The following is a 57,671-nucleotide window of genomic DNA, read 5'->3' on the forward strand; positions in this document are numbered from 1 at the left end:
GCACAAACCAGATTGGCTAAATCAGTGCTAGATGCCAGTTGGACAACACTAAGAACCATGCTCAAGTATAAATGCGAGAACGCAGGGGTATGTTATGAAGAAGTCAATGAAGCCTATACCACCCAAACTTGTTCGTGCTGTGGCTCACGCTCCAGTAGTCCGGAAGGTAGAGCAGGACTTGGAATAAGAGAATGGCAGTGTGTGGAGTGTGGTACGCTCCATGATCGGGATGTAAATTCCGCACTGAATATTCTTGCGCTCGGACATGAGCGTCTAGCAGTAGGAATCTCCGTCCTTTAGGTCGGGGAGGATGTCAACTAAATCCTATATTGTTTTTTGTGCTTGCACAGCCACAATTTTTAGCTAAGGTTTAAATAGCTTTGCGTAAGCATCTTCCTACTTTGGCAAGACCCAAAGTAGGCAAAAGTCTTTTGTTACCCATACACGACATCCTTGTCGTGATGGGTAACGTGGGGCATCCGTGCCCCACATTCGCGTATCGGAAGTTTGTCAAAATTTAATTGGAAAAGAACTCATTTTTAAATTTTTGGGTGATATTTCAGCAGAAATAGAATGAGGTTGCTGTAAAAGTAAACATTTGCACTGAAAAGCGAAAAAGACTATTGACGATTTACAGCTGAAACTGTTTAATACGCGTCATTGGCGTGATAGCTCAGTCGGTAGAGCAACGGATTGAAAATCCGTGTGTCCCCAGTTCGATCCTGGGTCTCGCCACCATATTCAAAACGGTTAAACGTTTTCAATCCCTGATCCCATCAGGGATTTTTTTTGCATAAAATTTATGCGATCAAATAAAAAAGTGATGATTTTTATTGACTATTCAGCCGAGATACGGCTTAATACACGGCATTGGCGTGATAGCTCAGTCGGTAGAGCAACGGATTGAAAATCCGTGTGTCCCCAGTTCGATCCTGGGTCTCGCCACCATATTCAAAAAGCCTCAAACACTGTTTGAGGTTTTTTTTTCGCCTCTAGGTTGGTCATAGAGAATTATAATTACATGCAAAGCGCATTAAAATTCCAAGAAAAATTGCATACCCATAATAGATTTAAGAAAGTGAAAAAGACCGTTTATCCGAGTCAAGGTGAGCCAAAATTGATTTTCAGGTAGGCTATAAAACGTATACGGTTGCAGTGAAAAATTTTTTTCTTGCATGGTGTAAAACTGCATTGTCCTGAAATTACGTTGCGAGACAAGTTTATGAAATTTATAAAAATATATCCTTTGCTGCTGATATTGGGCTGTCCATGGAGCATGATGGTCCACGCGGATGACGCGGTGACCTTACCCACCCTGCACGTACTGGCCGAGCCAGAGTTACGTACAGAAACCGGGATTGTGCCGCATCAGAATGATGAAAAAAATCTCCGTGCTTTACAGCATCAAGTTATTCGTAATTCACGTGAAGCACAAAACTTTATGATCGACAGCTATGTGGTTGCCAATCTGGAAATTCAGCCCTTACAAGCACAACCCGACCTAAATTCGTTATCGCCCTTTCTACAACAGTATGTATTGAGTATTGCTCAGGGTTTACAGTCGAGTGATCCTACACAAGGCTTGTATATTATGTTGCAACCCTTTGGTATAAACCGTAGCAACAGTATGCAGCATATTGATCGTAGCAATAGCAACAGTATGCAGCCCATCGATCGTGATATGCATATACAGCTCGACCTGAAAAATGTCAGCATTGGTACGATTGAACCTTCTATAAATAATTTTTCTGTACCTGAGCTACCGACACCGAAAAAGTAATCATTTTTCTTTAGAAAAAATCCTTAGCTTTGCCAGCGAAGCCTATATTTGCCGCCGCGAGAAAGTGGCAAATGCCTGCGCAGTTGAAAATTGGGGCTGTTTTCAGCCTGTGAGCTAGTCATGTTCTTCAGAGATCATTACTCCGTTATATGCTCAGCCAGTCGGGAACCACCGGGTCAGTTTTAATCCTGCCCAGAGCTGGAAATTGGCTCCATACGATGTTAAATATTATCAATTGAATGATCAGCGGGTGCTCATTGCCCAGACCAGTTTTAGAATTGATCAGGTCATTGATTAAATTTATAAATATTATGAGCATCGTTAAATGAAAGATCTGTTTTCTGATGACAGCTTGCGCTATAAACAGGCCCGTCCGGCTTATTCTGCAGAAATTGTCCAGGAAATTTTAAAGCATGTACCTGAACGAACTTTTGCCTGGGATTGTGGTGCCGGTTCGGGGCAGTTTACCCAGTTATTGGTACCACATTTTCAGCAGATTTTAGCCACAGATTTAAGTCAAGCACAGTTGGATTTGGCACCGCAGTGGGCAAATGTGAGTTATCGTATCTGCTTGGCGCAAGACAGCGGATTGGCAGATGCGAGTGTGGATTTAATTACCGTTGCACAAGCGATTCACTGGTTCAATTTTGATGCCTTTTATGCCGAAGTGCATCGGGTGCTAAAACCGAGTGGAATATTTGCTGCGGTGGGCTACGGTCTGATTCAAGCTGTAGATCCTGAGGTGAATACCGCAATTCAACGCTTGTATTTTCAGACCTTAAAAGGTTGTTGGGATGCTGAACGTCGTTATATTGATGACTTATATCGCACGATTCCTTTCCCATTTCAAGAAATCGTGACACCCGAACTTTGCCTGAAATATCGTTGGTCGGCAGCACAATTGCTGAATTATTTAAACACTTGGTCGGGACTGCAGCATTATTTAAAGCAACATACTGATACGCCCTTGCTTGAATTACAACAATTGTTGCAGCAGCAACCTGCTCAGGGCTTGGAAATTCAGTTTCCAGTTTTGCTGCGTTTAGGTCGCTTGGTATAAAAAGTCAATGTATTGAGTGATTTTTGAACTTAAAATATAAGTTGGTGAAAAAAGGATGTTTCTCCACAGGTGTAATTTACCTATGTGCGAGGTGTCCAATGTTAAAATTTTCTCTCCCTATTTTATTCAGTCTTGCGCTGAGTCTCCCTGCGACTGCTTTTGCCAATCTTGATCAGCCTTTACAGGTCTTGGATGATTGTGCATTAAGTGCAGAATATGGGCAATCCAACAGCTTAAATTTGCTGCATGATCAATACCGTTTTACCGCGCAAGATGTGGTGAATCAAGTTCGAGCTGAACAAAACCTAGACTTAGCAAGCAAATTTGCAACTTTGGGTTCTCGTTTTTATATCAACCCGCAAGGTCAAACTGTGCTGCAAATTCAACGTGATGTGGTGTCTTTGGGTGTGATTGAAACCACACTCAGTGTGGATGGTTTACGCCAGTTAGGGCAGCATTTTATAGATGAATTTAAAGCTTTGGCATTTGAGTAAAATGGAGTGCGTTGTCGCAAATGACCTTGTGACAATCTAAGACATAAAAACTTAAGACATAAAAAAACGCCCTGAAAAATCAGGGCGTTTTTTTTATTGCACGCGAATTATGCTGGTTGCGCAGATTCTTGTTGTGCAGGAGTCAACATGTGACCGTGTTCTTCGAAGTTTGCATGCCAAGATAATGCTTCACGAAGTAGGTGAGGAGTGTGACCACCTTTTGCACATGCACGCTCAAAGTAATCATTCAATGCATTGCGGTACATTGGGTGTACACAGTTGTCGATAATCGCACGAGCGCGTTCACGTGGTGCAAGACCGCGTAAATCTGCTAAACCTTGCTCAGTGACTAAGATGTCAACGTCGTGTTCGTTGTGGTCTACATGCGCAGCCATTGGAACGATAGATGAAATGTCACCGCCTTTCGCAATCGATTTAGTCACGAAAATCGCCAAGTGTGCGTTACGCGCGAAGTCACCTGAACCACCAATACCGTTCATCATTTTGGTACCGCATACGTGGGTTGAGTTCACGTTACCGTAAATATCAAACTCAAGTGCAGTGTTAATACCAATGATGCCTAAACGACGTACTAACTCAGGGAAGTTAGAAATTTCTTGTGGACGTAAAATGAATTTGTCTTTGTAGTGTGCAAGATTACCAAATACGCGATCGCCACATTTTTCAGACAAAGTCATTGAACAGCCAGAAGCGAACTTCATTTTGCCTGCATCAATCAATTCAAACGTACAGTCTTGGAGTACTTCTGAGTACATCACCAAGTCTTCAAAGTTAGAGTGTTTGAAGCCTGTTAATACTGCATTTGCAATTGAACCGATACCTGCTTGTAAAGGTGCCAAGTTTTTCGGTAAACGACCTTGAGCTACTTCGTTTTCAAAGAATGCGATCAAGTGATCTGCAATTGCTTGAGTTTCGTCATCTGGATCGGTCACGTTAGATGGAGAGTCAAGCAAGGTATCGTTAAATACAATACCCACAACTTTTGCAGGGTCTAACTGAATACCTTTGGTTCCAATACGTTGTTCAACGTGAGTTAATGGCACTGGACCACGTGTTGGACGTGCTTCAGGAATATAAATGTCGTGTAGGCCTTCAAATTCTGTGCTTACAGTGGTGTTGATTTCGATAATGACTTTATCTGCATATTCAACAAAGCTTGCAGAGTTACCTACAGAAGTTGTTGGAATAATTAAGCTGTCTTCAGTAATTGCAACTGCTTCAACAATCGCGATGTCTGGGCGTTTTAGCGTGTTGTTACGCATTTGCTCAACAGTTTCAGACAAGTGTTGGTCAATGAACATAACTTGACCTTGGTTAATTGCTTTACGCAAGGTGTTGTCTACTTGGAACGGCATACGACGAGCCAAAACACCTGCTTCAGTCAATTGCTTGTCTAAATCATTACCAAGACTTGCGCCAGTAATTAAGTCAATTTTTAAAGGGTTGGTTTTAGCGCGTGCCACCAATGCAAGTGGAACAGCTTTTGCTTCACCCGCACGAGTAAAGCCACTCATACCTACGGTCATACCATCTTGAACGAATTCAGCAGCTTGTTCTGCGCTGATTACTTTGTCGTGGAGGGAGGCTAAACGGATGCGATCTAAAGACATGGCGAACTCTCGTAAAATACTAGACTGATACCGATTGTACCGATCAAAAAAGGTATTTTGCATAGGTGTTAGGCTAAGGTCTAATTTTTTGCCTAAATGGTGGTATAAAAATATAAAATAATACATAAATAATTGAATTTAATCGTTTATTTATATATCAAAAGGTAAATATTACAATTTATTTGATATATTTTTATACAATTTTAATATGCACCATCTGAATTTTTTACTTTGATCGTCCATCCGATTTGCTGTTGGTCTGAAATTGGTATATAGCAAGCCAGATAGAGATCAAAAGCGTCAGCCGTTTAGAAGTGTTCACTCAAACTTTGTTTGATTTTTTCCAGCGTGCCAACATTATTTTTTTCTTCAACGATTTCAGGTTGTAACGGCAGGGTAATGATGGCTTCAAGACCACCGTGTTCACGGTTTTGAATGGTGAGCTCGCCCTGATGAATATCGACAATACGTTTTACAATTGCCAAACCTAAGCCACTGCCTTGTACAGTACGTGCTTCATTGCCGCGTACAAAAGGCTGCATTAAATCCGCAATTTGGTCTTCTGGAATGCCTGTACCGTTGTCTGCCACGCTAATCCGAATGTGTTCATCCAGCACTTCTGCAGACAACTCAATTGGCTCTGCACCATAGCGTTTCGAGTTATTAATCAGGTTGCCAATCAGACGTTTCAGCGACAAACTGCGCGCCTGAATTAAAGGTAATTCTTGTGCGTTAAAGCGAATATCCAACGGTTTAAATTGAATAATCAATTCCTGCAGCAAAACATTTAAATCGGTTTCTTGTAATTCTTCATCGGAACCATCACGCATATAAGAAATGAATTGATTTAAAATCGCATCCATATCTTCTACATCGTAAATTAAGCCTTCTTTTAAAAAATCATCATCGGGCATCATTTCGGCACTTAAACGAATCCGTGTCAGTGGCGTGCGCAGGTCGTGTGAAATACCTGCCAACATGATACGACGGTCACGTTCAGTCTGTTCCAAGGTATAAATCATGTGATTAAAGGCTTGGTTGACCTCACGAATTTCCTGCGGACCGTGATTGGTTTCTAAATAAGGTGCTTTGCCTGTTTTACTGTAGCTATTGGCGGCATTTTGCAGACGACGCAAAGGACGATTCAGCTGACGTACTAGAGTTAAAATAATTGCTGCAGCTAACAGTGGAATACCCAAAAGCCAGCCAAAGACCAATTCAGGGCTGTAGTTGGCATAGGTTTTAAGGGGTTCACGTACCCAGTTGCCATTCATTTCTGGGGTTTGAATCCAAATACGCGGGCTTGGTTTGAACTGGAAATAGACCGTGACATCCTGCATTTTTAATTCAGTTGCCAGTTTCTTTTCTATTTGTTGGGTAAAAAACTCTGCAATGACTTTTTCCCGTACATTAGGAAACTCACGTGGATCGGTTACATATTCAATGCCGACCCGATTTTTAAGCCACGCATCGACATCGACTTCGGCTTCATTGTGAAAAATGCGCAAATCTGGATTGTTTAAAATTTCCAGTTCAACCGCTAAATAGCGGGCGTGTTGTTGAATTTCAGGTAAATACAAGGTGCGCCAAAAGAACCACAACGACATAAACAGGCTAAACAACACCACAAAAACCACCAGTACCGTGGTGCGCATGGCTGCAGAGCGTGGTTTGATTTTGTCCAGAAAACGCTCCCAGCGGGTACGTTTCTTTTCAGAATACGCCACATAGTCGGTAAATTCTTGTGGGTCGATGGGTTCGAGTTTCACATCTTGTCCTGTGGCAGAGGTTGTAAAGCGAATTTAGTAAGTGAAATTTTATGATGAATATACTTGTTATTGGAATGTCTGTTCTTTAAATCTAGCACAATGATCGGTGTGCATAAATGTTGATCATTGCATGAAGATGTGAGGCTGAAGCCTCACATCATTTTCAACTTATTCCGCACCATCTGGAACAAATACATAACCGACACCCCAAACCGTTTGAATATAACGTGCACGGGCAGGGTTTTCTTCAATTAAACGACGTAAACGTGAAACCTGAACATCAATCGAACGCTCCATCGCACCCCATTCACGACCACGCGCCAAATTCATTAACTTGTCACGGGTTAAAGGCTCACGAGGATGTTGTACCAACGCTTTGAGTACTGCAAATTCACCTGTAGTTAGGGTCACGACCTGACCTTCACGTGTCAAAGTACGGGTCGATAAATCTAGTGACCATGGGCCAAAACCAACCACTTCCATTTGCTGACTTGGTGCACCTGGTACCTCGCGCACTTGACGACGCAATACAGCACGAATACGCGCTAACAGCTCATTTGGATTAAACGGTTTTGGTAAATAATCATCTGCACCTGCTTCAAGTCCTGCAATACGGTCAGAGTCACTGCCGCGAGCCGTCAGCATAATAATTGGCGTGTCGATGTTAGATTGACGTAAACGACGGCAAATACTTAAACCATCTTCAACAGGCAGCATAAAATCAAGCACGATTAAAGAGAACAGTTCACGCTGTAACAAACGATCCATTTGTGTCGCATCGTGGGCAGTTTTGACCACAAAGCCCTTATCTTCCAAGAAACGCTGTAACAGGGTACGTAAACGCACATCATCATCGACAACGAGAATGCGTTCAACGCGGTCAGTTTCGCTGTGTACGGCATCTGTTTTTTCAGCAGGTACAACTAAACTCATGATGTGCTCCTTTATTCTTTATTGTCATCGTAAACAAAAAGTTGAGTTGGCTTTGAGTATACGATTCATTGGTATCTATTGCCTATGCTCTAAAGCAACAAATATTGCAGATAAAATCAAGACATAGATACCAAATATATACAGCATTCCCATGCGAAAAACTGACATATTTGTCCGTTTGAGTCTAACATAAGCCTGAATTTTATTTAGATTTATAAAATTTAGCCGAATTGGCAAAAATCGCCAAAAAACCACCATTTATAAAATTCATAAAACAATTGTGGATTTTATAGTCTTGGTCTTTATAATCATGGCTTTTAGTACTTATCCTTGTAGGATCACACACGATGACTGACTTAGTTCAGCAGTTAGCAAAAGAACTTGCCGTACGACCAAATCAAGTAGAAGCTGCCATCAAACTTATTGATGAAGGTGCTAGCGTTCCATTTATTGCACGTTACCGTAAAGAAGTGACGCAAGGTTTAGATGACACGCAGCTACGTCAGCTCGATACACGTTTATCGTATTTACGTGATTTATATGAGCGTCGCGAAAAAGTAATAGAATCACTCAAAGAACAAGATAAATTATCTGATGATTTATTGGCACGGGTTAACGCTGCTGAAACCAAAAATGCTTTAGAAGAAATTTACGCGCCTTACCGTCCAAAACGCACCAGTAAATCGTTTAAAGCTAAAGAAGCAGGTTTAGGCCCAATTGCAGCGCAAATTTTTGCAGAACAGGTTGAGCCAAGCGAAGCTTTAGCAGGCTTTAGTCATGCAGACTATCCTGATGCAGACAGTCAGCTAGATGCGGTACAACACATTCTGATTGATGAATGGGCACAAAATATTGCCTTAACCACAGAATTAAAAGAAATTTTTGCCAAAACAGCGGTATTAAAAAGCTTGGTTGCTTCTGAAGAGAAAAAAGAAGTGGGCAAAAAATTCCGTGATTACTTCGATTTTTCAGAAAACCTCAACAAAGTGCCTTCACATCGCCTATTGGCGATGTTGCGTGGTCGCCAAGAAAACGTCTTGGGTTTAAAAGTTGATGGTGAAGACAGTGCACCTTTGGCACGTATTGAAACTGAATACAATTTAGATCAAATTCAGCCGCAAGCACGTCAGGACTTTTTAAAGCAAACGGCAAAATTGTTTTGGTTGGGCAAAGTGCGTCCACAAATCGAACATTCATTATTGACTGAAAAGCGTTTGGCTGCCGAAGCTGAAGCGATGGATGTCTTTGCAGAAAACTTGCGTCATTTATTGCTCTCTGCACCTGCAGGTGCGCGTTGTACGCTGGGCGTAGACCCTGGCATCCGTACAGGTGTCAAACTGGCTGTGGTGAACCAATCTGGCGATGTGGTTGCACATAGCACGGTTTATCCATTTGCACCTAAAGAAGACAAAGCAGGCGCGATTGAAGAACTTGCACGTTTATGCCGTGAGCACAATGTTGATTTAATCGCGATTGGTAACGGGACTGCAAGCCGTGAAACTGAAGCGGTTGTGGCAGAAATGATGGCGGCGCACAGTGACTTGAAATTAACACGTGTGTCTGTATCTGAAGCGGGTGCATCTGTGTATTCAGCTTCTGAATTGGCATCGCAAGAGTTGCCAGAACTAGATGTGTCGATTCGTGGTGCAGTGTCGATTGCACGTCGTTTGCAAGACCCATTGGCAGAGTTGGTAAAAATTGATCCAAAATCAATCGGTGTGGGTCAGTATCAACATGACGTGAATCAGGCAGGTTTAGCAAAAACCTTAGAAGCTGTGGTAGAAGACTGTGTGAACTCGGTCGGTGTCGATGTCAACACGGCATCTTCAGCAATTTTGGGTTATATCGCAGGTTTGAATAAAGCCATTGCACAGCAAATTGTTGAATACCGTAAAGAACATGGCCGTTTTGACAATCGCCAAGCTTTGAAAAACGTACCGCGTTTAGGCGAACGTACTTTTGAACAAGCAGCAGGTTTCTTACGTATTCAGGCAGGTTCTGAGCCTTTGGATGCTTCTGCAGTGCACCCTGAATCTTATGGTTTAGTAGAAAAAATTGTGGCTGCCAAAGCGACCACGGTTAAAGATATTATTGGTAATACTGAAATTATCCGTTCGGTGAATGCTGAAGAATTTGTGGATGAGCAAGTCGGCTTACCAACTATTCAGGATGTTTTGTCTGAATTGGAAAAACCAGGTCGTGACCCACGTCCTGAATTCCGTACGGCTAAATTCCGTGAAGATATTACTGAAGTGGCGCAGTTGACTGAAGGCATGCAGCTTGAAGGTGTTGTAACCAACGTGACCAACTTTGGTGCTTTCGTGGATGTGGGCGTACATCAGGATGGTTTGGTGCATATTTCTGAGTTGGCCAATGAATTTGTGGCTGATCCGCATAAAGTGGTGAAACCAGGTCAAATTGTTCAAGTGCGTGTGTTGCAGGTTGATGTAGAGCGTAACCGTGTGAATTTATCGATGCGTCCTGAAGGTTCGGCTGCACCTGCAAAAGCAGCGCGTGCACCACGTCGTGATCAACAACAGCGTACAGAGCGTAAGCCACAAGCGAAACGTCCACAGCAGTCACGTCCTCAGACTGAGCGTCCACAAGCGAAAAAACCACAAGCCGCTAAACCACAAGAAAATAAAATTGGTGGTTTAGGTGCATTGTTGTTACAAGCAGGGATTAAAGGTTCGAAGTAATTTTGAATTGCTCTAACAAAAAGCTCCCGAAATTCGGGAGCTTTTTGTTTTGCAGGAACATTTTTATATACAGATTTTTTGATGGATTTTAAATCAACGGTACAATCCAACTCACCAAAATCAGCATAATTCCCAAATGTCCAAGTTTACGAGTCACTGCGACTAGTTTTGACGGTGGTGCTTCAAGTTGGCGAGCATATTCCTGAAGATTTAAACCTTGTGAGGCTTTACTGCTAAATAAAAATACGCCCAAATCAATACAAATTAAAATCGTGCCGACATCGGCAACAACCTCTAAAAGTTCATATTCTTGCTGATAAAGCGCCGTTGCAACCTGATAACTCAGAAACAAGGCAAAGGCAAAACAGCCATACTGTAAAATGAGGGCCAGTGCTCGCATAATCCATTCAAAATACTTAAAACAGCTGTGTTATAGCATAAAAATGCGGTGCAATTGAATGTTTTGTTATGGTTGAGATTGTGGATCTTAAATAAGCAATTAACGGATTAAGCCTTGCAGAACAAAACTTGTGGCAATACTGCCTGCTGCCAATTTAGACATGAAATAACTGTAATTAGAAGAGGCAGAAACTTCGGACATCGCACCAGATGAATGCGACATGGACACGGCAAGTTGGCTGCTATAGCCCAATTCGACTAACAAGACCACCAGGCCTGTCAGTGTCATCACTTGAAATGTGTCTACATGATTGCGCGTAAGCTCAGTATATAAGTGATAAAAACTTAAGCCCGCAGCAGAAAAACAAAATAGCTTAAACAGATACAGAGTTTTCATGTGTTGTATCTTTCATTATTGTAATGTCATTTTGAATGCTATTTCTTAAACCAATATTAAAATCACATGAAAAGTTGCGGCTGCACAATTTAAAAATTGTTGAAGTGATGTTGTATTGTTGTGCGCTGTTCAACCTAAGCTGTAAAAACAAATAGGCGACCCGTAGGTCGCCTAAAGCAAAACTTGAATTGTGTATAAATTACCAGTGTTCACCTGGGAACAAGCGCGCATACGCTTTTTGTACCCAGTTCAGTTTTTGCTGCTCGCCCACAGAAGCGGTAGAGCTTGGGAATAAGTTATAACCAATCGACATGAGTTTGTTGTTAATGTCTGGTGCAATCGCATAAGTGATTGAAGCCAAACGACCCAAATGTGTCGCAATTTTCTTCGGACGTTTCACAATCGCATAAGCAATTAAATCTGCGGCTTGCTCAGGTGAAAGGGTGGGCACGTACTTATAAATTTTGGTTGGTGCGATCATTGGGGTACGAACCAATGGCATATACACCGAAGTAATCGCAATTTTGTGTGTATGCGCTTCTGCAGATAGACAGCGACTAAACGCATCCAATGCGGCTTTAGATGCCACATAAGCCGAGAAACGCGTTGCGTTGGCTAATACACCAATCGAGCTGATGTTGATGATGTGACCATCTTTACGGTGCATCATCTGCGGCAAAATATTAAGTACCAAACGCACAGCACCAAAATAGTTGAGCTGCATGGTACGTTCAAAGTCGTGGAAACGATCAACCGACTCATGTACTGCACGACGGATTGAGCGGCCTGCGTTGTTAATTAAAATATCAATATGATCGACAGAGGCAAGAATTTGTTGCGATACAGCATCAATAGAGTCCATATCGTTTAGATCACAAGGGAAAACTGAAGCCTTGCCACCACGTGCTTCAATTTCAGCTTTGACTTGTTCGAGCGTTTCCTGAGTACGTGCCACCAAAAGCACATGCGCACCTGCATCGGCTAGCTTATGTGCCACGGTTAAACCAATACCACTCGATGCACCTGTAATAAGGGCAACTTTACCATTTACACGCTGTTGAAAAAGTTTCTCTAATTTTGGCTTCACGCTAATATTCCTGATTTAGATTCCTGAGTTGTCATTTTTATTGAGATTGACGATTCAAATTTCAGACTGAATTTGAACTGTTTTACTTGGCTTTATGATAGCCGATTGCACAAAAAAAGCTATGGAATAAGTGGTTGAATTTAAAAATGAATTTAGAGTAATTGCTCTATTTTTGTGAGCTGTATATCTTTATTTTTACCATGAAATAAAGCTAATGCAAAGACATACAAAGAAAAATTAAAATAAAAAAGCATCCTGTTGAAATTAATCAGCAGGATGCCAGTACAAAGTTTGAACTGATGAGTTTTTATACGGCTGCTAAAGCTTGCTCTAAATCAGCAATTAAGTCATCGGCATGTTCAATCCCGATGGACAAGCGCACCATATCTTCACTCACACCTGCAGCCTTGAGTTCATCTGCACTCAACTGACGGTGAGTGGTGGTCGCAGGGTGGCAAGCCAGACTCTTAGCATCGCCAATATTGACCAAGCGTGTGAATAATTGCAGCGCATCAATAAAGCGAGTTCCGCCTTCACGACCATCTTGCACGCCAAAAGACAGAATTGCAGAAGGTTTGCCTTTCACATATTTTTGCGCCAATGCATGTTGTGGGTGATCTTTTAAACCTGCGTAATTAACCCATTTCACTTTTGGATGTGACTGTAAATATTCCGCGACTTTTTGCGCATTTTCAGTATGGCGTTCCATACGCAGACTTAAGGTTTCTAAACCTTGTAAAATCAGGAATACGTTATGCGGGCTAATCGCTGCACCTGTGTTGCGCAGAGGTACTACACGTGCACGTGCAATAAATGCCGCAGCGCCTAAGGCTTCTACATAGTTCACACCATGGTAACTTGGGTCAGGTGTATTTAAGGCTTTAAAACGCTCAGGATATTTGCCCCAAGGGAATTTACCGCTATCGACAATAATGCCGCCAATAGACGTACCGTGACCACCAATATATTTGGTCAGTGAGTGAATGATGATGTCTGCGCCAAAATCAAATGATTTTTGCAAGACAGGCGTGGCTACAGTGTTATCCACCACCACTGGAATGCCGTATTCGTGCGCAATTTTCGCAATCGCTTCAAGGTCAATAATATTGCCCAATGGGTTACCAATGGATTCTACAAAGACCAGTTTGGTTTTGTCATCAATCAGGTCGCGTAAGCTTTCAGGCTGTTGATAATCGAAGAAACGTACTTCAATGCCTTGTTTAGGCAAGGTGTGGGCAAATAAGTTGTAAGTACCGCCGTATAAAGTTGATACTGAAGCAATGTTATCGCCTGCTTCGGTAATGGTCTGAATTGCGTAGGTAATTGCAGCCATACCCGATGCTAAAGCCAATGCGCCAATCCCGCCTTCAAGTGCTGCAACACGTTGCTCCAATACTGCAGTGGTTGGGTTCATAATACGGGTGTAAATATTGCCTTGTACTTTTAAATCAAATAAATCGGCACCATGTTGCGTATTATCAAAGGCATAAGAAGTGGTTTGGTAAATAGGCACAGCCACGGCTTTGGTGGTTGGTTCTGGGCTATAGCCTGCATGAATGGCCAAAGTTTCGTCTTTATAGGTCATGTTTACTTCATCTTCGTGAGTTAAATTGGTTTGAGTCTAGCACTTTTAAATATGAAAGAAAGTGTAAAAATGCTGCAATATTTAGCTGTAAATTTGATATAGCAGGCAAAAAGTCCTGTGCTTATCCGCTGATCGCTAGAGTTGTAACAAAGCATGCAAGATGTTTGTGGTGTCTTATTTTTTCTCCGTATTCAGGTATAATACCCGATTATTTTTTCGCTCATTAGAGCAGGGGCTGCTCATCTGAGCCCCAGATTTGGTTTTCTATTGAGGAGTCCTACGTGGCCCAATATATTTATACGATGAACCGAGTGTCGAAAATGGTTCCGCCTAAGCGCGAAATCTTGAAAGACATCTCCTTATCATTTTTCCCAGGTGCGAAAATTGGTGTGCTTGGTTTAAACGGTGCAGGTAAATCGACTTTGCTCCGTATTATGGCGGGCGTAGATAAAGATTTCTCTGGTGAAGCTCGTGCACAGCCAGGCATCAAAATTGGTTATCTTGAGCAAGAACCACCACTAGACCCGAGCAAAGATGTACGCGGCAACGTGGAAGATGGTGTGCGTGAAGCTTTAGATGCTTTAGAGCGTTTAGACCAAGTTTTTGCAGAATATGCAGATCCAGATGCAGATTTCGACAAACTTGCAAAAGAGCAAGAGAAGTTAGAAGCGATTATCCAAACTTGGGATGCACACAACCTGAACAATCAGCTTGAACAAGCAGCGGCAGCATTAAATTTGCCAGCTTGGGATGCTGATGTTAACAAATTATCGGGTGGTGAGCGTCGTCGTGTGGCTTTATGCCGTTTGTTATTGTCTAAACCAGACATGCTGCTTCTAGACGAGCCGACGAACCACTTGGATGCAGAATCTGTAACTTGGTTAGAGCGTTTCTTAAAAGACTTCCCGGGTACGATTGTGGCAATTACCCACGACCGTTACTTCTTGGATAACGTTGCAGAATGGATTTTAGAACTTGACCGTGGACATGGTATTCCATATCAAGGTAACTACTCTTCATGGTTAGAGCAGAAAAATAACCGTTTAGAGCAAGAACAGAAGCAAGAAGAATCTTTTGCTAAAGCCTTGAAAAAAGAATTGGAATGGGTACGTTCCAATGCGAAAGGCCAGCAAAAGAAAAACAAAGCGCGTATGGAGCGTTTTGAAGAGCTTAACTCGCGTGAATTCCAACAGCGTAACGAAACTTCTGAAATTTATATTCCACCTGGCCCACGTTTAGGGAACAAAGTGGTGGAAGTGGAAAACATCAGCAAGTCATTTGGTGATCGCTTACTTTACGAAAACCTTTCCTTTACTGTGCCGCCTGCAGCGATTGTGGGGATTGTCGGTCCAAACGGTGCGGGTAAAACGACTTTATTCCGTATGATGACTGGCGAGCAGCAACCTGATACGGGCAGCGTGACTTTAGGTGACTCGGTAAAAGTGGCTTATGTCGGTCAGATTCGTGACACTCTAGATGATGACAAAACTGTTTGGGAAGAAGTTTCTGGCGGTTTAGACATTTTGAAAGTGGGCGATTATGAAATTGCATCGCGTGCTTATATTGGTCGCTTTAACTTTAAAGGTCAGGATCAGCAAAAACGCGTTGGTGAATTGTCGGGTGGTGAGCGTAACCGTTTACAACTGGCAAAAATTCTACAGCAGGGCGCAAACGTGATCTTGCTGGATGAGCCATCAAACGACTTGGATATTGAAACTTTACGTGCACTGGAAGATGCAATTTTAGTCTTCCCAGGTACAGTGATGGTGGTATCGCACGACCGTTGGTTCCTAGACCGTATTGCAACGCACATCTTGTCATTCGAAGATGAGCAACCAGAATTCTTTACAGGTAACTATACTGAGTTTGAAGAATATCGCCGTAAGAAATATGGTGATGATCTGGCAACCAAACGTAGCAAATACCGTAAAATTGGCGCTTAAGTCTAAAAACTTGAGTTCTCATTAAAAAAACCAGCCGAGAAGGCTGGTTTTTTTATATTTGCTCGATGATGTGGTCTTGTGATCAACCTAGCAACATTTTTCTTAATCTAGATGTAGACCAGTGAGGTTTAAACTTCCCACTCATGTGCACATTCACGGCACTTCCATTTTTTTTGTGACTGCATAAAGGCTTGCATAGAAATTTTGAAATCAGGCAAATCACGATAAAACAAGAAACCTGCAATTACACACAGCACAAATACCGCCACAGTAATGCTTTGTAAGGTTGTGCCTGCACCATCACCAAAAATCCACATGGCGATACTGATCAAGACAAGAAGTAATAAGACAAATACCGCTGGAATAAGCATCACCAAGCTTTTAGGCACAACAGGACGTGGCGTTGTTTGACCTGCCTGTGCAACAGGCATGATTTTTGGGCTTTGACATTTAGGGCATCGGTATTGCATTACAACTCCAAAATTCTAATCTGATCGTTATTCTAACCAAATGTACGGCAAATCAAAAACAGTCTGTCAGAAAACATGGCAATAAAAAAGCCCAAGTCATTGCTTGAGCTTTGTTATAAGATAAATATAATCGATTTATATTCATCTTGAATATGGCGTCCCTACGGGGATTCGAACCCCGGTTACCGCCGTGAAAGGGCGATGTCCTAGGCCTCTAGACGATAGGGACTTGATGAGGCAACACAGGTAAAGCCTTATTTAAACTTGGTGGAGTCAAGCGGGATCGAACCGCTGACCTCTACAATGCCATTGTAGCGCTCTACCAACTGAGCTATGACCCCAGTCTGTGTGAGCGCAATATTAGGGCTATTGCGCGCACACGTCAACAAAAAAATGAATTAAGCTGGATCAATTGCATCATTTTTCGGCAATTTGATGCTTTCATTCAGTTTTTCCCAGACTTTAACTTCTTTTTTGCTTGGTCCGCCAACCACTTCTAAGGCATGACGCAAACGCGCAAAGGTCAGGTCAGGACCAATGGTGACCATGGTTTGCATCACAGGTGTAGATGCGGTTGAACCTGCAATTGCAATAAAGAACGCAGGCATGAAATCACGCAATTTGATTTCCATTTGGTTGGCTAAATCCATTAGGGTTTGGCTCACCGTGTCGTTGTTCCAAGTAAATAGACTTTCTAAACGCCAAATTGCAAATTGTAGGCTTTGACGCACTTGTTCTTCAGACAGTTTTTTACTTTCAAACTGTTCCTTGCTCAAGCTTGGGAAATGGTTGAAGTAATGTGCAGACCAATTGACCGCTTCTGAGAGTAAATTAATACGCGGTTGAATCGCGGCAGCAATCTCTTCCAATTTGGCACGATCTGCTTTCCAAGCCAATAAGGTATCTAACAGCTCAGCAGGTGAAAGCGCTTTAATCCATTGACCATTCAGCCAATTGAGTTTTTCCACATCAAAGATAGGGCCGCCTAGTGAAACACGTTGAATATCAAAGTGTTCAATCATTTCGGCTAAGGTGAATTTTTCACTTTCATCTGGCATTGACCAACCCATGCGACCTAAATAGTTCAGCAAAGCTTCAGGTAATACGCCAATGTCTTTGTAGTAGTTGATTGAAGTTGGGTTTTTACGTTTAGATAATTTTGATTTGTCTGGGTTACGCAACAATGGCATGTGGCATAACACAGGCATATCCCAACCAAAATATTGATAAAGCAATTGGTGTTTCGGTGCCGATGGAATCCATTCTTCACCACGAATCACGTGAGTGATTTGCATCAAATGGTCATCGACCACGTTGGCCAAATGGTAAGTTGGCAAGCCATCTGTTTTCAGCAAAATTTGCATATCGACTTGCGCCCATGGAATTTCCACTTCACCGCGCAGCATGTCATTAAATTTACATACGCCTTCGGTTGGCACTTTCATACGAATAACATGCGCTTCGCCTGCCGCTAAACGACGCTGCACTTCATCTGCAGACAAGTTTAAACCACGACCATCGTAGCGCGGGCTTTCACCACGTGCTTGTTGTTCTGCACGCATTTGATCTAGTTCTTCGCTAGTAGCGAAGCAATAGAAAGCATGCCCTTGTTCAACCAATTGCAAGGCGTATTGCTTATAAATATCCATACGTTCAGATTGGCGATACGGTGCATGTGGGCCGCCGATATCTGGACCTTCTGCCCAATTTAAGCCTAACCAACGCAATGAATCCAAAATCATTTTTTCAGATTCAGGGGTTGAGCGCAGTTGGTCAGTATCTTCAATACGAAGAATAAATTCACCACCGTGTTGTTTGGCAAAACATAAGTTAAACAAGGCGATATACGCTGTTCCCACGTGCGGGAAACCAGTAGGAGAAGGCGCGATACGAGTACGAACAGTCATAAGCAAAAATTAATTCAAAATGTAAATTGCAACCATTATAACGAAAAAGCCCAAGTACTTAATGTTAAATTCAACATTCTGTACTTGGGCGTTTCAACTGCATTTGAAAAGGGGATTAAAGGCAGTGAGTTTGATGCAGACTTATGAGTTACCTTGCGGGAATAAGGCTTGTACGAAACGGCTAAAACGCTGATTTTGCAAGGCAAAGAAATTTTGAGTTGGGGCAAGATTAATTGAAGTCAGCACTTTTAAATCATTATTCGATTCAAACTTTTGCTTGTCTGCCTGTTTTTGCTGGGTAATGGCTTTTTCAATTAAAGAGCCTTTTGCCTCAGTTAAATTGGTTTTGCTTTCAGCAGATTTGATCACTGCACTGTGACCGACTGTACTTAAGCTGAGTAATACTGCGAACATGAGTTTAGATTTCATTTTGATTCCCCCTTTCCTTTATGAGTGAACTCACAATTTATAAATTGTTTTAATCACTTTAATATTTAATCACAAAAATCATAACAAAAGTAGATTTGCGTCACACTCTTAATAAGATCTTTATCATCATTTACTCACTATATACCGATTTTTCAGATGATCTTTGATTTAGAACATGTTGTAACAAACAACTGTGGAGATATCGTGAAGATTGTTACAAAAGTCACAATAAAATAGTTTTGAAGCGGGTTTGATTGCTGTGATGTCGCTTATTTTACCGTTAAGTCTAAAAACGGATCAAAGTTTTATTCACTTTTCATATATCTAATCCATAAAAAGGTATAAATTTGGAATAAACGCCGCATCTTGAATTAAATTGATTAAAAACAATTAATTAAAGCTAAATTATTTGAATTTAATCATTTTTTGCATGTTTTTTACAAATTGCGCAGCGCCTGAGCATTGCATATATTGAGCGACAGATTAAAGGTGATGTGTGCTGTAATGAAAACTCAATTGAAAGCTTTATTGGCTGCTGCGCTATTGGCAACAGGTTTTGCTGCAACGACTGCTCAGGCTGCAGATCGTCAGTTTTTAAATGTATCGTATGATGCAACCCGCGAATTTTATGATGAGTTTAATCAGTCGTTTGGTCAGTACTGGAAAAAACGTACGGGTATCACTGTAAATTTTAAGCAATCACATGGTGGTTCGGGTAAGCAAGCCCGTTCGGTGGTAGATGGCTTAAAGGGCGATGTGGTGACTTTGGCCTTGGCCAACGACATTGAAGAAATTGTAAAGTCAGGGCAAATCCAAGCAGGTTGGCAAAAAGAGTTCCCACATAACTCTGCACCATATACCTCAACCATCGTATTTATGGTGCGTAAAGGTAACCCGAAACAGATTAAAGACTGGAAAGACTTAACCAAACCAGGTGTAGAAATTATTACGCCAAACCCGAAAACGGGTGGTTTGCCACGTTGGGTGTATTTGTCGGCTTGGGGTTATGCAGAGAAGCAACCGGGTGGTTCTAAAGCCAAAGCACAGGAATTTGTGGGTAAGATGTACCACAATGTGAAAGTGATGGACTCTGCGGCACGCGCTTCTATGACGACATTTGCTGAGCGTGGCATTGGTGATGTGCTGTTAACTTGGGAAAACGAAGCCTTAGTGACCTTAAAAACTTTAGGTAAAGACAAATTTGATATTATTTACCCTTCAATTTCTATTTTGACTGAACCTTCGGTGGCTGTGGTAGACCGTACGGTAGAGAAAAATGGCAATAAATGGTTGGCGACAGGTTATATCAACTATTTATATTCACCTTTAGGTCAGGAGATGGCAGCTAAGCATTTCTACCGCCCACGTAATGAAAAAGTGTTGGCAAAATATGCAGCACAATTTCCAAAGCTAAAAATGTTCACTATTGATGAAGTTTTTGGTGGTTGGGCTAATGCGCAAAAAACACACTTTGTGAATGGTGCGATTTTTGACCAAATTTATAATTCTAAGCGTTAAGTAATACTTCGCTCTCGTCTGATTGATCATCAGATCAACACACAAAAAAATCTCTACGGAGATTTTTTTGTGTCTAAAAAAAGCCAAAAACGGATTTCCCTATGAAAAGTAATATTTATCTACAAAAAGACGTTTGGAGCTTTGTCAAAACAAGGTAATAATGTGCAGTTACATTTTAGCTGTATTGATTGAACCCTATGTCGCATATTTCTGTATTACTTCATGAAACTGTTGATGCCATGTTGGCAGATCGCAATACAGGAATTTATGTCGATGCCACCTTTGGTCGTGGTGGTCATACTCGTTTGTTATTGTCCAAACTTGATGCACAGGCACGGGTTTATGCATTTGATAAAGATCCGCAAGCATTGGCAGTGGCAGCGGAATTGGCTCAGCAAGATTCACGTTTTCAGATTATTCATGCCAGTTTTGCCGACCTACAGCAAGAGTTGAATGCTTTAGGCATTACACAGGTGGATGGTGTGATGGCCGATTTAGGCGTGTCCTCACCACAGCTAGATCAGGCCGAGCGTGGCTTTAGTTTTATGAAAGACGGCCCGCTTGATATGCGTATGGACAATTCACAAGGCCCGACTGCAGCAGAATGGCTGGTGGATATTGAAGAAGAAGCCTTAGCCAATGTGATTTTTCAATATGGTGAAGAACGTTATAGCCGCCGTATTGCCAAAGCCATTAAACAGGCGGGTTATATTGAAACCACCGCACAATTGGCTGAAATTGTAAAAGTTGCCCATCCGAAGTGGGAAAAAAACAAACACGCTGCAACGCGTACTTTTCAGGCAATTCGTATTGCGATTAATAAAGAATTAGAAGATATTGAAAACTTCTTACCGCAGGCGGTTGAGGTATTAAAACCCGAAGGTCGTTTGGCTGTAATTAGCTTCCACTCTTTGGAAGATCGTTTAATTAAACAGTTTATTCAAAAAGAATCGAGCCTGCCTGAAGATTCGGGTTGGGGCTTGCCACAACAGCAACAAGATACACGTCGATTGAAAAAAATATCACGTGTGCGTGCCAGTGATGAAGAAGTCAAAGCCAATCCACGCTCACGCAGCGCATGGCTACGTGTTGCAGAACGATTAGCTTGAAAAGGCCAATAATGAAAACTGAAACCGTTGAAAAAAATCAATCTCAAGTGCGACTGAAAAAAATGGTCGCCTATTTTATTTTATTGGCGCTGGTATTTATCAGCGCGATTATGGTGGTGTTTCAAGTGTTTGAATATCGCCATGATTATCGTGAGCTGAGTTCTTATATGCGCGAGCGGGATGACTTAAATGCCGAATGGGGGCGTTTGTTAATTGAACAGCAGACCTTTGGTGCAACTGCACAAATTGGCACCCGTGCGGTGACGCAACTGCGTATGTATTCACCGCCCGCACCGCAAACTGTGGTGATTTCTTTGCCTACAACCTCAGAACAACAATAAGGCGAGTTGCACATGGTCGATACGCGTAAAAAGCAAACCCGAAAGAAACAGCAATCGGTAACTGGAAAAAATGCCATTCATGTAGAAATGTGGCGTTTTTACTTAATGTGGGCTGTGGTACTGCTGGTGTTCGTGGCACTGGTGGGACGTGCTTTTTATGTGCAAATTGTAAACCATGACTTTTTACAAAACAAAGCCAATGCCAATATTTTAAGAACAGAAAAGCTCAAAGCTATGCGCGGGGTGATTTATGATCGCCACGGCGTGCCTTTGGCAATTAGTACCCCTGTAATGAAAGTGGTGATTGATCCACGTGATTATTTTGACAATAAAAAACTGTTTGAAGAAATTACAGCCGAGTTGGAAAAAAATCCGACCAGTCGTAAATTGCAGCGTCAATTGCCAGATAAAAACTTGAATTTAGATGAACTTGCCGATGCAGTTGGGATGGATCGCCAAGAACTGAAAAATAAAATGAACGAGCGTCCGCGTTCACGTTATTTGGTTTTACAAAAAGAAGTGCCGCCGCAACAGGCAGAGCTGATTCTAAAACGTAATTTCCAAGGGGTATATACCGAGAAAAACTATAAGCGTTATTACCCGCAGCCACAGCCGAATGCACAAATTATTGGTTTGACCAATAGTGAAGGCACAGGCATTGAAGGCTTGGAAATGCAGCTAAATACCCGCTTGGCAGGCGTGGATGGCGAACAGCAAATCGTGCGCGATAAAAAGGGTAACCGTGTCAAAGACCCAGAAGTGGTGAGAGAGGTTGAACCGGGCGAAAATATTACCCTGAGTATCGACTCACGTTTGCAATACATTATGTATCGTGAATTGACTGCAGCAGGGGTGGCAAATAATGCCCGTTCAGCCACAGCAATTGCGGTAGATGTGAAAACGGGTGAAATTTTGGCGATGACCAGTTGGCCGTCGTATAACTCGAATGACAAAAAAAGTTTGTCCAATAAAGATGCCATGCGTAACCGTGGTGCGGTGGATTCTTTTGAACCGGGTTCGACCATGAAGCCTATGACGGTGGCAATGGCACTGGAAAGTGGCAAATATTCACCGAATACCGTGGTCAATTTAAGTGGTGGTTCAATGCGGGTGGGTAATCACACCATTCGTGATACCCACAATTATGGCTCACTGACTTTGGCGGGAATTATCCAAAAATCGTCAAACGTGGGTGTGGCGAAAATTGCTTTATCTTTACCGTATGCAACCTTACCGACTTTTTATAAGCGTTTAGGGTTTGGTGCGCGTTCTGCAGTGAAATTTCCGGGTGAAAGTGCAGGTTTAATTTTGCCGCCAAGCAAGTGGAATGTGTCGGAAGTGGCGACCATGTCTTATGGTTATGGTTTGAACGCCACTGTGCTGCAATTGGCAGATGCCTATGCCATGCTTGCCAATAAAGGCGTAAAAATGCCGCTGAGTTTATACAAATTAGAAGAACAGCCTAAAGGCGAACAAATTGTTGATGCTAAAATTGCCGATCAAGTTCTACTGATGATGGAAGCCGTAACGTTACCCGGTGGTACGGCACGTCAAGCCAATATTCCAGGCTATCGGGTTGCAGGTAAAACGGGAACAGCGCATAAACTTCGTGCAGACCGCAAAGGCTATTCACAGACTGAATATCGTGCCTTGTTTGCTGGGGTTGCGCCAGTCAGTGATCCGCGTTTAGCCATGGTTGTCGTGGTGGAAAATCCAACAGGACAGTATTATGGTGGTTTGGTGGCAGCGCCTGTATTTGCTCGTGTGATGCAAGAATCTTTACGTTTAATGAACGTACCTTTAGATAAACCTTTAGAAACTCCCAACATCCAATAACAGGTGACGCATGTCTATCAGCTTTCAACATATTTATCGCAGTTCTCGCGTTGCAGATTGGATGACACAAGACTTTCAGGGCTTTCAACTTGACAGCCGCCATGTGACAGCAGGGCAAATTTTTATTGCCCTGACCAGTTTATCGCAGCCTGAAAAAACCGCACAATTTGCACAAGCAGCTTTAGATCAAGGTGCTTTGGCGGTGATTTCGGAAACTGAACTGGCAGTTGCCAATAATTTGGTGGTGCCAGATGTGCGTCAGCGCATGGGACAGTGGCAAAAACAATATTTACAAGCACGACAGCCTGTACCTTTAGCGCGTATGCTTGCAGTCACGGGCACCAATGGTAAAACCACGATTTCCCGCTTAATTGCTGAGTTGTTAATGTTACAAGCCCAACGCTGTGCGGTAATGGGCACCACAGGCAACGGAATTTTGCCTAATTTGGAAGCTTCAACACATACCACTTTAGATGCCTTGCAACTGCAAAATGCTTTATACAGCTATGCACAACAGGGGGCAAAATTTGCCGCAATTGAAGCCAGTTCACATGGTTTGGAGCAAGGGCGCTTAAATGGCTGCGATATTGAAATTGCGGTATATAGCAACCTGAGCCGTGATCATTTGGATTATCACGGTACTTTAGAGGCGTATGCTGCAGCCAAAGCCATGCTGTTTCAGTTTGCCAGTTTAAAAGTTGCAATTGTCAATTTAGATGATGAATATGCTGGGATCATGCTGCAAGCGGCGCAACAGAACCCTGCGCAACCGAAAATTTTGACTTATTCCACGCAGCAAGCGGCAGACTATCAAGTACAGCAGATTGAATACAGTCTGAATGGTGTACGTTTCCATCTACAAACTGCTACGGCAGAATATGTGGTGCAAAGTCCGTTGCTCGGACATTTTAATGTTGAAAACTTGGTCGCGAGTTTAATCGCAGCAGAGCAAGCAGGTTTTGCATTACAGGATTTAATACACACGACTGCACAACTCAAAGGCGCACCGGGGCGTATGCAAGTGTTGCGTGATGCAGAGCGTTTATTTGTGGTGGATTATGCACACACGCCAGATGCCCTAATTCAAGTGTTGCAAACCTTAAAACGCCATGTTAGCGCACAGCTTTGGGCGGTGTTTGGCTGCGGTGGAGATCGGGATCGTGGTAAACGCCCACTGATGACCCAAGCGGCATTGGACTATGCCAATGTTGTGCTTTTGACTTCTGATAACCCGCGTACAGAAGATCCTTTGCAAATTTTTGCCGATATGCAGACAGGTGTCGATTTGTCGGTGGCACAGAGCCATGAAATTCATGATCGTCGTGAAGCGATTAAATATGCAGTCAAACATGCACAGTCAGGCGATATTGTCTTGATTGCAGGCAAAGGTCATGAAAACTATCAAGAAATAGATGGGGTAAGACACTGGTTTGACGATGTGGTTGAAGTGCAATCTGCGATAGATGCACAGCATTGTTCACCTTCTGCTTATCCTGCCCAATAAGGAATTTGTATGCACACTTCCACCACCAGTACCGCAATTTTAGAACCTTGGACTGCCGAACAACTCAAACAGGCAACACAGGGTTATTGGTTCAATGGGCAAGCACCGCAAGGCGAGATTAAACGTATTTTAACCGATTCACGTCATGCCGAAGCAGGCGATGCCTTTTTGGCTTTAAAAGGTGAGCGTTTTGATGCGCATGATTTTGTGGCACAAGTAGCGACTCAGGGCTGTTCTATGGCAATTGTCAGCCAGCCTGTAGACGCAGATATTTGCCAATTGGTTGTGCCTGATACCCGTTTAGCTTTAGGACACTTGGGCGCATTTCGTCGTCAGCAACATCCTCAATTAAAAGTGATTGCGTTAACAGGCAGTAGCGGTAAAACCACCACTAAAGAAATGCTCGGTAGTATTTTGTCACGTTTGGCACCGACTTTAATTACCCGTGGCAACCTGAATAATGACTTGGGTGTGCCGATGATGTTATTGGAGTTGAATGCTAGCCATCAATATGCAGTGATGGAATTGGGCGCCAGTCATCAAGGTGAAATCGATTACACCTCAAACTTGGTGCAGCCGCAGGTGGCAGGCATTATCAATATTGGTACTGCGCATTTGGGTGAGTTTGGTGGGCGTGATGGTATTTGTCGGGCCAAGTCTGAAATTTATGCACATATTGCCTCGCAAGGTACAGCGATTGTCCCTGCTGCCGATGATTTTGCCGAACAGATTCAGCAAGCGGTTCAGTCAGAACAGCGTCTAAGTTTTGGTGAAGGCGGTGATGTGTTTGCGACAGACATTCAGCTTCAGCCACAATCAGCAAGTTTTTGTTTAAATACCACGCATGGTGTGCGTCAGATTCACTTGCCATTTGCAGGTGAACACAATGTACAAAATGCCACGGCTGCTGCCGCTTTTGCACTGGCAATTGGTGTAAGTTTAGATGATATTGTCGCAGGCTTGGAGCAGGCACAAGGGGCAAAAGGTCGTTTGAACTTTATTCAGCAAGGCACGCATTTATTTATTGATGACACCTATAATGCCAATCCAACCTCTATGCGTGCTGCAGGCGAAGTCCTTGCACAGCAAACAGGTGTGCGGGTTATGGTGATCGGTGATATTGGCGAACTGGGCAATAGCGCAGCACAACAGCACTATATGTTGGGGCGTGATTTGGTGTCTATTCGTGGCATCAACTTTGTGGTGGCAGTTGGTGAATTTGCACCAGCGACCCAAGAAGGTGCACGTAGTACCCAATATGGAAAAAAATTACAGGCTTTTGTCACTCAAGAACAAGCCTTGCCGTTTTTAATTGATCTGGTAAAAACACATCAACCTCAGTCCATGAGTTTCCTGTTCAAAGGTTCTCGTTATACCCATATGGAAACGTTGATGGCTGCATTGATGGAGAAAATTTAAATGCTGTTATGGTTATTTGAACAGCTTGCGGGCTATCACAGTTCGTTTCAAGTGGTTCGTTATTTAACATTACGTTCATTACTGAGTGTATTGACTGCACTTGGCATTGGCTTGGTGCTTGGCCCTGTGATGATTCGTAAACTGCAAGCATTGAAATACGGTCAAGCAGTCAGCTCTTATGCACCCGAAGGGCATGCCAAAAAAATGGGTACGCCAACCATGGGTGGTGTATTAATCCTGCTTTCCATTGGTATTTCGACTCTATTATGGGCAGATTTATCTAACCCTTATGTCTGGATTGTACTTGCGGTCATGGTGATCTTTGGCGCTGTAGGCTGGGCGGATGACTGGATTAAAATTCGCTACAAAGACAATGCTGGCTTGCCAGCACGTAAAAAGTTCTTCTGGACTTCGGTGGCATCGTTAGGGGCAGGTATTGCGTTGTATGTGATTGCAACCCAACAGCCAAACCCTGCGCAAACTGCAGATATGCTGGATGTCTTGATCCCATTCTTTAAAGATTTCAGTATTCCATTGTCACTGATTCCATTGGGTATAGGTTTCATTATCTTTACCTATTTAGTTATTAATGGTGCCTCAAATGCAGTTAACCTGACCGATGGTTTAGACGGTTTGGCGATTATGCCAATCGTGCTAGTTGCAGCAGGTTTGGGTGTATTTGCCTACTTGGCGGGGGATGTTCGCTTTGCAGATTATTTACATATTCCTTATGTGAAATATGCCTCTGAACTGGTGGTGATCTGCGCAGCAATGATTGGTGCTGGCTTGGCATTCCTGTGGTATAACGCGCATCCTGCACAAGTGTTTATGGGCGATGTGGGCGCACTGTCTTTGGGGGCAATGCTGGGTACGATTGCTGTAATGGTACGTCAGGAAATCGTCTTTGCGATTATGGGCGGTGTATTTGTAGTGGAAGCCATTTCAGTATTCCTGCAAATTGGTTCACTGCGTATGCGCAATAAACGTGTCTTTTTAATGGCGCCGTTGCATCACCACTACGAAAAGAAAGGCTGGCGTGAAACCCAAGTGGTGATTCGCTTCTGGATTATTACAATTATGCTGGTGGTTTTAGGCCTAATGACCTTAAAATTACGCTAAGCCAAAAGAACCGAAAAACCTTGAAAAGTCGGCACCTGCCGACTTTTTTATGCCGCCTGCTTTGGAGAAAATCATGAATCTGCTGATGTGTCCTGTGTGTCGTCAGGTCTTACAACTGCATGACAGAACGTGGCGCTGTGCCAGCAACCACAGTTATGATGTCGCGAAACAAGGCTATGTCAACTTGCATGTCGTGCAGCATAAACACAGTAAAAACCCAGGAGATACACCTGTTTCGGTACAGGCACGCCGTGCATTTTTAAGTGCAGGGCATTATGCGCCCTTGCAACAGGCGGTGGTGCAAAAAATTCGTGCCTTACGCATCGAAAATTTGTTGGATATTGGTTGTGGTGAAGGTTATTACACTGCTGCCATGCAAGGCGAAGTGTTGCAGTGTGTCGGGGTGGATATTGCCAAGAATGCCGTACAAGTAGCGGCAAAATTGAATTCCGCAGTGACTTGGGTGGTGGGGACAGGAGCAACCTTGCCTGTTTTGGAGCATTGTATTGATTTATGTACCAGCCTGTTTAGCCCAATTCCGCAACAGGAAATTTTACGGGTTTTAAAACCACAAGGTTATTTGCTAGTGGTGACGCCTGCGCCTGAGCATTTATTGGCGATGCGTCAAGCTTTGTTTGAAGAAGTGAAGCCGCATGAACCTGAAAAATTTATCGCTCAATTGCAAGATGACTTTGATTTAGTCGATGCTAGCGTGGTGGAAACGCCGTTACAGCTCAATCAAAACGATTTAAATCATTTAATTGCTATGACACCTTATGCTTACAAAGCCAAAGCAGAGCGTCGTCAGACCTTGGAACAACAAACCCAATTTGATGTGACAGCACAGCATCAAATTTATCTGTTTCAGAAAAAGTAAGTTTGAGTGCTTCTGTCAAACTCATACTTTTGAAAAACTGACTGTCAGTAAAGTTTAAGTTGTACCCATAAAAAAGCCCTTATTTTTGTAAATGAGGGCTTTTTTCTGACTACTTGTCTGCGTTTATAAGACTTCGTCAATTAAGTTTTCTAAAGCATCGGGAGCAGGTTTAGGTGCTGCATTTGGTTTGGCAGGGCTGTTGTTTGGCGCGTGCATGGCAGGCGGTGCAGCGTTTTCAGGAATTAATACCTCATCGCCTGGTAAATCGTCAAAATCTCGCTCAGGCGCACGTGCTGGCGCAACAGGTGCAGGTCGATACAGTGGACGTGCCAATGGCGGTGAAGCACGATAATCCTGCTTCTGTTCTGCATTCATTTGATTGAGTTCACGTTGTGGCGCTTTGGCTTTGCTGTCTAAACTGACCCATGCTTCAGGTGTGCCTTTAAGTGCATTGCCCATAAAGTCTGTCCAAATTGGCAGCGCTGCAACCCCCCCATATTCACGACGTCCTAAAGTTGTTGGTTGGTCAAAGCCCACCCAAGCCACAGTCACCAGTTTGCCGTTGAAACCTGCGAACCAAGCGTCTTTTGCATCGTTGGTGGTTCCTGTTTTACCGCCAATATCACCACGACCAATTCTGAGCGCAGCACGTCCAGTACCATGTTGAATTACGTCACGTAAAATATTGGACATATCATACGCCGAGCTAGATTTTAAAATACGTTGTGCCTGTTTGTACTGACTACGCTCTGCCAATAATTGTGGATCCTGTTCAGCTTGTGCCAGTTTTTTATTGGTCACTTCAATCACTTCATCATCTGGTGTGGTGGCTTCGGCGCTTTCAGTCGTTTGTTCTTTGGAATTAATACAAGCAATACACGCATATTCAGGATTGGCTTGATAAATCACCTTGCCATAAGCATCTTCAATACGGTTAATGAAGTGCGGTTGAATACGGTAACCACCGTTGGCAAAAGTGGCATAGCCCGTTGCCATTTGAATAGGCAAAACTTGTGGTGTACCCAATGCAATGGTGTAGTTACGCGGAATCTGATCTTCCTGCAAACCAAAATCCATGAATAGTTGGCGGGTACGCTCAATACCGACTTCTTGTAATAAGCGTACCGAAACCGTGTTACGAGATAAATAGAGAGCACGACGTAACGGAATCATGCCTAAATGGCGACCATCGGAGTTACGTGGTGACCATTTACCAATGGTGATTGGACTGTCATTGACCATGGTGTGTGGCGTCATACCACGCTCTAAAGCCAGCGCATATACAAAAGGTTTGATGGTGGAACCCGGTTGACGCCAACCTTGTAAAGTACGGTTGAACTTAGATTGATAGAAGTTGTATCCACCGACCAACGCTTCAATGGCGCCATTATTCGGGTTAATTGCGACCAATTGACCTTGCACTTTCGGTACTTGTACCAATGACCAAGCGGTTTTATTTTCATTTGGACGTAAACGGACAATATCTTTGACTTTTACAATCTGTGCCGCACGACTTGGCGCATTGCCTACACTGTTGGCATTGCGATAGGGGCGCGCCCAAGACATACCTGACCATGGTACAGTAACTGTTGTGCCATCTTGCATTAACGCTTCAAAAGAATTATTCAGCACTTTGCTGACTTGCGCAGGGTAGGTGTTGGCATAAGCACGAAACTCATTCAGCGGTTTGTCGTGTGCCTCTGCACCACGCCAGCCGTGGCGACGGTCATAGGCTTCTAAGCCTTCTTGTACCGCCTGTTCTGCATACATCTGACGTTTGCTGTCTACCGTGGTGTAAACTTTATAGCCCGAATCAACCGCTTGTTCGCCAAATTTACTAACCAGTTCAGCACGCACCATTTCACCAATATACGGATGTTTATTGCTGATGCTGCGGTCTGGCATATCTAAATTAATGGGTTCAGCAATGGCTTTTTGGTATTCATTTTGGTTGATATAGCCCAGTTGCAGCATACGCCCCAAAATCCAGTTACGACGTTCTAAAGCACGCTCAGGATTCACCACTGGATTGTAGCGTGAAGGTGCTTTAGGTAAGCCTGCAATCATCGCCATTTGTGCAATCGACAGTTCTTCTAGGCTTTTGTTGTAATAAATTTTGGCAGCTGCCGCGATGCCATAGGCATTTTTACCCAAAAAGATTTTATTGACGTATAAAGTCAAAATTTCTTCTTTGCTCAGGTTCTGTTCAATTTTACGCGCTAAAAAGATTTCGGTGAGTTTACGCTTTAAAGTACGATCAGGGCTGAGATAATAGTTTTTTGCCACTTGCATGGTAATGGTTGAGCCGCCAGTTTGCACATTGGAGCCTGTTACCGCCTCGCTCAACGCGCGCCCTAAGCCTTTGAAGCTAATCCCACTGTGTTCAAAAAAGGCAGAATCTTCTGCAGCTAAGAATGCAAAAATGAATTTTTCAGGAATATGTTCATAATCGACAGGCACAGAAAGCTTGCCGCCATACTCGGCAATTAGCTCATTATCGGCACTATAAACCTGTAATGGTTTTAATAATGGCGCTTTTTTTAAGGTGGTCATTTCTGGCAAAGATGGGGCAATATAGAGATACATGCCATAGAAACCCATCGGTATTGCGACCAAAATTATAATTATGATCAAAAAAAATGGATGAACACGACCCGAACAAGATAGCTTTTTCATAACAAGTGCGTTTTAATAAGCGCTAATAGCAAACTAATTGCTGGTCAGTATAGCGAGTAGATTTACGGATTGTTAGATGAATTATTGTATCCGTAAAAAATTATAGACCAGCGCGGATTAGTAGGTTAAATTTTTTTGGGGATAAAAAAATAATAGGAATGGTACTATTGTGCGTAGGTTATATCGTAAGCCAAGTAAGGGGTTAATAGGTGTAGATATTAGTTCTACTTCTGTTAAGTTATTAGAACTCTCTGTTAAGAATGGTAGATACTGGGTCGAGAGCTATGCGCTGGTCCCACTTCCAGAAGGCAGTGTGGTTGAAAAAAACATTCTCAATCCAGAAGCAGTCGGGGATGCGCTTGAACGTGCATTGAACTTAGCAAACACGCAATCTACATCTGCAGCATTAGCAATTCCAACCTCAATGGTGATTACCAAAATCATTGAAATGGATGCAGATATGACTAGCGATGAGCGTGAAGTTCAAATTCGTATGGACGCCGAGCAATATATTCCATTCCCATTAGATGAAGTCAGCCTAGACTTTGAAGTCCAACCAGACCGTTTAGCCAATCCAAACCGAGTCAATGTGTTACTGGTGGCCACCCGTTTAGAAAACGTGGAAGCACGAGTTGAAGCATTGGATTTAGGTGGATTGACCGCCAAAATTGCTGATGTTGAAAGTTTTGCAATTGAAAATGCCTTTAAAGTGTTCTCCGATACCCTGCCAATGGGTGTGAACACAATTGGTATTCTAGACATTGGTCACACCATGACCACATTGTCGGTGCTGCAAAATAACAAAATTATTTACACTCGTGAGCAAACCTTTGGCGGCAAACAGCTGACTCAAGAAATTCAAAACCGTTATGGTTTATCGTATGAAGAAGCAGGACGTGCGAAAAAAAGCCGTACTTTGCCAGATGACTACGATGTAGAGGTGCTCGAACCGTTCTTAGAAGCGGTGGTGCAACAAGCGGCACGTTCATTGCAGTTCTTTTTCTCATCTTCACAATTTAACGAAATTGATCACATTTTATTGGCAGGGGGGAATGCCAATATTCCAGGTCTTGCGAAGTTGTTGCAGCAAAAACTGGGCTACCGTGTGACCATTGCCAATCCATTCTTACAAATGGGCTTCTCTCCACAAATCGACATTAAAAGAATTGAAAGTGATGCGCCGTCATTGATGGTGGCATGTGGTTTAGCAATGAGGAGTTTTGATTAATGGCAAAGATTAACTTACTCCCTTGGCGCGATGAGCTAAGAGAAAAACGTAAAAAAGAATTTATTGTATTTTGTATTGCAGCGGCTGCTGTTGGGGTGTTATTGGTGGCTTTGGCGTGGTTCTTCTACAACGCGAAGTTACAAGATCAAGAACAAGCCAATCAATTGGTGATCAGTACCAACCAAAACCTAGATGTACAATTAAAATCTTTAGAAGGCTTGCAAGAACAGCGTAATGCTATTGTTGAGCGCATGAAGCTTATTCAGGGCTTACAAAGTCAGCGTCCAATTGCCGTGCGTTTGGTGGATGAATTGGTGCGTGTGACACCAAGCAATATGTACTTAACCAAAGTGAGCCGTACAGGCAATAAATTCACTTTTGAGGGCAAGGCTGAAAGTCCAAATACGGTGGCTGAATTCTTGCGTAATTTGGAAGCATCGCCGTGGTATCGCAATGCATTTATGAATTCATTCTTAGCTAAAGAAGAAAATAAAGATAAAGCACCAAGCTCTGTGGTTCCTCGTGTAGAGGAAAGTTACGGTACTTTTGTAGTGACTTCAGATTTAGAAGAAATTGCAATTCCAGTAACACCAACAGAATCTAATTCAACATCAGCAGCGGGGGCAGCACAATGAGTCTCGATGAATTTGATGAAGTAAATCAGGATGCTGCTGTTGCTCCGAAAAAGAAAATGACCGTTGAAAAGTTTTTTCAACAGTTCAATACCCTAGATCCTAACAATTATGGTGCTTGGCCACTTTCGGTCAAAATTACCTGCTGGATTTTTATTATTTTCCTGATTCTAGCTTTAGGTTACTTTGTCGTAATCAAGCCAAAGTTAGATGCCATTGCAGCAGCACATACACAAGAACAAAACTTGTTAAATGAGTTCCGTGAAAAAGATTCTAAATTGCGTAATTTGCAGCAATACCAAGCGCAATTACAAGAAATGGAAGCGAACTTTAACCAACAACTTGAACAATTGCCAAAAGAAACTGAAATTCCAGGTTTAGTTGAAGATATTAACGTCACAGGCGTGAATTCAGGTTTGAAGTTTAAAAACATTCGTTTAGAGAATGAAATTAAACAACAGTTCTTTATTGAACAGCCAATTTCAATTGAAGCGACAGGCGATTATCATGCCTTTGGTTCATTCGTAAGCGGTACAGCAGCATTGCCACGTATTGTGACCATGCACGACTTTGAAATTGTGGCGACTGAAAATAAAGACAAGAAAACCGATATTCCGCAAGTAACCTATAAAGCGCAAGCAAAAACTTATCGTTATGTCGGCAGTGCAGATGCACAAACCGCGGGTAATGCTGGAGGAGCGAAATAATGAAAATTGAAAAGCTTTCGTTGGCTCTGATGGCAACTTTGTTGATGGTGGGATGTGATTCACGGATTGATGCAGTCAATGCACAAATGGCTGAAATTCGTAATCAGCCACCACTACCCATTGAACCTGCACCTGTGTTTGAGCCTGCACCAACCTTTAACTATGCAGCACACCAGCTCAAAAGCCCATTTATGCCAAGTTCATTGGCGGCAGAGCTTAAAATTATGGCAGGGAAGCGCGTTTATCCGAACCTTGCTCGCCAGCTACAACCACTGGAAAATTACGCACTTGAGTCACTGACCATGAAAGGCAGTATGCGTCAAAATGGTCAAATTTTGGCATTGATTCAAACACCTGATGGTGAAATTGAGCGTATCCAGCGTGGTAGCTATATGGGGGTAAATCATGGTCGTGTGGTGAATATTACACCTACACAAATTGATTTAATCGAAATTATTCCAGATGGTCGTGAAGGTTATGTAGAACGTCCAAGAAGTTTAGTTTTAATTGGGCCTGCGCCATGAATTAAAGGAATAAAAATGAATAACAGTGTGAAAGATTTTATTTTTGGGGATGGTAATACAATGAACAATTTGTTCCGTCAGTTTTCAATGGGCGCAGTCGCAATGGCAGTGATGCAAGTTGCCAATGCCCAAGTCAGCATTACCAACATCGTACCCATGCAAATTCCGGGACAGGGCACCGAAATTCGTGTCATGTTTAATGGTTTGCCACCTCAACCTGCAGCATATCAGCTGGAACAACCTTCCCGCTTGATTTTAGATTTTGATAAAGCGCAACAAACGCTTAAGCAAAACAGCGTTGCAGTCGCGACCAAAGAAGCCAGCTCTGTAGAGGTAAGCTCAGATGCACAGCGTTCACGTTTAACTGTGAACTTGGCCGATGCGGGCGCATTTACCACGCGTGTTGAAGGCAACACCTTTATTTTAAAAATCAACTCAACAACGGCAACCCCTGTGGCTGCCGTGACTGCCCAACGTAGTGCGCAAGGTGTATCCAATATTGGTTTCCAGCGTGGCGGTGAAGGCGAAGGTCAGGTGGTGATTGATCTACTCGGTAGCAATACGCCTGTAGATGTGCAGCAGCAAGGCAGCAAAATTGTGGTACGTACTTTAGGCAATAAAGTACCTGCACATTTAGCACGTCGTTTAAATGTAAATGACTTTGCAACACCTGTATCGACCATTGATGCACACAATGATGGCAGCAATGGCGTGATTACTATTCAAGCTGCAGGCAGCTATGAATATATGGCATATCAGGCAGAAGACAAGCTAACCATCAGCTTAAAACGCCCTGTCGATAAAAACCCGTTTAAACCGCGTGCAGCGCAAAGCTATACAGGCAAAAAGATTTCACTGGATTTCCAAGACATCGAAGTGCGTCGTGTATTGCAGTTATTGGCTGATTTCACAGGCATTAACATGGTGGCAGCAGACACTGTGCAAGGCAACATTACCTTACGTTTAAAAGATGTACCTTGGGATCAGGCTTTAGATATTATCCTGAAAACCAAAAACTTAGATAAGCGTCGTAATGGCAACGTGATTTGGATTGCACCTGTTTCTGAATTGATTAAAGCCGAAGAAGAAGAAGCCAAAGCGATTGCGCAAAGTGTGAAACTGGCGCCACTACAAACTGAATATATTCAATTGAACTATGCCAAAGCGGCAGATATTGAAAAACTAATTACGCAAGGCAAGAATGCATCACGTGGTGGTTCAAATACCAATACAGGTACTGATCCATTAGGCGATAGCGTTGGTAGCTTGTTGAGTCCACGCGGTACAGTGTCGGTAGATCCACGTACCAATACCTTAATCATCAACGATACATCGGCAAAAATTGATCAGATTCGTCAAATGATTGATTTGCTAGATGTGTCTGTGAAGCAAGTGATGATTGAAGCACGTATTGTTCGTGCAACCACAGATTTCACCAAAGAAATGGGGGTGAAGTGGGGCATCTTGTCACAAGGGATTACCAACAATAATCACTTGTTGGTGGGTGGTAGTGACACGACCTTGTGGAACTTGCGTGAACCAGAAAAAGATGATGATATGGGTGGTTGGAAGTATGAAATTGAACGTCCGCAAAACCTGAATGTCGATTTAGGAGTGACCAGTGCAGGTGCTAGCCGCATTGCCTTTGGTTTAATCAGTTTGTCTGACTTTATGCTAGATTTGGAATTGTCTGCATTACAAGCCGATGGTTACGGTGAAGTGATTTCGACACCAAAAATCCTGACTGCAGATAAGCAAAATGCCAAAGTAGCATCGGGTACGCAAATTCCGTATCAATCTTCTGAGGGTGGGGGTGTCAATGCTGTATCGACCACCGAATTTATTGATGCGACTTTAAGTCTGGATGTGACTCCAAGTATCACACCTGATGGTAAAGTTCAAATGCAATTAAATATCACCAGTGACTCACCAGGTGCAGCAACACCTACAGGTCAGCTCACCATTAACAAGAACGCCGTGAATACCAACGTTTTGGTGGACAATGGTGAAACTGTAGTCTTGGGGGGTATTTTTGAGCAACAAACGGCTAACTCTCAAACCAAGGTTCCATTCTTGGGCGATATTCCTTATATCGGACGTTTATTCCGTAAAGATGTTAAGTCGGAAAACAAACGTGAGTTGCTGATTTTTGTTACACCACGAATTGTTAATGACAGTGTTTCAAGAAATCATTAATATATTTTCAATTTAAACAAAATTTATAGGTGACTCCTTGCTAAGCAAAGAGTTTGACACCCTACCAAATATCTATTTGGTAGGGCCGATGGGGGCAGGCAAAACCACTGTAGGACGCCATTTGGCGGAATTGTTAGGGCGTGAATTTCTAGACAGTGATCATGAAATTGAACGCAAAACTGGCGCTACGATTCCTTGGATCTTTGAAAAAGAAGGTGAACAAGGGTTTCGTAGTCGTGAAACAGCGGTTATTGATGAGTTAACCACACGGCATAAACTTGTACTTGCTACAGGTGGCGGTGCGGTGACTCAAGCCCCGAATCGAGACTTCTTAAAACAACGTGGTATTGTTGTTTATCTGTATACCCCTGTCGAAATTCAACTTCAGCGAACCTATCGCGACAAAAACCGTCCTTTACTTCAAGTCGAAAACCCCGAACAAAGATTACGTGATTTGCTTGCAGTGCGTGATCCGTTGTATCGTGAGGTGGCACATTATATTATCGAAACTAATCAGGGTGCTGCGCGTGATTTGGCGCAAAAAATCTTAAATACGATTGTTTCAGAGCAAATATCTTAGGTAGAAAGCGACTTTTTCATGCAGACTTTACACGTTGAACTTGGCGATCGCCGTTACCCAATTTTTATTGGCAGTGATCTTCAGCCCCAAGAATTACTTGCACCTTATATTAAAGGTCAGCAAGTCATGATTGTGACCAATACCACGGTTGCACCTTTGTATTTAAATCACTATGTGACGGCTGTTGAAGCACTGGGCAAGAAAGTGGCAACCTGTATTTTGCCTGATGGAGAAAAATACAAAGATATTCAGCATCTCACCCTTATTTTTGATGCCTTGCTGGAAGCTGGTTTTAACCGTGATTGCACCGTGCTGGCTTTAGGCGGTGGTGTGATTGGTGATATGGCAGGTTTTGCATCGGCAAGTTTCCAACGTGGCGTGTATTTTATTCAAGTACCAACAACCTTATTGTCACAGGTGGATTCCAGTGTCGGTGGTAAAACAGGGATTAATCACCCACTAGGCAAAAATATGATTGGTGCATTTCAGCAGCCACAAGTGGTGTTGGCAGATATGTCTCAGCTGAATACCTTGCCTGAGCGTGAACTGTCTGCAGGCTTGGCTGAAGTCATTAAATATGCGCTTTTGGGTGATGTCGAGTTTCTAGAATGGCTTGAAACGCACATGGAAGCATTAGTGGCGCGTGATCCTGCTGTACTGGCAGAAGCGGTATATCGTTCATGTGCACATAAAGCGCGTATTGTTGCCAATGATGAAAAAGAGCAAGGTGAACGCGCTTTATTGAATCTTGGGCATACTTTTGGGCACGCAATTGAATCTTATTTGGGTTATGGTGAATGGTTACACGGTGAAGCTGTTGCGACAGGGATGGTAATGGCAGCCGATTTATCACAGCGTATGGGCTGGATTTCTGCCGAAGATGTAGAGCGTACAAAAAATATCATTTCTCGCGCCAATTTACCGATAGTATGTCCGCAAATTCCACTGGATCAGTTTTTGGCTTATATGGCACACGATAAAAAAGTGCTGAATGGTCAATTACGTTTGGTGCTCATGAAGCAACTGGGTCAAGCCATCATCACCAAAGAGTTTGACTTAGAATTGATGAAACAGGCGATTATAGCCAATCAAGCATAAAAGGCAGCATATGACAGCACTGCGTACACACTGGCAAAAAATTCAACAGTCAATTTGGTTGCTGGGCGCGGTGCTGTGTTTATTGGCGGCACTGATTTTTTGGGCGGTGACAGACCGTGAAGAACAGGTTGAAATTGAAAAACAACCAGAGTCTGAAATTGAATTACAAATTCAACCCGAGAAGGTTGCTGCAACCACCTATTTGGGTGGCTTGCAAGAAGAAGTCAGACCTTTGGAACTCACCACGCGTTTAACGGCTTCTGGTTTGCATGAGGCTGAGTTTCGCGGTACTAAATTTATTCAGGAACAAAAAAATAATAGCACGATTGAACTGTTTCGGGTCAATGATGAAAACATCATTAAAAGTTTTATTAAAAAGCAAACAGATCGGAGCAAGCTGTTTTATATCCGTTTAAGCGGTGAGGGGCAGGCTGAACAATATGTGATGTTATATGGCAGTTTTGGCAATAAACGCGACGCTGCACAGACTTTGACCGCATTGCCATTCAAATTTCCTGAAACGATTCAGCCTGTTGTGGTGCAATTTGCTGACTATCGTCCTTATGTCAATGATTTAGGGGCGGATGAAATGGGGCTGAGCACTAAGCTATATGCGGTAAATTTACGTCCAGCAGCTGTGCCTAAAATAGATGAAAGTGCTTTGGCACGACCACCTGCAACCACAACGACTGCACCGACTACGCAGGCAGTTGCACCGCAAAATAGTACCACCAGCACTACAATTACCCGCCGTGATCAGGAGGGTAATGTCGTTGATGTACAAAAATCACAAAGTGGTACAGCACCTGCTCAGCCAGATGCACCTGAACCTGAAGTGCGAGATCCTTTTAACTAATCATAAACACTTCCAATATTCTTTTAGCTCAAGTCGAGTCATTCAAATAGCTACTTGAGCTTTATCCTTTTTGTCTATTATTTGCATTGAGCTATTTTGGCTCAATTGCACCAATTTGATCTAAAAAAATTATTCTTCTCACTAAAAAATGCGTTCTAAAATGGAGCAGCATGGTGTATAAAAAAAATGAAATGCACAAAAATAGTGCGAATTTGACTTAAAAATGTGATCTGATTTTACATTTTTAGGATTAAAGCTGAGATTTGGCTCATGTGCGAATAAAAAATAAAGTTGGCATTGTTTTTGCTTTTATTGGTGCGTGAATTGAGTTGTTGTCCCTATTTTGGCGCAAAAAAGATTCAATGATTGTGCGAAACTGTCAAATTTGCCTGCTACATTAAAGTGTAAAAGTTGCGTAAATGATGAATCGGTCACTCAGGCTTTTTAATCGGTATTGATTGAAATAAATGTGTGACATTTCATTTACCCAAGGTTGATGTTTAGAGTTGTAAATTGAGTTAAATCGCAAAAACAGATTGTTTAATTGGCCCAATTGGGCAAGTAAAAGAAGGGTACGCTATGCACATGCCATCGCCTAATACTGTAGCTCCCGCTCAAGGTTTATACCAACCGGATGAGTTTAAAGATAACTGTGGTTTCGGTTTAATTGCCCATATGCAGGGTGGTGCAAGCCATGATCTCGTCAAGACTGCCATTCATAGTTTAAGTTGCATGACCCACCGTGGTGGTATTGCTGCAGACGGTAAAACGGGCGATGGATGTGGTTTGCTGTTGGCGATGCCAAAGCAATTTTTCCGCGAAGAAGCAAAACGCTTAAGTGACATTACTCTGAGCGAAATTTTTGCAGTGGGTACAGTATTTCTGAACCTCGACCCTGCCTTAGCGACACATGCTAAAAATATCCTGACCAAAGAAATTGAAGCAGAAGGCTGTAAAGTATTGGCTTGGCGTGTGGTGCCAACCAATAATGAGGCATTGGGCGAAATCGCCATGCAGTCTTTGCCTGCTTTTGAGCAAATTATTGTCAATTGCCCATTGGGTGTGACTGAAGTTGAATTTAACCGCAAATTATTCTTGGCGCGTCGTCGTGCCGAGCAGCAATTGACTGCCGATCCATATTTTTATGTGACCACGCTATGCTCAACCGTGATCAGCTATAAAGGTTTGATGATGCCTGCAGCGATTGCAGACTTTTATACCGATCTTGCCGATGAACGTCTGGAATCACATATTGTGGTGTTCCACCAGCGCTTCTCGACCAATACTTTGCCACGTTGGCCGTTGGCGCAGCCTTTCCGTTACTTGGCACACAATGGTGAAATCAACACCATTACCGCCAACCGTAACTGGGCGATGGCACGTACCCCTAAATTTGAAAATCCATTATTGCCAGGTTTGACAGAGCTAAACCCAATTGTAAACCGTACAGGTTCAGACTCCTCAAGCTTAGACAATATGCTGGAAATTCTGGTGGGTGGCGGAATGGATTTATTCCGTGCCTTGCGCATGTTAGTTCCGCCTGCATGGCAGAACGTCGAAACCATTGATGCCGATTTACGCGCTTTCTATGAATTTAACTCTAAACACATGGAAGCGTGGGATGGCCCTGCAGGTTTAGTGATTCAGGATGGTCGTCATGCCATCTGTATGTTAGACCGTAATGGCTTACGTCCTGCACGTTGGGTGATCACTAAAAATGGCTACATTACTTTGGCCTCTGAAATTGGGGTGTGGGGTTATGAGCCTGAAGATGTAATTTCTAAAGGACGTGTTGGTCCTGGTCAAATTTTGGTGGTGGATACCTTTACTGGCAAAGTGCTCGATACGCAGGATGTAAATAACCATCTGAAAAGAATGCGTCCTTATCGTGAATGGTTACGTGAAAATTCAATCCGTTTACAAGGTAGCCCAGAGCTTGAAGAATATTTGTGTGATCAGGGTTTAAAAGGTGATGCCTTAAAAGCTGCACAAAAAATGTTTATGGTGACCTTTGAAGAGCGTGATCAATTATTGCGTCCAATCGCAGAAAGTGGTCAGGAAGCCGTTGGTTCCATGGGTGATGATACGCCAATGGCAGTATTATCACGTCAGGTACGCCATGTGTCGGATTATTTCCGTCAGCAGTTTGCGCAGGTGACCAATCCACCGATTGACCCATTGCGTGAATCGATCGTGATGTCTTTGGAAACCTGTTTAGGGCGTGAACAAAACGTATTTGAGCAAGGTCCAGAACATGCAGACCGCTTGATTATCTCAAGCCCTGTGTTGACCAACTCCAAAATGCACCAAATTCGCACTTTGGGCCGTAAAGGCTATGAAATTGCCGACATCGACCTGAACTATGCCGAAAGCGAAGGTTTGCAAGCTGCAATTCAACGGATTTGCGAAACTGCTGCACAAGCGGTGCGTGAGGGTAAAACTTTATTGGTACTCACCGATAAAAAAATCCGTGAAGGTTACTTGCCTGCGAATGCGGTCATGGCGACTGGTGCGGTGCATCACTACTTAATACAAGTCGGTTTACGTACCGATGCCAACATTATTGTGGAAACAGGCTTTGCCCGCGATCCGCACCAATTTGCAGTATTGCTCGGTTTTGGTGCAACTGCGGTGTATCCATATTTGGCTTATGATGTGATCAATGATTTGATTGCCAAAGGCGAGTTGTTGGGCGACCCTGTCTATGCACAAAGCAATTTCCGCAAAGGCATTGAAAAAGGCTTGCTCAAAGTTCTGTCTAAAATGGGGATTTCAACTGTCGCATCTTACCGTGGTGGTCAGTTGTTTGAAGCGGTTGGCTTATCTGCCGAAGTGGTGAATACTTGCTTTATTGGTGTACCAAGTCGTATTCAGGGTGCAACCTTTGCCGACCTTGAAAATGATCAGAAAAAACTAGCAGACACTGCATGGAAATCACGTAAGCCGATTGATCAGGGTGGTTTGCTGAAATTTGTATTTGGCAAGGAATACCATGCCTTTAACCCAGATGTGATTAATGCCTTACACAAAGCGGTGCGTTCAGGCAATTATGCAGATTTTAAAGAATATGCAGAAATCGTAAATAATCGCCCAATTGCTACCATTCGTGATCTCTTTAAATTGAAAACAGACCATTCAATTGCCTTAGATCAAGTTGAATCGGTCGAGCAAATCCTGCCACGTTTTGACTCTGCGGGGATGTCTTTGGGTGCGTTGTCACCAGAAGCACATGAAGCAATTGCGATAGCCATGAACACCATTGGTGGGCGTTCAAACTCAGGTGAGGGTGGTGAAGACCCTGCACGTTATGGCACGATTCGTAACTCGAAAATCAAACAGATTGCTTCGGGACGTTTTGGGGTAACACCTGCTTACTTAACCTCTGCAGAAGTGTTGCAGATTAAAGTGGCGCAGGGTGCAAAACCAGGCGAGGGTGGTCAGTTACCGGGTGGTAAAGTGAATGGCTTGATTGCACGTTTGCGTTACTCTGTGCCAGGTGTAACTTTGATTTCACCACCACCACATCACGATATTTATTCGATTGAAGACTTGTCACAATTGATTTTTGATTTAAAACAAGTCAATCCACAAGCCATGGTATCGGTCAAGTTGGTATCTGAACCAGGCGTGGGGACCATTGCAGCAGGTGTAGCCAAAGCCTATGCCGACTTCATTACCATCTCGGGCTATGATGGCGGTACAGCAGCATCGCCACTGTCATCTATTCACCATGCAGGTTCGCCGTGGGAGTTGGGTTTAAGTGAGGCGCATCAGGCATTACGTGTGAATGACTTGCGTGGCAAAGTTCGTGTGCAAACCGATGGTGGCTTAAAAACTGGTTTAGATGTGGTGAAAGCGGCAATTTTAGGTGCGGAAAGCTTCGGTTTTGGTTCAACCCCAATGATTGCCTTAGGTTGTAAATACTTACGTATTTGCCACTTAAATAACTGTGCAACTGGGGTAGCGACTCAACAAGATCATTTGCGTGAGGAACACTATATTGGTGAACCACAAATGCTGATCAACTTCTTCACTTTCATTGCGGAAGAAACCCGTGAATGGTTAGCTGCACTGGGTGTTGCTAGCTTGAAAGACTTGATTGGTCGTACCGACTTACTGGAAATTTTACCAGGTGAAACTGAAAAACATGCACATCTTGATTTAAGTGCCTTGTTAGAATCACACCCTGCGGCAGAAGGCAAAGCGCAATACTGTCAAGTTGAAGGCAATGCACCATTTGATAAAGGCGTCTTGGCTGAAAAAATGATTGCAGAGATGTTGCCTGCAATTGAAGCAGGTACAGGTGGCGAATATTACTTTAATGTGAGCAACTGTGACCGTTCTATTGGTGCACGTATTTCAGGTGAAATTGCGCGTCGTTATGGTAACTTGAGCATGGAACATCATCCTGTCAAAGTGAATCTTACAGGTACTGCAGGGCAGTCTTTAGGTGTTTGGAATGCAGGTGGTTTGCATATCAAACTTGAAGGTGATGCCAATGACTATGTGGGTAAAGGCATGGCGGGTGGACGTATTTCCATCTTCCCACCAAAAGGTTCGCCATTCCAAACGCAGAATACGGCCATTATTGGTAATACCTGCCTCTATGGTGCAACTGGTGGTAAATTATTTGCTGCGGGCACTGCGGGCGAGCGTTTTGCGGTGCGTAACTCGGGCGCGTTTGCGGTAATTGAAGGTGCAGGCGACCACTGCTGTGAATATATGACTGGCGGAATTGTCACGGTATTGGGCAAAGTGGGACACAACTTTGGTGCGGGTATGACAGGTGGGTTTGCCTATGTACTGGATTTGGATAATGACTTTGTAGATCGTTACAACCACGAACTGATTGAGCTGAATCGTATTTCGACTGAAGCGATGGAAGAACATAAAGCATTCTTAGGACGTATTTTAGATGAACACATTGCTGAAACAGGCAGTGCGTGGGCGTATAAGATCCGTCATGAGTTTGATTTCTATAGCCGTAAATTCTGGTTGGTAAAACCAAAAGCTGCCAACTTGCAGACTTTGTTGAAAACCACCCAAGCAGATCCACAATAATCCACGACTCAGCATTCGGCAGATGTGGATAACTTTCGACTTATACCCAGTGTAAATGTCGCGTTATCCACATCCACCTACGGAGAAAGACATGGCAGAACGCCTACATAATGACTTTCAATTTCTGGATGTAGCACGCCAAGATCCAGAGAAAAAAGATCTCGATGTCCGCAAAAATGAGTTTGTGGAAATTTATAAACCGTTTACTGCAGAAGTAGCGGCCAATCAGACCCATCGTTGTTTGGGCTGTGGTAACCCGTACTGTGAATGGAAATGCCCTGTGCATAACTACATTCCGAACTGGCTTAAACTGATTTCGGAAGGTCGTATTTTTCAGGCGGCAGAATTGTGTCATCAAACCAATACCTTGCCTGAAGTTTGTGGACGGGTTTGTCCGCAAGATCGTTTGTGTGAAGGCGCATGTACTTTAAATGATGGTTTTGGTGCAGTCACCATTGGCAATGCCGAAAAGTACATCAACGATACTGCTTTTGCCTTGGGTTGGCGTCCAGATATGTCGCATGTGAAATGGACCGATAAAAAAGTGGCGATTATTGGTGCAGGCCCTGCAGGTTTAGGCTGTGCCGATATCTTGGTGCGTAATGGAGTCAAACCTGTGGTCTTTGACAAACGTCCTGAAATTGGCGGTTTGCTTACCTTTGGTATTCCAGAATTTAAAATGGAAAAAGACGTAATGAAACGCCGCCGAGAAATTTTTTCGGGCATGGGGGTTGAATTCCGTTTAAATACCGAAATTGGTACAGATATCACGATTGAACAATTGCTTGCAGATTACGATGCCGTGTTCATGGGCATGGGCACTTATACCTATATGAAAGGTGGATTTGCTGGTGAAGATTTAGATGGTGTTTATGATGCGCTGGATTTCTTGATTGCCAATGTCAACCGTTGCCAAGGCTGGGAAAAAGACCCTGCAGAATACATCAGTGTTGAAGGCAAAAAAGTGATTGTACTGGGTGGTGGAGATACTGCCATGGACTGTAACCGGACTTCTATTCGTCAAGGTGCACAGGAAGTTACTTGTGCCTACCGTCGTGATGAAGCCAATATGCCAGGTTCACGTCGTGAAGTGACCAATGCCCGTGAAGAAGGGGTGAACTTCTTATTTAACCGTCAACCCATAGAAATTGTTGGTGAAAATGGTAAAGTCACAGGTGTGAAAGTGGTCACCACGCAATTGGGTGAGCCCGACAGTCGTGGTCGTCGTAGCCCAGAACCTGTGCCAGGTTCAGAAGAAGTTTTAGCTGCCGATGCGGTATTGCTCGCTTTTGGTTTCCGTGCCAGCCCTGCAGATTGGTTTGCCTCTGCCAATGTTGGGGTAGACGGTTCAGGTCGTGTGGTGGCAGCAGAACAGCAAACATTTAAGTTCCAAACGTCTAACCCGAAAATTTTTGCAGGGGGTGACATGGTGCGTGGTTCTGATTTGGTCGTGACTGCAATTTGGGAAGGTCGTCAGGCGGCAGAAGGTATTTTAGATTATTTAGAGCTCTAAACGAGTTTATTTTGCTTAGATCTTGAAAGGGCTGAGTTTTAAGGAATTCAGTCCTTTTTTAATGGATATTTTATCCAGCTCATCTTCATGTGGAATGTATTGCCATTTCTGATTCATATAAGGTTTAAGAGCTGAAACTTCAATATCAATTTAATCTGCTATACAAGGTTATTTTTTGATGCAAACAGTCTGGTGATATCTCCGATTAAACAAAATACACAAACAGGTCAGAATTTCACGTTAGAATGAAATCATTTCAAACAAGTACAAAGATAAGTTAGAGGTTAATTTATGAATTTCACAAAAAAAACCATGCTCGCAGTGGCTTTAACCAGTACTTTGACTTTAAGCGGCTGTGGCTATAACACCTTACAAGTGAAAGATGAAGCCGTGACTGCTTCTTGGTCAGAAGTCCAAAACCAATATCAACGCCGTGCCGATTTAGTGCCAAACTTGGTGAATGTAGTCAAAGGCTATGCCAAACACGAAGAACAGGTATTAACTGAAGTCACTCAGGCACGTGCCAATGTCGCAGGTTTAAAAGTGGATAAGTCGGTATTAGAAGACCCTGCGTTATTCCAGAAATATCAGGAAGCACAGGCGCAAATGACCAGTGCCTTGTCGCGTTTAATTGCCGTGTCTGAAAATTATCCAGACTTAAAAGCCAATGAGCAATTCCGTGAGTTACAAGTACAACTGGAAGGCACAGAAAACCGTATTGCCGTGGCACGTAACCGTTACATCAGCACAGTGCAAGACTTTAACAGCTATGCACGTCAGTTCCCGCAAGTGATGACCGCAAAAGTCATTGGTATGGACACCAAACCAAACTTCAGTGCCGAACAAAGCGCACAAACAGCACCGAAAGTTTCGTTTGAATAACGACTAGGAGGATGTCTGGATGCTGCAATCGCACAGCAAGACCCGCATGAATCTAGTGCAGATGCTGCTGCTCATGGCAATTATGTGTTTCAGCTGCTTGGCATATAGTGAAGTTGCCACTGCAACTGATGAAACTGCCGAAGCTGTAGTGCTGGGTAAAATTGTGCAGCAACAGCATCCTCAAAATGCCAACCCCATCCCAGATCTTGCAAACTCACGCCAGTCTACATCGAGCACTCAGCAAGTACCTATAGAAAAACCCGTTCAGCAACCGCAAATTGCCAATGATATGGCAGAGGGTGAATCCATCCGTGCTTTGCCGACTTTGAATCAGCCCGTGGTCGATCAAGCCAATTTGCTCACTGCTGCAGAAAAACAGCAAATCAGCCAGCGGATTTTAAATTTACATCAACAAGCCAAAGCGCAAATTGGCGTGGTGATTGTACCGACCACAGGGCAGGAAGATATTTTTGATTTTGCCATGCGGGTCGCAGAACAATGGCAGCTTGGTTCTGCCAAGCAAGACAATGGTGTGTTGATGGCAATTGCAGTCAATGACCGTCGGATTCAGATTTTAACAGGTTATGGTTTAGAGGGCGTGCTGCCCGATATTGTAGTCAGTCGGATTATTAACCAACGCATTACGCCGTATTTTAAACAAGCGCAATATGCACAAGGCATTGACGCAGGCTTGGCAGAAATTGAACGGATTTTAAACTTAGACCCCGAAGTTGCGGCACAGGCAGCGCAAGAACTGAAACAGCGTCAGGAACAAGCCTTGCAAGAACAACAGGCGCGTGAAAAAACCTTGAGCACTGCTTTATTTATTTTAATTGCGGGGGTAATTGGCTCACTGATTGTCGGAAAACGCTTAAGTGCTTCAACCGCTGCCGTGGCAGGTACAGTGGCAGGTTTGGTTAATGGTGCAGGCTTAATCACCAGTTTAATGATTGGCGCGGGAATTTTCTTTTTACTCATCACTGCGATTGCACAGACCATTTTCCAAATTTTCTTGTCCTCTGCAGGGCGTGGAGGCGGACATGGTGGCGGTGGTTTTGGTGGCGGTGGCTATAGCGGCGGCGGTGGTGGCTTTGGTGGGGGAGGAGCATCAGGATCATGGTAACCAAAACAGATACAACAGAAATTATTACTCAACCGAAAATGGACATTGTAGCCCGTCCGAGTGTAAAGCGTTGGCTGAAGCATTTCTTTTATTTACCTGCCACCAAACGTTTTTTTAATGCTCAGGATCAGCATGCCATTGCAGAAGCGGTGACTGCTGCCGAGCATGGGCATGTGGGTGAAATTCAGGTGGTGATTGAAGGTTGTTTACCCTCGCGGTTGGCGTATGCGATAGATACGCATACACGTGCGCGCCAATTATTTGCAGAATTGGGTGTTTGGGATACTGAATTGAACAGCGGGGTTTTGCTGTACCTGAATTTGTGTGAGCGCAAGGTGGAAATAGTGATTGACCGTGGCATTAAAACCGCGACCACGCAACAGGTGTGGGATGAAGTCTGTGCGCATATTGTGCAGGGGTTGGCACAGCAGCAGTATCGGCAAGCGGTAATCACTGGTGTGCAAGAAATTGGTGAAATTTTGGATGATTTTTATGACTGCCAGTTGCTAGATACACAGAATGAACTGGGGAATGCGCCGATTATTTTAGGATAGATTTTTGTCAATTTAGGTCCCTCTCTTTGAAAGATGGGGGAGGGATTATTCATGATTTTTGCTATATAAAACTTTACTTTTGAGATTTTACAATTTTTCGCTTGTGTCATAGATGGTTTACTCTGTTTAAAGCATAGAGGTAGAAAAAGCTCAAAATTGATTACTGCACACAGCTTAAATTTGCTGAAATTTAAATCAAATACATAAAAAACGGATGATGTAATAATTTAAATTGTGATCTATTTCTCTAAAAATGACAAAATTTGTTAAGCTGAAATTTTAAATCTGACAATTATTGTCACTTTTTAACAAAAATACACAGTCGAATTAAAAGTTCTAAATTTTTTATGTGTAAGATGCTGTTTTTTTATGAGAATTGTCTATAATAAAAGTTGGCACGTTTAGTGCTAATATTAAAATAGCTTACAAAGCTTATAATTAAATTAACAAACATTTGTGGAGAATGTTTATGAACGCTCAAAAAGGTTTTACCCTTATCGAATTAATGATCGTTGTCGCGATTATTGGTATTTTGGCTGCAGTGGCACTTCCTGCATACCAAGATTACACAGTACGTGCGAAAGTATCTGAAATTGTTCTTGCTGCTTCGACTTGTCGTACTGCAGTAACTGAAGCAGTTCAAACTGGAGGTGGTACTTCGCTACCAACAGCAGGTAATTATGGTTGTGAATCTTCGGGTGCTGGTCCAGTATCTAAATACGTTCAATCTGTTGCAACTGGTAATAATGGTACAATCACAGTTACAGCAACAGGAGATGATGGTTTAAAAGATGCAAAAGGAAAAACTATTACACTAACTCCTCAAGGTACATCAGGTGGTAATGTTACATCATGGCTATGTGATAGTTCTGATATGCCTAAAAAATATTTACCGTCTTCTTGCCGTGGCCAATAGCAGTATTTAAAAAAGGAGGTTTCACCTCCTTTTTTTTTTGGGGTGAATGTTGAAAAAGTATCTGTATTTGGTCATATTTCTATTGGGATGTTTGGCTTATGTATTACCCAATCGCTATTATCCTTGGCTAAGTGCCTATCATGAATTTTCAATCTATTTATTATTTTTGGTCGCATTTTTAATATTAATCTTCAATAAAAATAAAATAATGATAGATCGATATATTACGCTTGTCTTCTTTATTGCATTGATTCCTTTAGTACAGTATTTCTTTGGTAAAGTTTACTTTTTTGGTGATGCAGTTATTGCAGCAATTTATATATTTAGTTTTGCATGTAGTATATTGTTAGGTTTTAACCTGACGAAAAAAGATAATAAAAAACAAACTTTAATGTTTATTAGTTGGATTTTTATTTTTTCTTCATTATTGTCATCATATATGATGTTGAAACAGTGGTTGTTGCTGACAAATGGTGGTATATGGATAATTGATATCCCACATAATCGACCTTTTGCAAATTTTGCCCAACCTAATAATTGTGCGACTTTTTTGATTCTAAGCTTACTAGCAGTATTATATTTATTTGAAAAAAAGCAAATTAACTATATCGCTAGTACAAGTTTAGCCTGTCTGTTGCTACTTTGTCTTGCATTAACTCAGTCTCGTTCTGTTTGGGTGTATGCAATATGTTTTGTTGTGTGGTGGTATTGGAAATATAATCCTTTAAATACACGATTAAAGAAAAACAGTATTTGGTATTTTTTAGGGATTTTTGCCAGTTTTACTTACGTACTGCCAATTGCATCTCATTATTTAGGCCTAATTGGTATAAATAATGTTGTTGAGCGTACGACATCTGGCTTTACACGTCTTCCTATGTGGCACCAATTAATTCTGGCTTTAAAACAAGAGCCAATATGGGGCTATGGTTGGAATCAAGTCAGTGTTGCTCAAATTAGTATTTTTTCAAGTTATCCAACTACGGAATGGACGGAACATAGCCATAATGTTTTACTTGATTTACTGATTTGGAATGGCATTCCTATAGGAACATTGATTATTGTTTTCTTTGCCTATTGGTTATTTAAATTAGGTCAGCTTGCTTATACGGTGGAAAATTTTATTGCGCTTGCAATGATTGGTGCTGTGATTAGTCATGGGATGCTCGAATTTCCTTTGGAATATGCGACTTTTTTATTGCCTGTTGGTTTTTTAATAGGATATGTATATGTAGATAGTTCTTTCCAAAATGTTATTAATTTGTCTAAGAAAAAAATAATTATTTTTTATGGGTGTGCAATTGTTTTATATGGGACTATCTTCTATGAATATGTAAAGATTGAGCAGGATACAAGATTGGTTCGAGCTGAAATTTTAAATATAGGAAAAACGCATGTTACACAGGCGGCTCCAAATCTATTGCTTATGACCCAACTAAGTGAAAGAATTCGTTATATACGAACAGCTCCTGAAAAAAATATGTCTAAAGAAGAATTACTGTGGATGAAAAAAGTAACGTATAGGTATGCCACACCAAATAACTTATACAAATATGCACAAGTTTTGTTGTTAAATAATCAAGAAGAAAAATCTAAACATTATTTGGATATATTAAATAGGTTATATAATAAAAATATTGAAATTGATGCTTTATACTCTATTCATGACTCTAATGCTTATCAATGGAAAAAGTCGGAGTAGCATTAGTCTTTGTGCGGGTATAGATAAAATGTGTTTATTTTTGAATTTTGAGCTGTTTTAACATTTATTGAAAATAATAGGAGAAATAAATATGATTGATTAAAGAGGTTTGTATTCGATGTAATTTCAAATTTTTCAATTGAATTAAATAGATCATGGTAGTTGAACTTTCTTATGTCAAAACGCCTAAAATTTTTTCTCAGTCATTTATCATTCTCGTTTCTAATCGCTTTATTGGTGATTGGATTGGTCTTTTTTATTTGGTATCCGTTACCACTTGCCACAGCTGTTGGTGTGACTGACCTCTTTTTAATGTTATTGGTCATCGACGTGATTTTAGGGCCACTTTTAGGTTTATTGGTCTATAAAGTAGGTAAAAAAACACTCAAATTTGACCTGAGTGTCATTATTCTCATTCAAATCGCGGCTTTGTGTTATGGGGTGTTTAGTATTGAACAAGGTCGTCCTGCATGGTTAGTTTATAATCTAGATCGTTTTGAATTAGTGCGAAAAAATGACCTTATTTTAGAAAATATTCACCAAGCACAACCTCAATTTCAACAGGTATCATGGACTGGTCCACAATTTGCTGCAGTAAAATTAGCAGTAAGTCCACAGCAGCGTCAGAATGATATGTTTACCGAGGCATTAGGTGGTATTTCTCTTGCTCAACAGCCTGCTCGTTATGTAGAACTGACTCAAGCAAAAAACCAAATCCAACAACGTGCATTATCGCTTGTAGAACTGCAACGGTACAACCCAAAAACAGACGTTGAAAAAACTTTAGCAAAATATCCAAAAGCAGATGCGTGGTTACCTTTAAAAGCCAATGCAATAGATATGGTGGTCTTAGTCAATAAAGAATCTGCAAGCATCATCAAAATAGTAGACCTCAGACCATGGAAGTAATCGCTTCAATTAAAAGGGGGAATTTCAGTATTTCCCATGCGATCATTCCATTTTAAAAGTGGCAGAATTCCAATCAAACTTGCTACACAAAGCACTATCATCTTGCCTAAAAAAATATAAGATAGAGCCAGTTTTTTGGTCTATTTTCCTATGAAATCTGCATTGCTACTTTTGGCTGCCATCCTCATCTCCCTTGCATGGCTATTGCCCATTCACTACCGTCCGTGGGTTACTTATACAGGCGAACTCTACGCATTTTTTGCCTTGTTTGCTCTCGCAGCCAGCCTTTTTAAAGAAAAACTACAGATACCCAAAATCAGCCTGCCCTTACTGGCACTGTGCAGTGTCCCACTCATTCAGTGGGGCCTTGGCTTAGTCTACTTCTTTGATAAAGCTTTGCTCAGTAGCGTATATATCTTCAGTTTTTGGTTAGCAATCATTTTTGGCTACAACCTCACGCAAACCAACAGCGAACGTGAACGCATCTTCGCAGGCTTCAGTTATGTGTTATTGGGTGTAGGCAGCATCACCGCACTGATGGCGATTTGCCAGTGGCTCACACTCGATCAATACCTGCCAATCATGGTGGATATAAAAATTGGACAGCGCCCTTATGCCAACTTCGCCCAACCCAATAACATGGCGACCTTTTTAGTGATGTCGCTTATGGCATGTCTATATTTATACGAAAAACAAAAACTTAAAACCGTGTGGATTGTGATTGCTGCTGCCATGATTTTGGTCGGGGTGGTACTGAGTCAATCACGGACTTCGTGGTTGGCGTCGCTGTGTCTCTTGACCTATTTGAGCTATCAACAATACCGTGGCGTAATGCGGATTAAATGGCGCTATAGCTTACTGTGGTTTGCAGCATTTATCGGGTTAATTTTTATCGCACCTGCTTTTAGTCAATTGCTCTCACAAAGTGCAGACCTTTCGGTGCAATCTCGTGATGTGGTACAGCGCGCCACAGGTGATATGTCACGCTTGGCAATTTGGCAGCAAATGCTCGCTGCGATTGAGCATCAACCGTGGTGGGGTTATGGTTGGCATCAAACCAGTGTGGCGTATGTCACGATTAGTGAATTTGTGCAAGGCCCTGTGTGGATCCGTAGCGCACACAATTTTATTTTGGACTTTTTACTCTGGAATGGTGTGTTACTGGGCGTGCCATTTTTGGCGTATCTGGGCTATTGGGGCTACCAACTGCATAAAGATACTCAGTCGGTGGAATCGGTTGTGGGGATTTTAATGCTCGGTGCATTTAGCGTACATGCCATGCTGGAATTTCCACAAAACTATGCCTACTTCTTGCTGCCTGTGGGTTTTATTATCGGCATGGTTCAATCACAACGGGTGTTTAAAAGCTTCACTTTATCTGCAATTTATTTACGCACGACTTTTGTGATTGGTGCATTGTTGTTGATGCTGATTTATCGTGATTATGAGGTGATGGTGCCTAAATTGAATCAGTCGGTACGCTATGAACAGACACCTGAAAAAATCACCCATCAAGAGCGTATTTGGGTACTCGAAGAATTTAACCGCCGCATTGCGTGGATACGTTTAAATCCGTATAGCCTGCAAACGCCTGAACAATTGCAGGATATCCATGAAATTGTGTTGAATTACCCAACCCGCTACGATTTATTGAAATATGCACGCGTATTAGCATTTAACGGTTATGAGGCAGAAGCCAAAAAGCAATTATGGTTGTTAAGCACTTTGTGGCAGGTTAATGTAGATTATGCGACTTTATTGGATGAGGCAAAGCCGCGCTGATTTAAGTATTCTATTTTAAGAATATGCTTTTGTGGCTTCCCCCTTTGAAAAAGGTGAGCCATGTATGGTGCAAGGAGGGGGGTGAGGGGGATTTAAAAAGGTGAGCCATGTATGGCGCAAGGAGAGGGATTAAAAAAATATAAGCTAAATATGGTGAAAATTTTCAATGTTGAAAATCTCTCTCAAGCTCTCTTCAAAAAAGAGAGGGGTATTCATTATAAAATTGATTTCATGTGCGAAAATTTAAAGAGATGCTGAAATTTTGTTCAGATAAAGGGAGTTGTGTTAGAATTGTATGATCTATTCACACAATAAGGCATGCTGATGGCGAGAACTACAAGTGTAACAATTGGCCCACAACTCGATAACTTTGTGAGCAAACTGATTGAATCTGGACGTTATGGTTCAACCAGTGAAGTGATGCGATCTGCACTAAGATTATTGGAGCAGCAAGAAAATCAAACTGCAGCTTTAAAGCAAGCGATTGAAGCAGGTGAGAACAGTGGAGAAAGTACACTTAGCCTAAAAGATATTGCGGCTCAAGTGAAGCAGAAGCATCGTGTATAAGCTATCAAATTTAGCTGTCGACGACTTCACTGCTATTTATGAATATACCTTACTTAATTTTGGTGTAGCTCAAGCTGACCAATACACGCAACATTTGGAAAATACCTTTCATTTGTTAGTGAGTTCACCGCTGATTGGTTATGCATGTGTAGATATTGGCGAGGGAATACGCCGTCACGATCATCATCAACATGCTATTTTTTATAAAAAACAGGATTATGGAATTTTTATTATTCGGATATTGCATCAACAGATGCAACCCATGAAACATTTTTTTGCGTTATAAATACTTTTTTATAAATCCAAGAATTTAAAATGCGCATCAGTAAAATATATTGATATTGAGAGCTTCTTCATTAGAGATAGGCAAGATACTGAATTTTAGGTAAAGTGCCCCAAAAAACAAAAGACTGGAAAACCAGTCTTTTGAGTTATCTAAACCAGATGAATCTTAGAGTTGGCTTTGAATATAGTTTTCAATACCCACAGTTTCAACCAAATCAAGTTGTGTAGTTGCCCAGTCTAAGTACTCTTCTTCTTTTTCTAGAATTTCCTGGACCAAATCACGAGTCACATAGTCGAGTTGTTGCTCTGCCAAAACCACCGCTTTTTGAATCGCTTCAATATTCTCTTTGACTTTTCGTACATCGCAATTCAGCACTTCAGCAGTGTGCTGACCAATATATAATTTACCCAAATGTTGTAAATTTGGCAGACCTTCTAAAAACAGAATACGCTCAATAATTTTATCGGCATGCTTCATTTGACGAATCGATTCTTTGTATTCAGCCGAACCGAGTTGTTCAATGCCCCAATCATTAAACATACGTGAATGTAAAAAATATTGGTTAATTGCAGTCAGGTGATGATACAAAACTTGGTTTAACTGATTAATCACATCGCGATTGCCTTTCATTGCAGCACTCCATCAACAATTTCTGCCTTAAACCGCTTAAGGCAATCTATATTTCTATCTTAAACAAGACTGGGCAAAATGGCGAGTGATTTATAGAACGGCAAATGAAAATCGCAATCAAAAACAATTAGCTAGGCGGTGTGAAGAAATGTAAGACAAGAAAAACCCGCTGTAGTCGAAAGCGGGAGAGGAAACACTGAGTAAAAATTATAATACTGAAATGCGGGAGAGCAATAAAACGGCAGCTTTAGGCAGCAACGGCAAGACGAGACGCAATTTGTGCAATTTCATCGCTAATGATAGCGCGAGTTTCAGGTGCACAGCGACCACAACAAGTGCCCAAGTCAAACATATCGCGAATTTCACGATAGCTGTCTGCACCATTGGCAACGGCTTCTTTAATGTCTTGATCTGTAATACCACGGCATAAGCAAACGTACATGAATGCAACCACAATAATTGAAATAAGATAAGTGTTATTATTGATAATTATTATCGTTTGTCAATAAAAATCATTTGAAAAGTCATTTATTGTAATTGGGTTTTTGAATTAAAAAATGCCACTTAATAGGTGGCATCGTTTATTTGTTTTTAAGTATTTGAATGATAATGACTTATGAATTGATAATCACAACGCCATCCATTTCAACTAAAGCACCTTTAGGTAAGCTGGCCACACCTAAGGCTGCACGCGCAGGGTAAGGTTGTGCAAAATATTCACCCATAATCTGATTGACCAATTGGAAGTGTGATAAATCCGTCAGGAAAATATTGAGCTTGGCAATATCGGCCAAAGAGCCACCCGCCGCTTCGCAAACGGCCTTTAAGTTATCAAATACGCGGCGAATTTGCGCTTCAATGCCTTCTACCAATTCCATGCTGTACGGGTCTAAACCAATTTGACCTGATAAATAAACAGTATTGCCCACTAAAATGGCTTGAGAGTAAGTACCAATTGCTGCAGGTGCATTTTCAGTATGGATGACTTGGCGAGACATTGATTTCTCCTAAAATAATGTACGAACATCATAGACCATCCGACTGCATTTCAGTAGCCTGATGAGTCTATAATGCAAAATCGGTGAATGTGCGGCACAGTCAAACTATGTAGCCACATTAAATTAACAAGCTTTGGCTTCTTCTGCTATGCTGATGGGGCGCGCTAAACGGCTAATTCGTGGGAACCCGAAGTGCATACGCAAATCACGAATAATTTTGGCAATTTGCTTACGGTTATTCACTACAATATTCACATAGGTTTTGCCATCGTGGCTGCGTACCATTTCTACTCCCGTTTTGGCCTTACGACATTGATAGATCAAATCGGAGATTTGTTCGTCATTCATATCCATATCAATGCTGAGATAAGCAGTAAAACTCACGTCATCAACATCTTCCGAGGTCCATTGTAGCGGCATGATATTTTCAGGATGTTGATGTTGCTCATGCAGTAAGTTGTTGCAACGCGCACGATGCACAATCAAGCCACGGCGTGACAAGTTACCCTGAATCGGATCGCCCAGTACAGGGTTGCAACAGTGCGCATATTTCACGTCAATACCTTCTGTACCTTGAATCAGACGGTCAGAATGTTCGCTGCTGTCCTGATCGAGAGCGTAAATGTGATTTGCCACTAACTGTGGCAATAAATCACCGACTGCAATTTGCTCAAATAAACGGTCTTTAGAGTCAATATGGCGCCATTGCAACACATTTAACCAATCTGCTTCGGTCAAGTCTTGAATCGAGTGATTAAATAATTTCAGTGCACGGTTAAGCGCTTGCTGACCCACCAAACGCTGTTCTTCAATATCCTGATCACGCAGAATATTTTGTAAGGCACGTCGGGCTTTTTGAGTGTTAATAAAACTCAGCCAGTCTGGGTTTGGTGTGGCTAAAACATCAGTAATAATTTCGACCACTTGTCCGCTGGTGAGTGGTGTGGAAAGTGGTTTGCTTTCACCATTAATTTTTGTACCGACGGCATGGTTACCTAAGAACAAACTGGCTGCATAGGCAAAATCAACTGCGGTGGCGCCTTGCGGCAATTCATGTAAATGTCCGTGCGGGGTATAAACATGAATTTTTTCTTGGTGCAGATAATCCAGTAAATCGCTAAATGTAGTTTTAGCGCATTCACCATCAATCAACACGTTCAAGCTTTGCATAGAGGCTTGAATGGCAGAACGGCAGGCTTGCGGTGCGTTTTCACCCAAGACCACACCAAAACGTGCGGCTTTACGCATCAATTCGGTTTGAATGGTGAGTGATAAGGTGGTTTGCTCGCCTTTTAGACGCATCATGAGCGATTGGTTGCCGCCTGGCAGTGGGCGACGGATATGATCTTCATAATGCAAGACCTGAAAGCTGTCACGTAAAATATCAGCCAAACGGTCACAGTCAGCAATGCTTTGTAAAATAATTTCAAAGGCGTGGCTGTGGGTCAGTTCTTGCAGATCAATATCGTTTTTAACAAAGTGGCGCAGTAATTCAATATTGTTATTTTTCTTTTTAATACGGCCTGCAATTTGATTGTTTTGTAGCAGGTCGGCAAGGTTTTGTTCCCATTTAGATTGGTATTCGCAGCGTTTTGGCTTGGTGTGCAACAGGGCGGCTTGCACATCGTTATACATATCTAAATCAAGGTTTTGATAACACAGATGTTCAAGGTTATCTGCCATTTCATTCATACCCACGATACGTGCCATGGGTACAAATACATCAAAGGTTTCTTGAGCGATGCGTGCGCGTTTATCTGGTCGCAGCGCATCTAATGTGGTCATGTTGTGATAACGGTCTGCCAGTTTCACAATAATGACACGTGGGTCCTGTAAGGTCGCTTGCAGAATTTTACGGAACGATGCGGCTTTGTTGTATTCCTTGTCGCTCGAATGGCTAAGTTTGGTTACACCATCGACCAGTTCAGCAACGGTACGTCCGAAT

48 protein-coding genes and 4 tRNA genes (1 of these 52 running past the window's edge) are annotated in these 57,671 nt (G+C 42.4%); 35 read left to right on the forward strand and 17 right to left on the reverse strand.

From position 1 onward, the window contains the following. The 6 genes from FTU66_RS08545 to FTU66_RS08570 all read left to right on the forward strand — a co-directional run. On the forward strand, nt 1–300 hold a 300-nt coding region (locus tag FTU66_RS08545; protein WP_179989758.1), incomplete at its 5' end, for an RNA-guided endonuclease TnpB family protein. Nucleotides 301–662: 362 nt separating this feature from the next. Then, a tRNA-Phe gene (locus FTU66_RS08550) sits at nt 663–738 on the forward strand. A gap of 134 nt (nt 739–872) precedes the next feature. Continuing rightward, nucleotides 873–948: transfer RNA gene (locus FTU66_RS08555), tRNA-Phe, on the forward strand. Between the two features lie 328 nt (nt 949–1,276). Further along, entirely contained in the window at nt 1,277–1,780 is a 504-nt protein-coding gene (locus FTU66_RS08560; protein WP_257222075.1) for a hypothetical protein, read from the forward strand. Nucleotides 1,781–2,105: 325 nt separating this feature from the next. After that, entirely contained in the window at nt 2,106–2,840 is a 735-nt protein-coding gene (locus FTU66_RS08565) for a class I SAM-dependent methyltransferase (RefSeq protein WP_154320240.1), read from the forward strand. Nucleotides 2,841–2,938: 98 nt separating this feature from the next. After that, nucleotides 2,939–3,334 (forward strand): hypothetical protein, encoded by a 396-nt coding sequence (locus FTU66_RS08570; protein WP_004974410.1) that lies wholly within the window; start codon nt 2,939–2,941, stop codon nt 3,332–3,334. 107 nt (nt 3,335–3,441) lie between these two features. Here the strand turns inward: FTU66_RS08570 and FTU66_RS08575 are convergent, their stop codons facing one another. The 3 genes from FTU66_RS08575 to ompR form a co-directional block, all read right to left on the reverse strand. Beyond that, the gene (locus tag FTU66_RS08575) at nt 3,442–4,965 is read right to left on the reverse strand and encodes an acetyl-CoA hydrolase/transferase family protein (RefSeq protein ID WP_004974412.1); all 1,524 of its coding nucleotides are present in this window, start codon (nt 4,963–4,965) and stop codon (nt 3,442–3,444) included. Between the two features lie 308 nt (nt 4,966–5,273). Next, nucleotides 5,274–6,734, reverse strand: coding sequence for an ATP-binding protein (locus FTU66_RS08580; RefSeq protein ID WP_004974413.1), 1,461 nt, complete (start codon nt 6,732–6,734; stop codon nt 5,274–5,276). A 168-nt stretch (nt 6,735–6,902) separates the two neighbouring features. Then, nucleotides 6,903–7,667, reverse strand: coding sequence for a two-component system response regulator OmpR (ompR, locus tag FTU66_RS08585; RefSeq protein ID WP_104852661.1), 765 nt, complete (start codon nt 7,665–7,667; stop codon nt 6,903–6,905). A gap of 347 nt (nt 7,668–8,014) precedes the next feature. Between ompR and FTU66_RS08590 the strand changes: the two genes are divergently transcribed. Further along, complete coding sequence (locus FTU66_RS08590; RefSeq protein WP_179995406.1) at nt 8,015–10,366, forward strand: Tex family protein; 2,352 nt, start codon at nt 8,015–8,017, stop codon at nt 10,364–10,366. 88 nt (nt 10,367–10,454) lie between these two features. Here the strand turns inward: FTU66_RS08590 and FTU66_RS08595 are convergent, their stop codons facing one another. The 4 genes from FTU66_RS08595 to FTU66_RS08610 form a co-directional block, all read right to left on the reverse strand. Continuing rightward, on the reverse strand, nt 10,455–10,766 hold the full coding sequence (locus FTU66_RS08595; protein WP_019838218.1) for a hypothetical protein: 312 nt from the start codon (nt 10,764–10,766) through the stop codon (nt 10,455–10,457). A 99-nt stretch (nt 10,767–10,865) separates the two neighbouring features. Continuing rightward, the gene (locus FTU66_RS08600; RefSeq protein WP_180112645.1) at nt 10,866–11,162 is read right to left on the reverse strand and encodes a hypothetical protein; all 297 of its coding nucleotides are present in this window, start codon (nt 11,160–11,162) and stop codon (nt 10,866–10,868) included. A 199-nt stretch (nt 11,163–11,361) separates the two neighbouring features. Beyond that, nucleotides 11,362–12,249, reverse strand: coding sequence for an SDR family NAD(P)-dependent oxidoreductase (locus FTU66_RS08605; protein ID WP_004974423.1), 888 nt, complete (start codon nt 12,247–12,249; stop codon nt 11,362–11,364). Nucleotides 12,250–12,556: 307 nt separating this feature from the next. After that, nucleotides 12,557–13,834, reverse strand: coding sequence for an O-acetylhomoserine aminocarboxypropyltransferase/cysteine synthase family protein (locus FTU66_RS08610; RefSeq protein ID WP_019838216.1), 1,278 nt, complete (start codon nt 13,832–13,834; stop codon nt 12,557–12,559). A gap of 281 nt (nt 13,835–14,115) precedes the next feature. Here FTU66_RS08610 and ettA point away from each other — a divergent pair, with 281 nt between their 5' ends. Beyond that, nucleotides 14,116–15,777, forward strand: coding sequence for an energy-dependent translational throttle protein EttA (gene ettA / locus FTU66_RS08615; protein ID WP_180112647.1), 1,662 nt, complete (start codon nt 14,116–14,118; stop codon nt 15,775–15,777). A 128-nt stretch (nt 15,778–15,905) separates the two neighbouring features. Here the strand turns inward: ettA and FTU66_RS08620 are convergent, their stop codons facing one another. From FTU66_RS08620 to FTU66_RS08640, 5 genes are all read right to left on the reverse strand, one after another. Beyond that, nucleotides 15,906–16,247: a hypothetical protein gene (locus FTU66_RS08620; protein ID WP_004974430.1), complete on the reverse strand. Its 342-nt coding sequence runs from the start codon at nt 16,245–16,247 to the stop codon at nt 15,906–15,908. Nucleotides 16,248–16,400: 153 nt separating this feature from the next. Continuing rightward, nucleotides 16,401–16,476, reverse strand: a tRNA-Glu gene (locus FTU66_RS08625). Between the two features lie 36 nt (nt 16,477–16,512). Then, nucleotides 16,513–16,588, reverse strand: a tRNA-Ala gene (locus FTU66_RS08630). A gap of 57 nt (nt 16,589–16,645) precedes the next feature. Continuing rightward, entirely contained in the window at nt 16,646–18,154 is a 1,509-nt protein-coding gene (gltX, locus tag FTU66_RS08635; RefSeq protein ID WP_096901292.1) for a glutamate--tRNA ligase, read from the reverse strand. 141 nt (nt 18,155–18,295) lie between these two features. Further along, a complete protein-coding gene (locus FTU66_RS08640) occupies nt 18,296–18,583 on the reverse strand; it encodes a hypothetical protein (RefSeq protein WP_004974433.1) in 288 nt (95 codons plus the stop codon). 504 nt (nt 18,584–19,087) lie between these two features. Here FTU66_RS08640 and FTU66_RS08645 point away from each other — a divergent pair. The 8 genes from FTU66_RS08645 (at nt 19,088) to FTU66_RS08680 (ending at nt 28,306) form a co-directional block, all read left to right on the forward strand. After that, on the forward strand, nt 19,088–20,101 hold the full coding sequence (locus FTU66_RS08645) for a sulfate ABC transporter substrate-binding protein (protein WP_180112649.1): 1,014 nt from the start codon (nt 19,088–19,090) through the stop codon (nt 20,099–20,101). Nucleotides 20,102–20,298: 197 nt separating this feature from the next. Next, nucleotides 20,299–21,210 (forward strand): 16S rRNA (cytosine(1402)-N(4))-methyltransferase RsmH, encoded by a 912-nt coding sequence (gene rsmH, locus FTU66_RS08650; RefSeq protein ID WP_180112651.1) that lies wholly within the window; start codon nt 20,299–20,301, stop codon nt 21,208–21,210. A gap of 11 nt (nt 21,211–21,221) precedes the next feature. Continuing rightward, the gene (gene ftsL, locus FTU66_RS08655; protein ID WP_104852659.1) at nt 21,222–21,551 is read left to right on the forward strand and encodes a cell division protein FtsL; all 330 of its coding nucleotides are present in this window, start codon (nt 21,222–21,224) and stop codon (nt 21,549–21,551) included. A gap of 12 nt (nt 21,552–21,563) precedes the next feature. Then, nucleotides 21,564–23,387, forward strand: a complete 1,824-nt coding sequence (gene ftsI, locus FTU66_RS08660; RefSeq protein WP_180112653.1) for a penicillin-binding protein PBP3 — start codon at nt 21,564–21,566, stop codon at nt 23,385–23,387. Nucleotides 23,388–23,397: 10 nt separating this feature from the next. Next, complete coding sequence (locus FTU66_RS08665; RefSeq protein ID WP_180112655.1) at nt 23,398–24,891, forward strand: UDP-N-acetylmuramoyl-L-alanyl-D-glutamate--2,6-diaminopimelate ligase; 1,494 nt, start codon at nt 23,398–23,400, stop codon at nt 24,889–24,891. A gap of 9 nt (nt 24,892–24,900) precedes the next feature. Then, nucleotides 24,901–26,310 carry a UDP-N-acetylmuramoyl-tripeptide--D-alanyl-D-alanine ligase gene (gene murF, locus FTU66_RS08670; protein WP_180112656.1) on the forward strand — a complete coding sequence of 470 codons (1,410 nt, stop codon included), beginning with the start codon at nt 24,901–24,903 and terminating at the stop codon, nt 26,308–26,310. Further along, nucleotides 26,311–27,429: a phospho-N-acetylmuramoyl-pentapeptide-transferase gene (gene mraY, locus FTU66_RS08675; protein ID WP_168418907.1), complete on the forward strand. Its 1,119-nt coding sequence runs from the start codon at nt 26,311–26,313 to the stop codon at nt 27,427–27,429. A gap of 73 nt (nt 27,430–27,502) precedes the next feature. Continuing rightward, nucleotides 27,503–28,306, forward strand: coding sequence for a putative RNA methyltransferase (locus tag FTU66_RS08680; RefSeq protein ID WP_180112657.1), 804 nt, complete (start codon nt 27,503–27,505; stop codon nt 28,304–28,306). Nucleotides 28,307–28,429: 123 nt separating this feature from the next. On the opposite strand, the gene ponA is transcribed toward FTU66_RS08680, so the two are convergent. Next, entirely contained in the window at nt 28,430–30,982 is a 2,553-nt protein-coding gene (gene ponA / locus FTU66_RS08685; RefSeq protein WP_180112658.1) for a penicillin-binding protein PBP1a, read from the reverse strand. A 169-nt stretch (nt 30,983–31,151) separates the two neighbouring features. On the opposite strand from ponA, the gene FTU66_RS08690 reads away from it, so the two are divergent. The 19 genes from FTU66_RS08690 (at nt 31,152) to FTU66_RS08780 (ending at nt 54,098) form a co-directional block, all read left to right on the forward strand. Beyond that, nucleotides 31,152–32,210: a pilus assembly protein PilM gene (locus FTU66_RS08690; protein WP_179991402.1), complete on the forward strand. Its 1,059-nt coding sequence runs from the start codon at nt 31,152–31,154 to the stop codon at nt 32,208–32,210. Then, the gene (locus FTU66_RS08695; protein WP_004974461.1) at nt 32,210–32,845 is read left to right on the forward strand and encodes a PilN domain-containing protein; all 636 of its coding nucleotides are present in this window, start codon (nt 32,210–32,212) and stop codon (nt 32,843–32,845) included. Before FTU66_RS08690 ends, FTU66_RS08695 begins: the two co-directional genes overlap by 1 nt. Continuing rightward, entirely contained in the window at nt 32,842–33,549 is a 708-nt protein-coding gene (locus tag FTU66_RS08700; protein WP_180112660.1) for a type 4a pilus biogenesis protein PilO, read from the forward strand. The genes FTU66_RS08695 and FTU66_RS08700 overlap by 4 nt, the downstream gene beginning before the upstream one ends. Continuing rightward, on the forward strand, nt 33,549–34,073 hold the full coding sequence (locus tag FTU66_RS08705; protein ID WP_179997195.1) for a pilus assembly protein PilP: 525 nt from the start codon (nt 33,549–33,551) through the stop codon (nt 34,071–34,073). The genes FTU66_RS08700 and FTU66_RS08705 overlap by 1 nt, the downstream gene beginning before the upstream one ends. A 60-nt stretch (nt 34,074–34,133) precedes the next feature. Further along, nucleotides 34,134–36,269, forward strand: coding sequence for a type IV pilus secretin PilQ (locus tag FTU66_RS08710; RefSeq protein WP_180112696.1), 2,136 nt, complete (start codon nt 34,134–34,136; stop codon nt 36,267–36,269). A 37-nt stretch (nt 36,270–36,306) separates the two neighbouring features. After that, nucleotides 36,307–36,849, forward strand: coding sequence for a shikimate kinase AroK (aroK, locus tag FTU66_RS08715; protein WP_004974468.1), 543 nt, complete (start codon nt 36,307–36,309; stop codon nt 36,847–36,849). 18 nt (nt 36,850–36,867) lie between these two features. Then, nucleotides 36,868–37,947: a 3-dehydroquinate synthase gene (gene aroB / locus FTU66_RS08720; protein WP_180112662.1), complete on the forward strand. Its 1,080-nt coding sequence runs from the start codon at nt 36,868–36,870 to the stop codon at nt 37,945–37,947. A gap of 10 nt (nt 37,948–37,957) precedes the next feature. Then, complete coding sequence (locus tag FTU66_RS08725; protein WP_180112664.1) at nt 37,958–38,803, forward strand: hypothetical protein; 846 nt, start codon at nt 37,958–37,960, stop codon at nt 38,801–38,803. 585 nt (nt 38,804–39,388) lie between these two features. Further along, nucleotides 39,389–43,864: a glutamate synthase large subunit gene (gltB, locus tag FTU66_RS08730; RefSeq protein ID WP_180112665.1), complete on the forward strand. Its 4,476-nt coding sequence runs from the start codon at nt 39,389–39,391 to the stop codon at nt 43,862–43,864. Between the two features lie 91 nt (nt 43,865–43,955). Beyond that, nucleotides 43,956–45,377, forward strand: a complete 1,422-nt coding sequence (locus FTU66_RS08735; protein WP_180112666.1) for an FAD-dependent oxidoreductase — start codon at nt 43,956–43,958, stop codon at nt 45,375–45,377. Nucleotides 45,378–45,668: 291 nt separating this feature from the next. Further along, nucleotides 45,669–46,259 carry a LemA family protein gene (locus FTU66_RS08740; protein WP_096901276.1) on the forward strand — a complete coding sequence of 197 codons (591 nt, stop codon included), beginning with the start codon at nt 45,669–45,671 and terminating at the stop codon, nt 46,257–46,259. A gap of 19 nt (nt 46,260–46,278) precedes the next feature. After that, nucleotides 46,279–47,382, forward strand: a complete 1,104-nt coding sequence (locus tag FTU66_RS08745) for a YgcG family protein (protein WP_180112667.1) — start codon at nt 46,279–46,281, stop codon at nt 47,380–47,382. Continuing rightward, nucleotides 47,376–47,936 carry a TPM domain-containing protein gene (locus FTU66_RS08750; protein ID WP_180112669.1) on the forward strand — a complete coding sequence of 187 codons (561 nt, stop codon included), beginning with the start codon at nt 47,376–47,378 and terminating at the stop codon, nt 47,934–47,936. The genes FTU66_RS08745 and FTU66_RS08750 overlap by 7 nt, the downstream gene beginning before the upstream one ends. 469 nt (nt 47,937–48,405) lie before the next feature. Next, nucleotides 48,406–48,852 (forward strand): pilin, encoded by a 447-nt coding sequence (locus FTU66_RS08755; RefSeq protein ID WP_180112671.1) that lies wholly within the window; start codon nt 48,406–48,408, stop codon nt 48,850–48,852. Between the two features lie 91 nt (nt 48,853–48,943). Then, nucleotides 48,944–50,554, forward strand: coding sequence for a PglL family O-oligosaccharyltransferase (locus tag FTU66_RS08760; RefSeq protein WP_257222076.1), 1,611 nt, complete (start codon nt 48,944–48,946; stop codon nt 50,552–50,554). Nucleotides 50,555–50,728: 174 nt separating this feature from the next. Beyond that, nucleotides 50,729–51,463 (forward strand): TfpX/TfpZ family type IV pilin accessory protein, encoded by a 735-nt coding sequence (tfpZ, locus tag FTU66_RS08765; protein WP_180112675.1) that lies wholly within the window; start codon nt 50,729–50,731, stop codon nt 51,461–51,463. 150 nt (nt 51,464–51,613) lie between these two features. Continuing rightward, nucleotides 51,614–53,245, forward strand: a complete 1,632-nt coding sequence (locus FTU66_RS08770; protein WP_180112676.1) for a PglL family O-oligosaccharyltransferase — start codon at nt 51,614–51,616, stop codon at nt 53,243–53,245. A gap of 324 nt (nt 53,246–53,569) precedes the next feature. Then, nucleotides 53,570–53,812 carry a type II toxin-antitoxin system ParD family antitoxin gene (locus FTU66_RS08775; RefSeq protein ID WP_004974509.1) on the forward strand — a complete coding sequence of 81 codons (243 nt, stop codon included), beginning with the start codon at nt 53,570–53,572 and terminating at the stop codon, nt 53,810–53,812. Further along, nucleotides 53,805–54,098, forward strand: a complete 294-nt coding sequence (locus tag FTU66_RS08780; protein ID WP_070153485.1) for a type II toxin-antitoxin system RelE/ParE family toxin — start codon at nt 53,805–53,807, stop codon at nt 54,096–54,098. The genes FTU66_RS08775 and FTU66_RS08780 overlap by 8 nt, the downstream gene beginning before the upstream one ends. Before the next feature lie 165 nt (nt 54,099–54,263). Here FTU66_RS08780 and bfr read toward each other — a convergent pair whose 3' ends face one another. The 4 genes from bfr to FTU66_RS08800 all read right to left on the reverse strand — a co-directional run. After that, nucleotides 54,264–54,728 (reverse strand): bacterioferritin, encoded by a 465-nt coding sequence (gene bfr, locus FTU66_RS08785; protein WP_096901270.1) that lies wholly within the window; start codon nt 54,726–54,728, stop codon nt 54,264–54,266. A 247-nt stretch (nt 54,729–54,975) separates the two neighbouring features. After that, on the reverse strand, nt 54,976–55,170 hold the full coding sequence (locus FTU66_RS08790; RefSeq protein ID WP_004974511.1) for a bacterioferritin-associated ferredoxin: 195 nt from the start codon (nt 55,168–55,170) through the stop codon (nt 54,976–54,978). 172 nt (nt 55,171–55,342) lie between these two features. Beyond that, nucleotides 55,343–55,726: a RidA family protein gene (locus tag FTU66_RS08795; protein WP_004809961.1), complete on the reverse strand. Its 384-nt coding sequence runs from the start codon at nt 55,724–55,726 to the stop codon at nt 55,343–55,345. 123 nt (nt 55,727–55,849) lie between these two features. After that, a protein-coding gene (locus FTU66_RS08800; protein WP_180112677.1) for a bifunctional (p)ppGpp synthetase/guanosine-3',5'-bis(diphosphate) 3'-pyrophosphohydrolase crosses the window boundary here: on the reverse strand, nt 55,850–57,671 show its 3' portion. It continues 281 nt past the right edge of the window; 1,822 of the gene's 2,103 nt are visible here — the last part of the coding sequence; its start codon lies off the right edge, out of view; it ends in the stop codon at nt 55,850–55,852.

Source organism: Acinetobacter sp. YH12131 (genome assembly GCF_013418635.1).
GTDB lineage: Bacteria > Pseudomonadota > Gammaproteobacteria > Pseudomonadales > Moraxellaceae > Acinetobacter > Acinetobacter towneri.

Bases quoted from the DNA above. Each gene is read 5' to 3' on its own strand.
- FTU66_RS08560 (WP_257222075.1), top strand. From the start codon at position 1,277: ATGATGGTCCACGCGGATGACGCGGTGACCTTACCCACCCTGCACGTA.
- FTU66_RS08565 (WP_154320240.1), top strand. From the start codon at position 2,106: ATGAAAGATCTGTTTTCTGATGACAGCTTGCGCTATAAACAGGCCCGT.
- FTU66_RS08570 (WP_004974410.1), top strand. From the start codon at position 2,939: ATGTTAAAATTTTCTCTCCCTATTTTATTCAGTCTTGCGCTGAGTCTC.
- FTU66_RS08575 (WP_004974412.1), bottom strand. From the start codon at position 4,965: ATGTCTTTAGATCGCATCCGTTTAGCCTCCCTCCACGACAAAGTAATC.
- ompR (WP_104852661.1), bottom strand. From the start codon at position 7,667: ATGAGTTTAGTTGTACCTGCTGAAAAAACAGATGCCGTACACAGCGAA.
- FTU66_RS08590 (WP_179995406.1), top strand. From the start codon at position 8,015: ATGACTGACTTAGTTCAGCAGTTAGCAAAAGAACTTGCCGTACGACCA.
- FTU66_RS08595 (WP_019838218.1), bottom strand. From the start codon at position 10,766: ATGCGAGCACTGGCCCTCATTTTACAGTATGGCTGTTTTGCCTTTGCC.
- FTU66_RS08600 (WP_180112645.1), bottom strand. From the start codon at position 11,162: ATGAAAACTCTGTATCTGTTTAAGCTATTTTGTTTTTCTGCTGCGGGC.
- FTU66_RS08610 (WP_019838216.1), bottom strand. From the start codon at position 13,834: ATGACCTATAAAGACGAAACTTTGGCCATTCATGCAGGCTATAGCCCA.
- FTU66_RS08620 (WP_004974430.1), bottom strand. From the start codon at position 16,247: ATGCAATACCGATGCCCTAAATGTCAAAGCCCAAAAATCATGCCTGTT.
- gltX (WP_096901292.1), bottom strand. From the start codon at position 18,154: ATGACTGTTCGTACTCGTATCGCGCCTTCTCCTACTGGTTTCCCGCAC.
- FTU66_RS08640 (WP_004974433.1), bottom strand. From the start codon at position 18,583: ATGAAATCTAAACTCATGTTCGCAGTATTACTCAGCTTAAGTACAGTC.
- FTU66_RS08645 (WP_180112649.1), top strand. From the start codon at position 19,088: ATGAAAACTCAATTGAAAGCTTTATTGGCTGCTGCGCTATTGGCAACA.
- rsmH (WP_180112651.1), top strand. From the start codon at position 20,299: ATGTCGCATATTTCTGTATTACTTCATGAAACTGTTGATGCCATGTTG.
- ftsL (WP_104852659.1), top strand. From the start codon at position 21,222: ATGAAAACTGAAACCGTTGAAAAAAATCAATCTCAAGTGCGACTGAAA.
- ftsI (WP_180112653.1), top strand. From the start codon at position 21,564: ATGGTCGATACGCGTAAAAAGCAAACCCGAAAGAAACAGCAATCGGTA.
- FTU66_RS08665 (WP_180112655.1), top strand. From the start codon at position 23,398: ATGTCTATCAGCTTTCAACATATTTATCGCAGTTCTCGCGTTGCAGAT.
- murF (WP_180112656.1), top strand. From the start codon at position 24,901: ATGCACACTTCCACCACCAGTACCGCAATTTTAGAACCTTGGACTGCC.
- mraY (WP_168418907.1), top strand. From the start codon at position 26,311: ATGCTGTTATGGTTATTTGAACAGCTTGCGGGCTATCACAGTTCGTTT.
- FTU66_RS08680 (WP_180112657.1), top strand. From the start codon at position 27,503: ATGAATCTGCTGATGTGTCCTGTGTGTCGTCAGGTCTTACAACTGCAT.
- ponA (WP_180112658.1), bottom strand. From the start codon at position 30,982: ATGAAAAAGCTATCTTGTTCGGGTCGTGTTCATCCATTTTTTTTGATC.
- FTU66_RS08695 (WP_004974461.1), top strand. From the start codon at position 32,210: ATGGCAAAGATTAACTTACTCCCTTGGCGCGATGAGCTAAGAGAAAAA.
- FTU66_RS08700 (WP_180112660.1), top strand. From the start codon at position 32,842: ATGAGTCTCGATGAATTTGATGAAGTAAATCAGGATGCTGCTGTTGCT.
- FTU66_RS08705 (WP_179997195.1), top strand. From the start codon at position 33,549: ATGAAAATTGAAAAGCTTTCGTTGGCTCTGATGGCAACTTTGTTGATG.
- FTU66_RS08710 (WP_180112696.1), top strand. From the start codon at position 34,134: ATGAACAATTTGTTCCGTCAGTTTTCAATGGGCGCAGTCGCAATGGCA.
- aroB (WP_180112662.1), top strand. From the start codon at position 36,868: ATGCAGACTTTACACGTTGAACTTGGCGATCGCCGTTACCCAATTTTT.
- FTU66_RS08725 (WP_180112664.1), top strand. From the start codon at position 37,958: ATGACAGCACTGCGTACACACTGGCAAAAAATTCAACAGTCAATTTGG.
- gltB (WP_180112665.1), top strand. From the start codon at position 39,389: ATGCCATCGCCTAATACTGTAGCTCCCGCTCAAGGTTTATACCAACCG.
- FTU66_RS08735 (WP_180112666.1), top strand. From the start codon at position 43,956: ATGGCAGAACGCCTACATAATGACTTTCAATTTCTGGATGTAGCACGC.
- FTU66_RS08740 (WP_096901276.1), top strand. From the start codon at position 45,669: ATGAATTTCACAAAAAAAACCATGCTCGCAGTGGCTTTAACCAGTACT.
- FTU66_RS08745 (WP_180112667.1), top strand. From the start codon at position 46,279: ATGCTGCAATCGCACAGCAAGACCCGCATGAATCTAGTGCAGATGCTG.
- FTU66_RS08750 (WP_180112669.1), top strand. From the start codon at position 47,376: ATGGTAACCAAAACAGATACAACAGAAATTATTACTCAACCGAAAATG.
- FTU66_RS08755 (WP_180112671.1), top strand. From the start codon at position 48,406: ATGAACGCTCAAAAAGGTTTTACCCTTATCGAATTAATGATCGTTGTC.
- tfpZ (WP_180112675.1), top strand. From the start codon at position 50,729: ATGTCAAAACGCCTAAAATTTTTTCTCAGTCATTTATCATTCTCGTTT.
- FTU66_RS08770 (WP_180112676.1), top strand. From the start codon at position 51,614: ATGAAATCTGCATTGCTACTTTTGGCTGCCATCCTCATCTCCCTTGCA.
- FTU66_RS08775 (WP_004974509.1), top strand. From the start codon at position 53,570: ATGGCGAGAACTACAAGTGTAACAATTGGCCCACAACTCGATAACTTT.
- bfr (WP_096901270.1), bottom strand. From the start codon at position 54,728: ATGAAAGGCAATCGCGATGTGATTAATCAGTTAAACCAAGTTTTGTAT.
- FTU66_RS08790 (WP_004974511.1), bottom strand. From the start codon at position 55,170: ATGTACGTTTGCTTATGCCGTGGTATTACAGATCAAGACATTAAAGAA.
- FTU66_RS08795 (WP_004809961.1), bottom strand. From the start codon at position 55,726: ATGTCTCGCCAAGTCATCCATACTGAAAATGCACCTGCAGCAATTGGT.